37 protein-coding genes (1 of these 37 only partly in view) are annotated in these 48,970 nt (G+C 73.3%); 10 read left to right on the forward strand and 27 right to left on the reverse strand.

What is annotated here, in order from left to right; all coding sequences use genetic code 11:
* The 6 genes from serA to AB0C73_RS24785 form a co-directional block, all read right to left on the reverse strand.
* Positions 1-903, reverse strand: the 5' portion of a protein-coding gene (gene serA, locus AB0C73_RS24760) for a phosphoglycerate dehydrogenase (RefSeq protein ID WP_362533935.1). It extends 687 nt beyond the left edge of the window; 903 of the gene's 1,590 nt are visible here — the first part of the coding sequence; it begins with the start codon at positions 901-903; its stop codon lies off the left edge, out of view.
* A 237-nt stretch (positions 904-1,140) separates the two neighbouring features.
* On the reverse strand, positions 1,141-2,142 hold the full coding sequence (ilvC, locus tag AB0C73_RS24765; protein WP_362533938.1) for a ketol-acid reductoisomerase: 1,002 nt from the start codon (positions 2,140-2,142) through the stop codon (positions 1,141-1,143).
* A 187-nt stretch (positions 2,143-2,329) separates the two neighbouring features.
* On the reverse strand, positions 2,330-2,857 hold the full coding sequence (gene ilvN, locus AB0C73_RS24770; protein ID WP_362533940.1) for an acetolactate synthase small subunit: 528 nt from the start codon (positions 2,855-2,857) through the stop codon (positions 2,330-2,332).
* Positions 2,858-2,893: 36 nt separating this feature from the next.
* Complete coding sequence (locus tag AB0C73_RS24775; RefSeq protein WP_362533943.1) at positions 2,894-4,750, reverse strand: acetolactate synthase large subunit; 1,857 nt, start codon at positions 4,748-4,750, stop codon at positions 2,894-2,896.
* A 215-nt stretch (positions 4,751-4,965) separates the two neighbouring features.
* The gene (locus tag AB0C73_RS24780) at positions 4,966-7,770 is read right to left on the reverse strand and encodes an EAL domain-containing protein (protein ID WP_362534030.1); all 2,805 of its coding nucleotides are present in this window, start codon (positions 7,768-7,770) and stop codon (positions 4,966-4,968) included.
* Positions 7,771-8,485: 715 nt separating this feature from the next.
* A complete protein-coding gene (locus tag AB0C73_RS24785; protein ID WP_362533946.1) occupies positions 8,486-9,448 on the reverse strand; it encodes a 2-hydroxyacid dehydrogenase in 963 nt (320 codons plus the stop codon).
* Positions 9,449-9,522: 74 nt separating this feature from the next.
* Here AB0C73_RS24785 and AB0C73_RS24790 point away from each other — a divergent pair, with 74 nt between their 5' ends.
* From AB0C73_RS24790 to AB0C73_RS24800, 3 genes are all read left to right on the forward strand, one after another.
* On the forward strand, positions 9,523-10,530 hold the full coding sequence (locus tag AB0C73_RS24790) for an aldo/keto reductase (protein WP_362533948.1): 1,008 nt from the start codon (positions 9,523-9,525) through the stop codon (positions 10,528-10,530).
* A 305-nt stretch (positions 10,531-10,835) separates the two neighbouring features.
* Positions 10,836-11,957, forward strand: coding sequence for a PQQ-dependent sugar dehydrogenase (locus AB0C73_RS24795; protein WP_362533951.1), 1,122 nt, complete (start codon positions 10,836-10,838; stop codon positions 11,955-11,957).
* Positions 11,958-11,979: 22 nt separating this feature from the next.
* A complete protein-coding gene (locus tag AB0C73_RS24800) occupies positions 11,980-12,183 on the forward strand; it encodes a DUF6191 domain-containing protein (protein WP_362533953.1) in 204 nt (67 codons plus the stop codon).
* Here the strand turns inward: AB0C73_RS24800 and AB0C73_RS24805 are convergent, their stop codons facing one another.
* The 3 genes from AB0C73_RS24805 to AB0C73_RS24815 all read right to left on the reverse strand — a co-directional run bounded on the left by AB0C73_RS24805 (position 12,184) and on the right by AB0C73_RS24815 (position 16,747).
* Entirely contained in the window at positions 12,184-15,249 is a 3,066-nt protein-coding gene (locus AB0C73_RS24805; protein WP_362534033.1) for an AAA family ATPase, read from the reverse strand.
* A gap of 123 nt (positions 15,250-15,372) precedes the next feature.
* A complete protein-coding gene (locus tag AB0C73_RS24810) occupies positions 15,373-15,546 on the reverse strand; it encodes a hypothetical protein (RefSeq protein WP_362533956.1) in 174 nt (57 codons plus the stop codon).
* Between the two features lie 214 nt (positions 15,547-15,760).
* Complete coding sequence (locus AB0C73_RS24815; protein WP_362533958.1) at positions 15,761-16,747, reverse strand: helix-turn-helix transcriptional regulator; 987 nt, start codon at positions 16,745-16,747, stop codon at positions 15,761-15,763.
* A gap of 151 nt (positions 16,748-16,898) precedes the next feature.
* Here AB0C73_RS24815 and AB0C73_RS24820 point away from each other — a divergent pair, with 151 nt between their 5' ends.
* Positions 16,899-20,663, forward strand: coding sequence for a S8 family serine peptidase (locus tag AB0C73_RS24820; protein ID WP_362533961.1), 3,765 nt, complete (start codon positions 16,899-16,901; stop codon positions 20,661-20,663).
* A gap of 101 nt (positions 20,664-20,764) precedes the next feature.
* Here the strand turns inward: AB0C73_RS24820 and AB0C73_RS24825 are convergent, their stop codons facing one another.
* The 3 genes from AB0C73_RS24825 to AB0C73_RS24835 all read right to left on the reverse strand — a co-directional run bounded on the left by AB0C73_RS24825 (position 20,765) and on the right by AB0C73_RS24835 (position 24,773).
* Entirely contained in the window at positions 20,765-21,322 is a 558-nt protein-coding gene (locus AB0C73_RS24825; RefSeq protein WP_362533963.1) for a GNAT family protein, read from the reverse strand.
* Positions 21,300-23,612 carry an MMPL family transporter gene (locus AB0C73_RS24830; RefSeq protein WP_362533966.1) on the reverse strand — a complete coding sequence of 771 codons (2,313 nt, stop codon included), beginning with the start codon at positions 23,610-23,612 and terminating at the stop codon, positions 21,300-21,302. Before AB0C73_RS24830 ends, AB0C73_RS24825 begins: the two co-directional genes overlap by 23 nt.
* Positions 23,613-23,837: 225 nt before the next feature.
* Positions 23,838-24,773: a hypothetical protein gene (locus AB0C73_RS24835; protein ID WP_362533968.1), complete on the reverse strand. Its 936-nt coding sequence runs from the start codon at positions 24,771-24,773 to the stop codon at positions 23,838-23,840.
* Positions 24,774-25,084: 311 nt separating this feature from the next.
* Between AB0C73_RS24835 and AB0C73_RS24840 the strand changes: the two genes are divergently transcribed.
* Complete coding sequence (locus AB0C73_RS24840; RefSeq protein WP_362533970.1) at positions 25,085-26,935, forward strand: protein kinase; 1,851 nt, start codon at positions 25,085-25,087, stop codon at positions 26,933-26,935.
* Positions 26,936-26,992: 57 nt separating this feature from the next.
* On the opposite strand, the gene AB0C73_RS24845 is transcribed toward AB0C73_RS24840, so the two are convergent.
* Positions 26,993-27,988: a winged helix-turn-helix domain-containing protein gene (locus tag AB0C73_RS24845; RefSeq protein WP_362533972.1), complete on the reverse strand. Its 996-nt coding sequence runs from the start codon at positions 27,986-27,988 to the stop codon at positions 26,993-26,995.
* A gap of 131 nt (positions 27,989-28,119) precedes the next feature.
* Between AB0C73_RS24845 and AB0C73_RS24850 the strand changes: the two genes are divergently transcribed.
* From AB0C73_RS24850 to AB0C73_RS24860, 3 genes are all read left to right on the forward strand, one after another.
* A complete protein-coding gene (locus AB0C73_RS24850; RefSeq protein WP_362533973.1) occupies positions 28,120-29,121 on the forward strand; it encodes a hypothetical protein in 1,002 nt (333 codons plus the stop codon).
* Positions 29,122-29,222: 101 nt separating this feature from the next.
* Positions 29,223-29,693 (forward strand): hypothetical protein, encoded by a 471-nt coding sequence (locus tag AB0C73_RS24855; protein ID WP_362533975.1) that lies wholly within the window; start codon positions 29,223-29,225, stop codon positions 29,691-29,693.
* A gap of 107 nt (positions 29,694-29,800) precedes the next feature.
* Complete coding sequence (locus tag AB0C73_RS24860; protein ID WP_362533977.1) at positions 29,801-30,259, forward strand: hypothetical protein; 459 nt, start codon at positions 29,801-29,803, stop codon at positions 30,257-30,259.
* 61 nt (positions 30,260-30,320) lie between these two features.
* On the opposite strand, the gene gatB is transcribed toward AB0C73_RS24860, so the two are convergent.
* The 9 genes from gatB to AB0C73_RS24905 all read right to left on the reverse strand — a co-directional run bounded on the left by gatB (position 30,321) and on the right by AB0C73_RS24905 (position 41,177).
* On the reverse strand, positions 30,321-31,832 hold the full coding sequence (gene gatB / locus AB0C73_RS24865; protein ID WP_362533979.1) for an Asp-tRNA(Asn)/Glu-tRNA(Gln) amidotransferase subunit GatB: 1,512 nt from the start codon (positions 31,830-31,832) through the stop codon (positions 30,321-30,323).
* Positions 31,833-31,848: 16 nt separating this feature from the next.
* Positions 31,849-32,109, reverse strand: coding sequence for a hypothetical protein (locus AB0C73_RS24870; protein WP_265864717.1), 261 nt, complete (start codon positions 32,107-32,109; stop codon positions 31,849-31,851).
* On the reverse strand, positions 32,106-33,608 hold the full coding sequence (gatA, locus tag AB0C73_RS24875) for an Asp-tRNA(Asn)/Glu-tRNA(Gln) amidotransferase subunit GatA (protein ID WP_362533981.1): 1,503 nt from the start codon (positions 33,606-33,608) through the stop codon (positions 32,106-32,108). Before gatA ends, AB0C73_RS24870 begins: the two co-directional genes overlap by 4 nt.
* Before the next feature lie 7 nt (positions 33,609-33,615).
* On the reverse strand, positions 33,616-33,912 hold the full coding sequence (gene gatC / locus AB0C73_RS24880; RefSeq protein ID WP_362470412.1) for an Asp-tRNA(Asn)/Glu-tRNA(Gln) amidotransferase subunit GatC: 297 nt from the start codon (positions 33,910-33,912) through the stop codon (positions 33,616-33,618).
* Between the two features lie 213 nt (positions 33,913-34,125).
* Positions 34,126-36,255: a bifunctional diguanylate cyclase/phosphodiesterase gene (locus tag AB0C73_RS24885; protein WP_362533984.1), complete on the reverse strand. Its 2,130-nt coding sequence runs from the start codon at positions 36,253-36,255 to the stop codon at positions 34,126-34,128.
* A gap of 336 nt (positions 36,256-36,591) precedes the next feature.
* Entirely contained in the window at positions 36,592-38,772 is a 2,181-nt protein-coding gene (gene ligA, locus AB0C73_RS24890; RefSeq protein WP_362533987.1) for an NAD-dependent DNA ligase LigA, read from the reverse strand.
* A gap of 14 nt (positions 38,773-38,786) precedes the next feature.
* On the reverse strand, positions 38,787-39,821 hold the full coding sequence (locus AB0C73_RS24895; RefSeq protein ID WP_362533990.1) for a methionine synthase: 1,035 nt from the start codon (positions 39,819-39,821) through the stop codon (positions 38,787-38,789).
* A gap of 107 nt (positions 39,822-39,928) precedes the next feature.
* On the reverse strand, positions 39,929-40,627 hold the full coding sequence (locus AB0C73_RS24900; protein ID WP_362533993.1) for an SDR family oxidoreductase: 699 nt from the start codon (positions 40,625-40,627) through the stop codon (positions 39,929-39,931).
* A gap of 4 nt (positions 40,628-40,631) precedes the next feature.
* Positions 40,632-41,177: a TIGR00730 family Rossman fold protein gene (locus tag AB0C73_RS24905; RefSeq protein ID WP_362533995.1), complete on the reverse strand. Its 546-nt coding sequence runs from the start codon at positions 41,175-41,177 to the stop codon at positions 40,632-40,634.
* Between the two features lie 130 nt (positions 41,178-41,307).
* Here AB0C73_RS24905 and AB0C73_RS24910 point away from each other — a divergent pair, with 130 nt between their 5' ends.
* Positions 41,308-42,108 carry an alpha/beta fold hydrolase gene (locus AB0C73_RS24910; RefSeq protein ID WP_362533997.1) on the forward strand — a complete coding sequence of 267 codons (801 nt, stop codon included), beginning with the start codon at positions 41,308-41,310 and terminating at the stop codon, positions 42,106-42,108.
* A gap of 197 nt (positions 42,109-42,305) precedes the next feature.
* Here AB0C73_RS24910 and mnmA read toward each other — a convergent pair whose 3' ends face one another.
* On the reverse strand, positions 42,306-43,421 hold the full coding sequence (gene mnmA / locus AB0C73_RS24915) for a tRNA 2-thiouridine(34) synthase MnmA (protein ID WP_362533999.1): 1,116 nt from the start codon (positions 43,419-43,421) through the stop codon (positions 42,306-42,308).
* A gap of 61 nt (positions 43,422-43,482) precedes the next feature.
* Here mnmA and AB0C73_RS24920 point away from each other — a divergent pair, with 61 nt between their 5' ends.
* Positions 43,483-44,223, forward strand: coding sequence for an N-acetylmuramoyl-L-alanine amidase (locus AB0C73_RS24920; RefSeq protein WP_362534001.1), 741 nt, complete (start codon positions 43,483-43,485; stop codon positions 44,221-44,223).
* On the opposite strand, the gene AB0C73_RS24925 is transcribed toward AB0C73_RS24920, so the two are convergent.
* The 4 genes from AB0C73_RS24925 to AB0C73_RS24940 form a co-directional block, all read right to left on the reverse strand.
* The gene (locus tag AB0C73_RS24925) at positions 44,216-45,379 is read right to left on the reverse strand and encodes a cysteine desulfurase family protein (protein WP_362534003.1); all 1,164 of its coding nucleotides are present in this window, start codon (positions 45,377-45,379) and stop codon (positions 44,216-44,218) included. The genes AB0C73_RS24920 and AB0C73_RS24925 overlap by 8 nt on opposite strands.
* Before the next feature lie 206 nt (positions 45,380-45,585).
* A complete protein-coding gene (locus tag AB0C73_RS24930; RefSeq protein ID WP_362534006.1) occupies positions 45,586-46,593 on the reverse strand; it encodes a WYL domain-containing protein in 1,008 nt (335 codons plus the stop codon).
* Positions 46,594-47,168: 575 nt separating this feature from the next.
* On the reverse strand, positions 47,169-48,044 hold the full coding sequence (locus AB0C73_RS24935) for a thioesterase family protein (RefSeq protein ID WP_362534009.1): 876 nt from the start codon (positions 48,042-48,044) through the stop codon (positions 47,169-47,171).
* A 26-nt stretch (positions 48,045-48,070) separates the two neighbouring features.
* Positions 48,071-48,757, reverse strand: coding sequence for a trimeric intracellular cation channel family protein (locus tag AB0C73_RS24940; protein WP_362534011.1), 687 nt, complete (start codon positions 48,755-48,757; stop codon positions 48,071-48,073).
* Positions 48,758-48,970 lie beyond the last annotated feature (213 nt).

Here is a 48,970-nt window from a genome sequence, read left to right on the forward strand (position 1 = left end):
ACGCACCGACCTGGCGACGGCGATGCCCGCCTTCTCCTGGGCCTCGTCCGTGGAGGCGCCGAGGTGCGGGGTGCAGACGACCTGGTCGAGCTCGAAGAGCGGGGAGTCCGTGCAGGGCTCCTTCGCGTACACGTCGAGGCCCGCGCCGGCGACCCGGCCCTCCTTGAGGGCCGAGTACAGCGCGGCCTCGTCCACGATCCCGCCGCGCGCGGCGTTGACGATCCGGACCGACGGCTTGACCTTGTGCAGCGCCTCGTCGCCGATGAGACCGAGGGTCTCCGGGGTCTTGGGCAGGTGGACGGTGATGAAGTCGGCGACCTCGAGCAGCTCGTCCAGGGACAGCAGCTTCACGCCCATCTGGGCGGCGCGGGCCGGCTGCACGTACGGGTCGTAGGCGACGACCTTCATGCCGAAGGCGGACATGCGCTGGGCGACCAGGACGCCGATGCGGCCGAGGCCGACGACACCGAGGGTCTTCTCGCTGAGCTCGACGCCCGTGTACTTGGAGCGCTTCCACTCGCCGTTCTTCAGCGCGGTGTTGGCCTGCGGGATGTTGCGCGCGGTGGCGACGAGCAGACCGCAGGCGAGCTCGGCGGCGGTGACGATGTTGGAGGTCGGGGCGTTCACGACCATCACGCCGGCCTTGGTGGCGGCGGAGACGTCCACGTTGTCCAGGCCGACACCGGCGCGGGCGACGACCCGGAGCTTCTTCGCGGCGGCGACGGCCTCGGCGTCGACCTTGGTCGCGGAGCGGATCAGGATGGCGTCGACATCGGCGATCGCGGGGAGCAGCTCGGCGCGGTCCGCGCCGTTGCAGTGCCGGATCTCGAAGTCCGGGCCCAGTGCGTCGACGGTGGCGGGCGACAGCTCTTCAGCGATGAGTACGACGGGTTTCGAGCTCACGTTGAGTCCTCACAAAGACGGTGCGGACGGCCGTCCCGACGGCCGCAGCGGTGGAGGGGGGCTAGCCGCGTGAAAGCGCACGACGCTGTGGGCCCAGACGCGATGTTGTTGAGCAGTGTAGTGGTGCGGAGGCGCGGTACCTGCGCCTCGTTGGAAGGATCACTCTTCCGTGGTTGGACGAGGTGTCCAGGATGTGGCCCGGGGCCGGACACAGTGTCCGGCCCCGGCCCGGGAGGCTTACGCCTCGTCGTCGTTCACCCAGCTCATGAGCTTGCGCAGCTCCTTGCCGGTGGTCTCCAGGAGGTGCTTCTCGTCCTGGGTCTTGTACTCGTTGTACTTCTTCAGACCGCCGTGGTACTCGTCCATCCAGTTCTTGGCGAAGGTGCCGTCCTGGATCTCGGCGAGGACCTTCTTCATCTCGGCCTTGGTGGCGTCGGTGATGATCCGCGGGCCGGTGACGTAGTCGCCCCACTCGGCGGTCTCGGAGACGGACCAGCGCATCTTCTCCAGGCCGCCCTCGTACATGAGGTCGACGATGAGCTTCAGCTCGTGCAGGCACTCGAAGTACGCGATCTCCGGCTGGTAGCCGGCCTCGGTCAGGGTCTCGAAGCCCGCCTTGACCAGCGCGGCGGTGCCACCGCACAGGACGGCCTGCTCGCCGAAGAGGTCGGTCTCGGTCTCCTCGGTGAAGGTCGTCTTGATGACGCCGGCGCGGGTGCCGCCGATGCCCTTGGCGTACGAGAGGGCCAGCGCGAACGCGTTGCCGGTGGCGTCCTTCTCGACGGCCGCGATGCACGGGACGCCGCGGCCCTCCTCGTACTGGCGGCGGACCAGGTGGCCCGGGCCCTTCGGGGCGACCAGGGCGACGTCGACGCCCTCGGGGGCCTTGATGAAGCCGTAGCGGACGTTGAAGCCGTGACCGAAGAACAGGGCGTCGCCGGCCTTCAGGTTGTCCTTGATGGACTCCTCGTAGACCTGGGCCTGGATCGGGTCCGGCACCAGGATCATGATGACGTCGGCCTCGGCGGCCGCCTCGGCGGGCGTGACGACGCGCAGGCCCTGCTCCTCGGCCTTGGCCTTGGACTTGGAGCCCTCGTGCAGACCGACGCGGACGTCGACACCCGAGTCACGGAGCGACAGCGCGTGGGCGTGGCCCTGGCTGCCGTAACCGATCACCGCGACCTTGCGGCCCTGGATGATCGAGAGGTCGGCATCGGCGTCGTAGAACAGCTCGGCCACTGGATATCTCCTTGAGGTGCTGGTGTTGCGACCCACCGTACGGCGGGGTGCGGAAGGAAGGTTTTCGGGTCTCGCCAGGCGGACCGCCGGGTGGACCGGCGGTCGGCCTCTGGTGACGTGCGGTGTATCGGAGGCGCTGTGTATCAGGGGCGCCGACGTGCGGTGTATCAGAGGCCGCGGCCGGCCGTCAGGCGCTGCGGTCGAGTGCGCGCAGCGAACGGTCCGTGATGGACCGGGCGCCGCGCCCTATGGCGATCGTGCCGGACTGGACGAGCTCCTTGATGCCGAACTGCTCCAGCATCTTGAGCATCGCCTCCAGCTTGTCACTCGAACCGGTGGCCTCGATGGTGACCGCCTCGGGCGAGACGTCCACGGTCTTGGCGCGGAACAGCTGGACGATCTCGACGATCTGGGAGCGGGTCTCGTTGTCGGCGCGGACCTTCACCAGGACGAGCTCGCGCTGGATCGCGGCGCCGGGCTCGAGTTCGACGATCTTCAGGACGTTGACCAGCTTGTTGAGCTGCTTGGTCACCTGCTCCAGGGGCAGGTCCTCGACATTGACCACGATGGTGATGCGGGAGATGTCGGGGTGCTCGGTGACACCGACCGCGAGCGAGTCGATGTTGAAGCCGCGGCGGGAGAACAGGGCGGCGATCCGGGCGAGGATGCCGGGCGTGTTCTCGACCAGGACGGAGAGCGTGTGCTTGGTGGACATGGTGTGGGTCTCCTCTTCGCGCTTTCGCTCTTCGCCTCAGTCGTCTTCGCCGTCGCCGAAGTCGGGGCGGACGCCCCGGGCGGCCATGACCTCGTCGTTGGAGGTGCCGGCGGCGACCATCGGCCAGACCTGGGCGTCCTCGTGGACGATGAAGTCGACCACGACCGGACGGTCGTTGATGGCGTTGGCCTCGGCGATGACCTTGTCGAGGTCGGCCGGGTCCTCGCAGCGCAGGGCGACACAGCCCATGGCCTCGGCCAGCTTGACGAAGTCCGGGACGCGGGTGCCCTTGGCGTCCGGGTTGACGTCGTCCGGGCCGGAGTGCAGGACGGTGTTGGAGTAGCGCTGGTTGTAGAACAGCGTCTGCCACTGGCGGACCATGCCGAGGGCGCCGTTGTTGATGATGGCGACCTTGATCGGGATGTTGTTCAGGGCGCAGGTGGTGAGCTCCTGATTGGTCATCTGGAAGCAGCCGTCGCCGTCGATCGCCCAGACCGTGCGGTCCGGCATGCCGGCCTTGGCGCCCATGGCGGCCGGGACGGCGTAGCCCATGGTCCCGGCGCCGCCGGAGTTGAGCCAGGTCGCGGGCTGCTCGTAGTCGATGAAGTGGGCGGCCCACATCTGGTGCTGGCCGACGCCGGCGGCGAAGATCGTGCCCTCGGGGGCCAGCTTGCCGACCCGCTCGATGACCTGCTGCGGCGAGAGGCTGCCGTCCTCGGGCAGGTCGTAGCCGAGCGGGTAGGTCTCGCGCCAGCGGTTGAGGTCGCTCCACCAGGCGGTGTAGTCGCCCTTGTGGCCGTCGCTGTACTCGGCCTGGACGGCCTGGACCAGGTCGGCGATGACCTCGCGGGCGTCGCCGACGATCGGGACGTCGGCGGTGCGGTTCTTGCCGATCTCGGCCGGGTCGATGTCGGCGTGGACGATCTTGGCGTACGGGGCGAAGCTGTCCAGCTTTCCGGTGACGCGGTCGTCGAAGCGGGCGCCGAGGGCGACGATCAGGTCGGCCTTCTGCAGCGCGGTGACGGCGGTGACCGAACCGTGCATGCCCGGCATTCCCACGTGCAGCGGGTGGCTGTCGGGGAACGCGCCCAGGGCCATCAGGGTGGTGGTGACCGGGGCGCCGGTGAGCTCCGCGAGGACCTTCAGCTCGGCGGTGGCGCCGGCCTTGAGGACGCCGCCGCCGACGTACAGGACGGGCCGCCTGGCGGCGGTGATCAGCTTGGCGGCCTCGCGGATCTGCTTGGCGTGCGGCTTGGTGACCGGGCGGTAGCCGGGCAGCTCGGTCTGCGGCGGCCAGCTGAAGGTGGTCTTGGCCTGGAGGGCGTCCTTGGCGATGTCGACCAGGACCGGGCCGGGGCGGCCGGTGGAGGCGATGTGGAAGGCCTCGGCGATCGTCTTCGGGATGTCCTCGGCCCGGGTGACCAGGAAGTTGTGCTTGGTGATCGGCATCGTGATGCCGCAGATGTCCGCCTCCTGGAAGGCGTCCGTGCCGATCGCCTTGGAGGAGACCTGGCCGGTGATCGCGACCAGCGGGACGGAGTCCATGTGGGCGTCGGCGATCGGGGTGACCAGGTTGGTCGCGCCGGGGCCCGAGGTCGCCATGCAGACGCCGACCTTGCCGGTGGCCTGCGCGTAGCCGGTGGCGGCGTGGCCCGCGCCCTGCTCGTGGCGGACCAGGACGTGGCGCACCCGCTTCGAGTCCATCATCGGGTCGTACGCGGGGAGGATCGCGCCGCCCGGAATGCCGAAGACGGTGTCGGCCCCCACTTCCTCGAGAGAACGGATGAGGGACTGCGCACCCGTGACGTGCTCGACGATGGTGGCGGGCTGGTGCGCGCCGCTACGGGTCCGCGGCTGCGGATGGTGCCCGGTGGCCTGCTCGGTCATCAGCATTCTCTTCTCGAAGCAGAGGGTTTTTGCGAGGGTTTGGTACGACTTCGGGGTGATCCGGTGCAACAAAAAACCCCTCGTGCCGTCAGGCAAGCGAGGGGAGCGCGTCGGGTGCGTTTCAGGCGGGCCTTTCGTGGCCTGCCTCAGCCGACGCGCTGTCCAAGTACGAGAATTCGGGTGCGCATGGCACTGACCCTCTCGCCGACGCCCGGTGACTGTCAAGTAGGTGGGACAGGAGTCTCATCATGTGAACGGCCCGAGGGTCGGTTTCCGGCACTCACGGCCACCACTCCGGCCGCCGCTCCGGGCGCCGCTCCGGGCGCCGCGCCGGGCACCGCTCCGGGCAGCGGGTACTCGTCCCTGACCAGGGCCCGGCGCAGCCGGTACTCGTCCAGCGGGCCGGAGAACGCCATGCCCTGGCCGTGGGTGCAGCCCATGGAGCGCAGCGCGAGGACCTGCTCGGGCATGTCCACGCCGTCGGCCACGGACTGCATCCCGAGGTCGCCGGCGATGCGGAGCAGCCCACTGGTGATCTTGCGCAGCCGGGCCGATTCCACGATGCCCTCGACCAGGCCGCGGTCCAGCTTCAGTATGTCGACGGGCAGCCGCCGCAGGGCGTTGATCGCGGCATGTCCGCTGCCGAATCCGTCCAGGGCGATCTTGACGCCGAGCCGGCGCAGGGCGGCCAGACGCTGCTCCAGCTCGTCGAAGGAGACCCGGGGGTCCCGGGGGTCGCTGTCGGCGAGTTCGACGATCAGGGAGCCGGACGGCAGCCCGTGCCGGGTGAGCAGGGACTCGACGGACCCGAGCGGCATCGAGCGGTCGAGCAGCCGGCGGGCGGAGAGCCGTACGGTCACCGGGGCACGATGGCCGATTCCGGCCCGTTCGGCGGCCTGCGCGACGGCCTCCTCCAGGAGCCAGCGGCTGAGCTCGGCGGTGCGCTCGCCGTCCTCGGGGACCCGGAGGAACTCGGCGGGCGTGAAGAGGATGCCCTGGGCGGAGCGCCAGCGGGCCTGGGCGGCGACGGCGGCGATCCGGCCGGTGCTCAGGTCGACCACGGGCTGGTGCAGCAGGGCGAACTCGCCGTCGTGCAGCGCGGTGCGCAGCCGGGCGGCGAGCTCGGTACGGCGCACCACCTCGGCCTGCATCTGCGGGGCGTAGAGCTCGACCCGGTCCTTTCCGGCGGCCTTGGCCCGGTACATCGCGAGGTCGGCGTTGCGCAGCAGGTCGCCCGCGCTGATGCCGGGCTCGGCGAAGGCGACGCCGATGGAGGCGGCGACCCGCACCTCGTCGGCGGCCCCGTCCACGCGGTACGGCTGGGAGAGCGTGGTCCGCAGCCGGTCGGCGATCTCGTGCACCCGGCACTCGCGGTCGGCCCGGTCGCGGGTGCCGTCGCCGAGGATGAGCGCGGCGAACTCGTCGCCGCCGAGCCGGGCGGCGGTGTCCCCGGCGCGCACCGAGTCGTGGAGCCGGCGGGCGGCCTGGACGAGGAGCTCGTCACCCGCCTGGTGGCCGAGCCGGTCGTTGACCGCCTTGAAGCCGTCGAGGTCGATGAAGAGCACGGCGGTGCCGGCGTCGCTCGCGCGGCGGTTGTTCAGCGCGCCGCGGACCCGCTCGGTGAACAGGGCCCGGTTGGGCAGGTCGGTGAGCGGGTCGTGCTCGGCGTTGTGGCGCAACTGGGCCTGGAGCCGGACCCGTTCGGTCACGTCGCGGCTGTTGAAGATCAGCCCGCCCTGGTGCCGGTTGACGGTGGACTCGACGTTGAGCCAGTCGCCGCGGCCGGAACGGAAGCGGCACTCGATCCGGGTGGTGGGCTCCACGGAGGGCGGCGCGGCGAGGAAGCGGCGCACCTCGTGGACGACGCCGCCCAGGTCCTCGGGGTGGATGAGGGAGGCGAGCTCGGAGCCGATCAGCTCCTCGGCCTCGCGCCCGTACACCCCGGCGGCGGCGGGGCTGACGTAGCGCAGTATGCCGGTGGGCGCGGCGATCATGATGACGTCGCTGGAGCCCTGCACGAGGGACCTGAAGTGGTTCTCCTGCTGGGCCAGTTCGTGGGTGAGGGCGATGTTGTCGAGCAGCATGATGCCCTGCCGTACGACGAGGGCGAGCACGACCGCGCACCCGGTGAGGACGACGACGCGGTCCACGCTGCGTCCCTCGACGACGTTGTACAGGATGCTCAGGGTGCAGACGGCGGCGGCGAGGTACGGCGTGAGGGCGGCGAGCGAACCGGCGAGGGGGCGGCTGTGCGGGTGCCGGGCGCGGGCCGCGGCGGGCACGGTGTCGGGCCTGCGGGCGCCCCAGGGGGCGTACGCGAGGAGCAGGGAGCCCGCGAACCAGCCGGCGTCGAGGAGCTGCCCCGAGCTGTAGTGCTCGCGCAGCAGCGGCGAGGTGAACAGCGCGTCGCACAGCACGGTGAGGGCGAGCGCGGCGATGGCGGTGTGGACCGCCGAGCGGTTGAGGTAGGAGCGGCGGAAGTGCAGCGCGAGCACCATGCTGACGAGCACGATGTCGAGCAGCGGGTACGCGAGGGAGAGCGCCGCGCGGGCGACGCTCTCGCCCGGCACGTACGCGGTGTGCGCGAGGGCGAGGCTCCACGAGAGGGTGAGCAGGGAGCCGCCGATCAGCCAGGAGTCCAGGGCGAGGCAGACCCACCCGGCGCGGGTGACGGGCTTCTTGGCGAGCACGAGCAGGCCGACGATGGCGGGTGGCGCGAAGAGCAGGAAACAGAGGTCCGCGGCGGAGGGGCTGGGCACCTCGCGCCGGAGCACGACCTCGTACCACCCCCAGACGGCGTTCCCGGCGGCGGCCATGAACGACGAGAAGGCGAAGAGGTACCAGGCGGGGCGGAAGATGCGGCGGCGGCCGCGGGCGTAGCGGAAGCAGGAGACGGCGGCGGTGAGCGCGGCGGCGCTCAGCCCGAAGTCCCCCATGACGAGGGAGAGTCCCTCGGAACCCCAGCCGAGGGCGGCGCCGGTGGCGTAGCCCCCGCAGAGCAGACCGAGCACGACCTGGGCGAGCATGCCGCCGAGTGCGCTCCCGGGGCGGCGGGGGCCGCGCTCGGGGGCGGGAGCGGGCGCCCTGACGCCGGGCCCGGGGGCGACGGGCGGGGCGCCGACGAGCGCCCCGGCGCTCACCGGGCCCTCCGGGCCTTCGCCGGGATGCGGCTGGGCCGGCTGCCCCGCGAGTACGTCACCGGGCCCCTCGGAGCGCGGCACGTCATGACTCCCGCAGCCGCCGGACGGCTCACCGTGCCCCGTGCAACGGGGACCGGCCGCGCCACGGGGCGCGGGAACGGCCACGGCGCCGGAACCGGCCGGCGGCTGGATGCCACGCCCGTCCGGGACGGCCCCGGCGGCCCCGGCGGCGCGGACGGGCTGGCCGGGTACAGCATGTCCTGGCAGAGTGCCGGCCCGTCCTGGAACCGCCGCCCGGCCCGGCACGGCGGCAGGCCTGCCCGGAATCGTCCCGCCCGGCAGGGCGGGTGTGAGGGAGGGGGCGGCCGGTGGCGGCGCCGTGGCGTCGGGTCGTCGATCGCTCGGCCGTGCTCCACCCGTCGCCCCCCTCGGCTTCTGATGTCCCGTCACTTCGCTCCCCAGCGTCTGCCCGTTCTCGACGCAGTCCCCCGCTCCGGGACCATACACCAGGATCGTCACTCAGGGACAGGGGTGGAGTACTCTCCGTGACGATCAAGTGGCTTGTGAGGAGCGCGTTCAGGGGGCGCACTCCCCCGGCGGCTCAGGTGGTGAGGACCACGTTGGCCAGGTCCTCACCCGCCGCGAAACGGTTCAGCTGCGCCGCGATCAGCCGCTTCGCGCGCGGCATGAACGCCGAGGTGGAGCCGCCCACATGGGGGCTCACGAGCACACCGGGAGCGTGCCACAGCGGGTGCCCGGCGGGCAGCGGTTCCGGATCGGTGACATCGAGTGCCGCGCGGATCCGGCCGCTCTCCGCCTCCTTCAGGAGCGCGGCGGTGTCCACCACGGGTCCGCGCGCCATGTTGACGAGCAGGGCGCCGTCCTTCATCCGGGCCAGGAAGTCCGGGCCGGCCAGGTGCCGGGTCTCGGGGGTGAGCGGCGTCGAAAGCACGACCACGTCGGCCTCGGGGAGCAGCGCGGGCAGTTCGGCGAGCGCGTGCACCGGGCCGCGCGCCGTGGTGCGCGCCGAGCGCGCGACGCGTGTGATCCGCGCGCACTCGAAGGGGGCGAGCCGGTCCTCGATGGCGGCGCCGATCGACCCGTACCCCACGATCAGCACGGACTTGTCCGCGAGCGCCGGGTAGAAGCCGGCCCGCCACTCCTCCGCGTCCTGGCCGCGCACGAAGCCGGGGATGCCGCGCAGCGAGGCGAGGATCAGGGCCAGGGCGAGCTCGGCGGTGCTGGCCTCGTGCACGCCCCGCGCGTTGCACAGGCGCACGCCGGGGCGCAGGTCGCCGATGCCGGGGGTGACATGGTCGACGCCCGCGGACAGCGTCTGCACGGCGCGCACCGAGGTCATCGCGGCGAGCGGCCGGACCGCGACGGCCTCGCCCTTCATGTAGGGCACGACATAGAAGGCGCAGCGGGCGGGATCGGCCGGAAAGTCCGGTCCGCCGTCCCAGAAACGGTAGTTGAGGCCCGACTCGCCCGGCGCGGGAAGCCCTTCGATCTCGTCCGCGGGAATCGGAAGCCACACGTCAGCGGCGGTGTCATCGAGTGTCATGAACGGGAGGCTATGCGAAGAATCCCGTGCGCCATTGGTTACTTTGGGGGCTGCACAGGGAGGGGTTGCGGCAGGTGGAGCGCAGGACGATCGGGGCGGCGGCGCTCGGAGTGGGTGCGGTGGGTCTCGGATGCATGCCGATGAACTGGGCGTACGACTCCTCCCAGCAGCGGGGCGACCGCTCGCTGCGCACGGTGCACGCGGCCCTGGACGCCGGGGTGACCCTGCTCGACACCGCCGACATGTACGGGCCGTTCACCAACGAGCTGCTGCTCGGGCGGGTGTTGAAGGAGCGCCGGGCGGACGCGTTCGTGTCGACCAAGTGCGGGCTTCTGGTGGGCGACGGGCATGTGGTGGCCAACGGGCGCCCCGGTTATGTGCGCCGGGCCTGCGACGCCTCGCTGCGGCGGCTGCAGACCGATGTGATCGACCTCTACCAGCTGCACCGGGCCGATCCCGAGGTGCCGGTGGAGGAGACCTGGGGCGCGATGGCCGATCTGGTACGGGCCGGGAAGGTGCGGGCGCTCGGGCTGTGCGCGGTGGGCGCGCGGACCCGGTCGTTCCGGCGGCCGGTGACGGGCGGCGGCTATGACGGAACGATCCGGCAGCTCGAACGCGTCCAGCAGGTGTTCCCGGTGAGCGCGGTCGAGGCGGAGCTGTCGGTGTGGTCGCCGGAGGCCCTGGAGCGGCTGCTGCCGTGGTGCGCGGCGCGCGGGGTGGGCTTCCTGGCGGCGATGCCGCTGGGCAGCGGTTTCCTCACCGGCACGCTGACGCCCGGCGGCGGTTTCGAGGCGGACGACCCGCGGGCCCGCCACCCGCGCTTCACGGCCGAGATGATGGCCTCGAACCAGCCGCTGGTGGCCGGTCTGCGCCGGGTCGCCGCCCGGCACGGCGCGGATGTCACCCCGGCGCAGGTCGCGCTCGCCTGGGTGCTCGCCCAGGGCCCGCACGTCGTCCCGATCCCGGGCGCGAAGCGGGAGCGCTGGGCGGTGGAGAACGCCCGGGCGGCCGGTCTGGTGCTCGGCGCCGCCGACCTGACGGAGATCGCGGCGCTTCCGGCGCCACGGGGGTCCTGGGACTAGGCCGCGGCCCAGGGCGCGCCGGGGCGCCGGCGCGTGGTGCGGGCCGCTGTCCCGGCGCCCTCGGGCCCGCACCGCGGCGCCCGGTCGAAAGTCCCGCGTCGCCCGTGCGGCCTGGTCCCGTGCGCGGGGCACGCGGGGTATCAAGGGGGGAGACCGTCGGGCGAAGGGACCGGAGCATGCCTCCAGGGCGTGTGTCGAAAGCGGCGTCGTCCGCCCGCGGGGCGGGCTGGGAGGCGTCCGGTGCGTGCGTGCGGGGCGCCTCCCGGCAGACGGGACTTTCGACACACGCCCTGGGGCGGGGCCTCGTGGGAGGTGCCGCGGGCGTCGTCGCCGCGCTGCTGCTGGTCGCCGGGTGCTCCTCGCCGGAAGACGGGGAGGGCGGGGACCGTACGGCGAGTGCGCCGCCCCCGTCGTCCGCCGCGCCGACCGGCTCCGCCGACCCCGGCACCGTACGGGTCGCGGGCACGCTCACCGAGAACCTGAAGTCGCCGTGGGGCCTCGCCGAGCTGCCCGGCGGGGACCTGCTCGTGTCGTCACGGGACGAGCGGACGGTCACCCGGGTCGACGGGCGGACCGGCCGGCAGACCCCGCTGGGCGAGGTGCCGGGGGTGGTGCCGGAGGGCGAGGGCGGGCTGCTCGGCCTGGCCTTCCGGGACGGCTGGGTGTACGCGTATCTGACCGCCGCCTCCGACAACCGGATCGTGCGGATGCGGTACGGGGGCGGGGCGGGCGACCGGCTCGGGGCGCCGGAGCCGGTGCTCACCGGCATTCCCAAGGGTTTCGTCCACAACGGCGGGCGGATCGCCTTCGGCCCGGACGGGATGCTGTACGCGGGGACCGGCGAGACCGGCCGGACCGGGCTCGCCCAGGACCGGGGCTCGCTCGGCGGCAAGATCCTCCGGATGACCCCGGAGGGCCGCCCGGCGCCCGGCAACCCCTTCCCGGGCTCCCCGGTGTACTCGTACGGGCACCGCAATGTGCAGGGCCTCGCCTGGGACGCCGACGGACGCCTCTGGGCGTCGGAATTCGGCCAGAACACCTGGGACGAGCTGAACCTGGTCGAACCCGGCCGCAACTACGGCTGGCCGGTCGTCGAGGGCGCGGCCGGGCGGGCCGGCTACACCGATCCGGTGGCCCAGTGGCCGACCTCGGAGGCGTCACCGAGCGGCATCGCGTACGCACGCGGCGCGATCTGGATGGCCGCGCTGCGCGGCGAGCGCCTGTGGCGCATTCCGCTCTCCGGGGCGGAACGATCCGGGGACCCGACGGCGTTCCTGAAGGGAGAGTACGGGCGGCTGCGCACGGTCCTGGCGACCGCGGGCGGCACCCGGCTCTGGCTGGTGACCAGCGAGACCGACACCCGGGGCACCCCGGGACCCGGCGACGACCGGATCCTGCGCCTTGAGGTCGGTCCCGAGGGGTCCTAGACACCTCAGGGAGGCGGAGCACGTGTTCAACATGATGGAAGAGCTGTTCGCGCCCGGCCGCAAGCACACCGAGGACGAGCGGCAGCGGCTCGCCCTGACCCGGGAGGACCTGGGCGAGGGAGACCCGTACCGGGGTCCGATAGACCTGACCTCCGGGAAGGTGACCATACGCATACCCGCCGCCGCCGAGGCCCCCGAAGACGCCGAAGACACCGACGGCGACTGATCACACGGGCGCGTCGAGCAGCCGCAGGCGGTGGGCCAGGGCCGCCGCCTCGCCGCGTCCCGCGACGCCCAGCTTGGCCAGGATGTTGGAGACATGGACGCTCGCCGTCTTCGGCGAGATGAACAGCTCCTCGGCGATCTGGCGGTTGGTGCGCCCGGCGGCGACCAGGCGCAGGACGTCCTGTTCGCGCGGGGTGAGGCCGAAGGCGTCCGACTCGGGCTCGGGCCTGGCCGGGGCGGTGGACGGGCCGGCGTCGAGCGGGGCGAGGCGGGCGCGGGCGGCGAGGAGTTCGATGTCCTCGCGCAGCGGGTGGGCCCCGAGGCGTACGGCGGTGGCGTGGGCGGCGCGGAGCAGGGCGGCGGCCTCCTCGCGGTGCCCGCCCTCGGCGAGCAGCGCGTCGGCGTGCCGGTGGCGGGCCATCGCCAGTTCGTAGGGCCGGTCGAGCGGCTCGACGGCGGCGAGGATCTCGGCCCGGCGTTCCGCGCTGTCCCGGCCCTCGGCGCGGGCCAGCTCGGCGGAGACGTACAGGGAGTACGCCTGCCAGACGGGCGCCGGAGCCGCCATGCCGCGCACGAAACGGCGGATCTGGCCGAGGGCCTCGGCGCGGCCCTCGGCGGCGGCTGGCAGGCCCCGGGCGTCGGCCTCCGCGGTGGCGGCGGCGGCCGCGAGCGGCCAGCCGTAGCGGTGGGTGCCGGGCGGGCACCCGTCCGCGACCGCCGCGGCGAACCCCGCCCGTACGTCGCCGAGCCGGCCCTCGGCGGCGGCGATGTGAGCCGTCACCTCGGCCATCGGGAGCGTGTACTGCGGGATCGGGTCGCGGCTGCCGTAGCGGGCGGCCGCCTCGGCGAGCCGGGCGGTGGCCTGGGCGGGTTCGCCGCGGACGACGGCGAGGTGGGCGAGCAGCAGCTGCGCGGTGACGCCCGGCTTGGAGGCGCCGGCCCCGGTGCGGAGCAGTGCCTCGGTCTCCTCCTGCACCCGGTCCCACTCGCCGAGGGAGAGCAGGGACTCGGCGAGGTTGGCGCGGACCCAGCCGGCGCTGTCGACGAGGCCGTGGGCGCGGGCGGATTCGATGCCGGCGGTGGCGATCTCGACGGCCTCCCGGGAGCGGCCGAGGCCTTCGAGGACGGAGGAGATGTTGACGTAGGTGCGCGAGGCCTCGTGGAACTGGCCGAGGGCCAGGGTCCGTTCGCGTACCTCGTGGAGCTGGGCGAGTCCGGCCTCGGGATCGCCCGCGGCGGCCATGATGGTGCCGAGGGTGCCGCGGGCGGAGAGTTCGATGGCCTCGGCCTTGACCAACCGGGCGTATTCGACGGCGCGTTCGGCGTCGGCGACGGCCTCGGGGCCGGGGTTGCGGAGCATGCCCCAGCCGGCGGCGAGGGCGAGGACCACGGCGTGCACGGCGGACGGCGGCAGACCGCGGACGAGTTCCTGGGCGCGGGTGATCTCGGCCCAGCCGTCGCCGCGGGCCAGGGCGGACTGGAGGCGGGCGCGTTCGACGTAGAACCAGGCGGCGCGCAGGGGGTCCTGCTCCTCGTCGCTGTCGAGGATCCGGAGCGCGGTGCGGCCGATCTTGAGGGCGCGTTCGCGTTCGCCGGAGAGCCGGGCGGCGACGGCGGCCTCGGCGAGCAGGTCGAGGTGGCGCAGCGGGGTCTCGGGGTCGCAGCCGCACGCGGGGTAGGACTCGGCGTGGTCGATGGGGCGCAGGGCGGCACGGACCTCGTCGGGGACCTCGTCCCAGAGTTCCATGGCCCGTTCGAGGAGCCGGAGCTGCTCGGCGTACGCGTAGCGCTTGCGGGTCTCGACGGAGGCGCGGAGGACGGCGGGCAGGGCGCGGGCGGCGTCGCGGGCGTGGTACCAGTACGTGGCGAGCCGGGTGGCGCGTTCGTCGGCGCGGACCAGGCCGGGGTCGGCCTCCAGGGCCTCGGCGTAGCGCCGGTGCAGCCGGGAGCGTTCGCCGGGCAGCAGGTCGTCGCTGACGGCCTCGCGGACCAGGGAGTGCCGGAAACGGTAGCCGTCGCCGTCGGGGGCGGCGAGCAGGATGTTGGCGCCGACGGCGGCGCGCAGGGCCTCGATGAGGGTGTCCTCGGGGAGTCCGGCGACGGCGGCGAGCAGGTCGAACTCGACGGTGGAGCCGCCCTCCGCCGCGATCCGGACGATCCGCTGGGCGGCCTCGGGCAGCGCTTCGACGCGGACCAGGAGCAGGTCGCGCAGGGAGTCGCTGAGGGAGTCGTTCAGGGGGCCGGTGGCGCAGCCGGAGGTGTGGGAGGCGACGAGTTCCTCGACGAAGAAGGCGTTGCCGTCGGAGCGTGCGAAGACCTGGTCGAGGAGGGCGGGGTCGGGTTCGGCGGCGAGGATGCCGGTGAGCTGGCGGTGCACCTCGGCGCGGGTGAAGCGGGCGAGTTCGACGCGGCGGACCGAGCGCAGCCGGTCGAGTTCGGCGAGCAGCGGACGCAGCGGGTGGCGGCGGTGGATGTCGTCGGCGCGGTAGGTGGCGACGACGGCGATCCGGCCGTGCGCGAGGGTGCGGAAGAGGTAGGCGAGCAGATGGCGGGTGGAGGTGTCGGCCCAGTGCAGGTCCTCCAGGACGAGCGCGAGGGTGCGGTCGGCGGCGAGGCCTTCCAGGAGCCGTACGGTGAGCTCGAAGAGGCGGGCGGTGGCCTCCTCGGCGGCGGGTTCGTGGCCGGTGGGGCCCGTGGGGCCGGTGGGGTCGCCGAGTTCGGGGAGCAGCCGGGCGAGTTCGCCCTCCTGCCCGGCGGCGGCCGCGGCGAACTCGGCGGGGAGTTCGCGGCGCAGGGCGCGCAGGGCGGTGGAGAAGGGTGCGAAGGGCAGTCCGTCGGCGCCGATCTCGACGCAGCCGCCGAGGGCGACGACGGCGCCCGCGGCACGCGCGCGCGTGGTGAACTCCTCGACGAGACGGGTCTTTCCGACGCCGGCCTCACCGCCGAGGAGGAGGGCCTGGGGCTCTCCCGCGGTCGCGCGGGAGAGCGCCTCGGTGAGGGCGGTGAGTTCGCCGGCCCGGCCGACGAAGACGGGGCTGACTGACCTGGTCTCCACGGCGCCGAGCATCGCACAGGCGTCCGCGTTTTCGCTCGTACGGGCGTCACGCGGCCCGCCGAGGTCACGCGGCCCACCGGGATCGTGCGGGCCGCCGAGTTCGTACGGCATGCCGAAGTCGTACGGCATGACCGGTCACGCGGCCCGGGCGAAGCGGCGCCGGTCGGGACTCACCCGCCCCTCGGGGTCGTGGCTCCGGCTGCGAGCGGCCTCGCGGGCGGCCTTGCGGGCCTCGCGGGCGAGGCGCTGGGCGGCGGCCTCGGCGACCAGCTCGGTGTGGCGGACCTGGTGGAGTTCGTACGCGAACATCGTGTTCTCCCTGGGGTTTCGGGACCGCCGGTCCCGGTGTCGGCATCGCTCCTTGCGATGCCTCCACTCTCGTCTCCCAGGGGGTACGGCCACATCGGGCGGGTGCCGCATGTTCGGCGCACGGGGGGCCTTAGACATCCCTCAGGGGGCCTTAGAGCAGGTCCAAGCGGATCCGGCCCTGGGGCCTGTCCGACCCTGATCCGCCGGACAGGCCCTAGGCACCCCGCGTGACCCAGCCCTTCTCGTACGCGTGCCAGCCCAGTTGCAGGCGGGTCGTGACTCTCGCGCGTCGCATCAGCCCCTTGACCCGCCGCTGCACGGTGCTCAGGCCCAGGTCCAGCTGTCTGGCGACGCCGGCGTCGGTCGATCCGGCAAGCAGCAGGGAGAGGATCCGCAGGTCGGTGAGGTCGGGTCCGGACCGTTCCGCCTCGACGACCTCCTCGCCCTCGCCGAGCCGCAACGGCAGCGCGTCCCGCCACACCGCCTCGAACAGGCCCACCAGGGATTCAAGGAGATCGCTCGCGTGGACCACCAGGGCCGCGGGCTCGGCGCCCGACGCGCTCAGCGGCATCATCGCCACGGCCCGGTCCGCCACGACCAGCTTGGTCGGCACCCGGTCGACCACCTTGACCTGTTGGTCGCGTCCCAGTGCCGCGGTGAGCTCGGTGGCCCCGCCGGGCAACGACAGCGCCTCGCGCTCAAGCACCGCGCGGTAGGCGACCCCGCGGTTCGCCACCCGCTCCTCGGCCGAGTTGTCCACGGGGGTGACGGCCACGGGTGTCCCGGTGACCAGGGCACAGACCTCGCGGGTCGCCCCCAGCTGGAGCTGGAGGAAACGGTGCGAGACGGCGCTCGCGCCGGTCACCACCTCCACCAGCTCGTGCACCGCGGGTTCCGCGGCCTGCGTCCGGTACTCCTCCGCCAGCCGCGCCGCGGCCCGTTCGGCCTGCTCCAGCTCATGCCGCTGCCGGGTGAGCAGCGCGCCGAGCGCGAGCCCGGGCGGGGCCGCCGTCCAGCGTCCCGCGCGGTCCGTGGACCGAGCGGCGAGGCCCTGCCGTTCGAGCCGGCGCAGCGCACCCTCCGCGGCGGTCTCGGTGAGCGACAGCCGGTGCGCGAGGGCGGGGACGTCGGCGGCCCCGAGCGTGACCAGCACGCGGTAGGCCAACTCCTGTGTCCGGTCGAGACCTATCGCTCCCAGCACCACCCCTCACCCCTTCCGGAGGCAATGCTTCCATCAGCACCCATGGCGGGAAACATTCATGGCGCGTTCCCGCCTCCGCGCATCGTTCCCGCGCCGCCCGCCGCTTTGCGATGGTGTCGCCACCGCAGCACCGACAAGCAGAGGGAGAGCGATGCGCCCGATATCGCGTACGGCCCTGGGAGCGGCGACCGCCGCCGTCCTGGCCGTCACCGCGCTCGCGCCGTCCGTGGCCGCCCGGCCGCAGGACGACGCGTCCGGCACCAGACCACTCGTCGGCAGTGAGGCCGCCGTCCGGCAGGCGGGCAAGCCCGTCACGGTCACCCTGGTCACCGGCGACAGGGTGCTGGTGACCACCGACGGCTCCGGCCGGAGCGCGGCCACCGCGCTGCCGCGCGAGGACGGCAGCGTGCCGCTCCTGGAGACCCGTCGGACGGGCAAGGACCTGTACGTCTATCCGGAGGGCGCCGCCGCGGCGCTCGCCGCCGGCAAGGCCGACGAGGAACTCTTCAACGTCACCGGGCTGATCCGGCAGGGATACGACGACGCGCACGCCGCCGACCTCCCGCTGATCGCCGTCTACGGCTCCTCCGTCGACGTCGCCCGCGCCGTGCCCGCCACCCCGCGCGGCGCCGCACGCGGCCTGGTGCTGAAGGCGGCCCGCGGTGTGGCCATGAAGGCCGACAAGAAGCGCGCGGCGGACTTCTGGGCCGACGTCACCTCCCCCCGCTCGCGCGCGGGCTCCGGCCTGAAGAAGCTCTGGCTGGACCGCAAGGTCGAGGCCACCCTGGAAAGGTCCACCGCGCAGACCGGCGCGGACCTCGCCTGGGCCGCCGGATACGACGGCAAGGGCACCAGGGTCGCGGTCCTGGACACCGGCGCGGACACCGGACACCCCGACCTCCAGGGCCGGATCGTCGCCTCTGCGAACTTCACCGACTCCACCACCGCCGAGGACCGGCAGGGCCACGGCACCCACACCATCTCCACCGTGGGCGGCTCCGGCGCGGCGAGCGGCGGCAAGAAGAAGGGGGTCGCCCCCGGTGCCGGGCTGCTGAACGGCAAGGTCCTCAACGACTGGGGTTCCGGGGCCACTTCGTGGATCATCGCCGGTATGCAGTGGGCCGTCGACAACAAGGCCGACGTCGTCTCGATGAGCCTCGGCAACCCGACCCCGACCGACTGCACCGACCCCATGAGCACGGCCGCCGAACAACTCGCCCAGTCCAAGGGCACCTTGTTCGTCATCGCCGCCGGAAACTCCGGCCCGTCCCTCAACACCGTCTCCTCCCCCGGCTGCGCCCCCAGCGTGCTCACCGTCGGCGCCGTCGACCGGGACGACTCCACCGCGTACTTCTCCAGTCGCGGACCGGCACTGATCTCGCACACGCTCAAGCCCGAGATCGCCGCCCCCGGTGTCACCATCTCCGCCGCAGCGATGGGCGGGCGCGGCGTCTACGCGTACCGCTCGATGTCCGGTACGTCCATGGCCACCCCGCATGTCGCGGGCGCCGCGGCCGTGGTCAAGCAGCGTCACCCCGACTGGACCGCGCAGCAGATCAAGGCCGCGCTCGTCTCCTCCGCGAAGGCCTCCGTGCCCGGCGACGTCCGTGAGACCGGCGGCGGCCGCCTCGACGTCAAGGCGGCGATCGACGCCACGGTCCTCGGCGCCCCGGCCGTCCAGGGCGGCGGCTTCGACTGGCCCCAGAGCAGCGCGGACCGCTCCACCGTCGCCGTCCCCTACACCAACACCACCGACCGGCCCGTGCGGCTCGGCCTCTCCGTCCAGCGCGTCACCGGCAACGACGGCACGGACGTGCGCTCGCCCCTCGCCAGGCTCGGCGCGGACAGCGTCACCGTCCCGGCCGGAGCCACCGTCGAGGTCCCGCTGGTCCTCGACCCGGCCGCCCACCTGGAGCCCGGCCAGTACGGCGACATCACCGGCCGGGTGCTTGCCACCGCCGACGGCGTCGGCGTCTCCACCCCGTTCTCCCTGTACGTCCAGCCCGAGACCGTCACCCTGAAGGTCGAGCTCGTCGACCGGCTCGGCAAGCCGGCCGCGGGAACGTCCTCGCTCGACGTCATCGGCACCGACACGGCCACCGGCGAGCGCCGCTACAACGGGGGCGCCGCGGTCCAGGAGTACCGGCTGCGCCCCGGCGCCTACTTCCTGTCGAGCTACGTCGTCACCCCCGACGCGGGCGAGGGCGCGAAGCTCGCCGACTCCCTCACCTACCTGAGCCGTCCGCAGCTGAAGCTGCAGAAGGACACGACCGTCGTCCTGGACGCCCGCGACGCCCACCGGCTGCGGGTCAGGACCGAACGCCCCACCGAGGTGCGCTCCGCCACCCTGGCCTTCAACCGCTCCTGGGACGACACCTGGCAGCACTCCGGCACCCTCTCGGGCGGGCGCACCCTCCGCGGCTACTACGCCTCCGTCGAGGGCACGGCGACCGACGGCGACTTCGAGTTCGGCAGCTACTGGCGCGCCACCACCCCGCTGATCTCCGAGCTCGCCGTCGTCGGCGGCGAGACGCTCCACCCGATCACCGCCACCACCGGTTCGGTCAACCTCGACGGCACGGGCGAGGCGCAGCTGGTCGACGCGAAGACCGGCACGGCGGGCGAGCTCGCGGCCGCCGGCGTCCAGGGGAAGATCGCCCTGGTCCGTGTCGCCGACGGCCAGACCTCCGTCTACCAGCAGGCCCGCGACGCCAGGGCGGCGGGCGCCAAGGCCGTCCTCGCGTACCACTCCGCCGCCGGCCGCTGGGTGCCGGCGACCGGCACCGTCACCGAGCTGCCGGTGCTCGCCGTCGAGTCCGCCGAGGCGAGCGCGCTGCTCGGCCGGCTGTCCGGCGGCCAGGTCACCCTCCGCTGGAAGGCCTGCGCGAAGGCCCCGTACGCCTACAGCCTCGCCTTCCCCCAGCGCGGCGGGATCGACGAGGACCTGACGTACCAGGTCGACGACGAGCGGCTCGGCCGCACGGAGGCGACCTATCACGCCATGGGCGTCGCCACCGACTTCATCGACTTCGTCGGCGCCGCCCGGCCGGACGGGACGCAGGTGTTCCTCGGCCTGGACGTCGTCCCGGCGCCCGGCACGCGCACCGAGTTCGTCACCCCCGGCGACACCTCCTGGATCCACTACATCTCCAGCAGCTTCCCCTGGGGCGAGTTCATGATCGGCCGGTGGCGGGCGTACCAGGCGGGTGAGCGGGACACGGAGCGCTGGTACGACGGAGCGGTCGCCCCGGTCGCCCCGCTCGACGCGGCCGGAAAGCCCGTTCTCACCGCCGAGCGCCAGGGCGGCCTGATCGGCTTCGCCGCCGCGATGTGGGGCGACGGCACCCACTACGCCCAGGACGGGTCGTTCGGCGACATCGGCAACCTGCAGCTGCGTCGTAACGGCGAGCAGATCGGCACGAGCTACTACCCCTTCGGGGTCTTCGAGGTCCCGGCCGAGGAGGCGTCGTACGAACTGGAGCAGAACACCGAGAAGTTCGGTGCCCCGGCCAAGGTCTGGCAGCGGTCCGTCAGGGTCAACACCGTCTGGCGGTTCCGTTCGGCGCTCGACGAGAACGTCTACTCCCAGCCCATCCCGATCCTCTTCCCCCGCTACAGGCTCCCCGAGGACGGCTTCAAGACCCTTCCCGCGGCCGACGGTCTGAAGATCAGCCTCTCCGCCACCGGCCACGCCGGCTACACCCCGGCCGCCCTGACCGATGCGAAGCTGTCGTACTCGTACGACGGAGGCGCGACCTGGACCGAGGCCCCGGTCGCCCTGCGTGACGGCACCTGGAGCGCCACCGTGGACCACGCGGGCGACTCCGGCAAGCAGGTCACGCTGAGGGCCGAGCTGACGGACGCGAACGGCAACTCCGTCCGCCAGACCGTGGTCCGCGCCTACGACGTGCGCTGACGGCGGCGGGTGCGGGAGCGGGAGCGGGCGGTCGCGCTGCGGCCGCCCGCTCCCGTACGTCCGCTCCCGTACGTCCGTTCCCTGACGGCCCCGTCAGGGCCTCAGGCGGTCTTCGCCGCGCGCCACTCCGGGGCGAGCACCGACCAGATCTCCGTGTCGTTGCGCTTGCCGCGGTAGGGGTAGTTCTCGCGCAGCACGCCCTCCTTGGTCATGCCGAGGCGGCGGGCGACGGCGATGCTGGGCGTGTTCTCGGGCGAGACCTGCCACTCGACGCGGTGGATGCCGCGCTCCTCGATCGCCCAGTCGATGATGGCCCGGCAGGCGCGGGTGACCAGGCCCCGCCCGGCGTACCCGGGCTCGATCCAGCAGCCGGCCTCGGCGGTGCCGCTCTCGGTGTCGAAGTGGACGAAGAGCACGCCGCCGACGAGGAGGCCGTCGACCCGGATGCCGTAGATGTGGCCGGCGTCGCGGGCGGCCCGGTCGGCGTAGCGGGTGAGGTGGGCGCGGGCGGTGTCGAGGTCGGTGACGATGTCCGGGAGGCCGACGTGGGCCCCGATGAACGCGCGGCCCCGGTCGATGTGGGCGAGGAACTCCTCGGCCTGCCAGGGGTCGAGCGTGCTGAGCTCGGCGCCGTCGTCACCCAGTGGTATCGCGAACATCCTCGGTCTCCTCCGCCGGTCCCGTCGTCACCCGCTGTCCGGGTATCCGCGCGGCCTCGGCGGACTCCCCGTGCGCCGTGGCCTCCACGGCGTCCGCGGCGATCTTCGCACGGGCCGCGTCGGCCGCGCGGGCGTCGGCGGCCACGCGGCACTCCGGCGGTTCGATGCTGATCCGCGGCAGCCGGCGGTCGAGCCAGCGGGGCAGCCACCAGTTGGCGCCGCCGAGCATGTGCATGAGGGCGGGGACGAGGAGCGTGCGCAGGACGAAGGCGTCGAGGGCGACGGCGGCGGCGAGCGCGATGCCGAACATCGCGATGACCCGGTCGCCGGAGAGGACGAAGGCGAGGAAGACGGAGATCATGATGACCGCCGCGGAGTTGATCACGCGGCTGGTCTCGGCGAGGCCGACCCGGACCGCGCGGCGGTTGTCGCCGGTCTCCAGCCACTCCTCGTACATCCGGCTGACCAGGAACACCTGGTAGTCCATGGAGAGACCGAAGAGCACCGAGACCATGATCACGGGCAGGAAGGGTTCGATGGGCCCGGCGCTGCCGAGGCCGAGCGCCTCGCTGCCCCAGCCCCACTGGAAGATCGCGACGACCACGCCGAAGGCCGCGGCGACGGCCATGACGTTCATCAGGGCGGCCTTGAGCGGGATGCCGATCGAGCGGAAGGCGAGCAGCAGCAGTACGCAGCCGAGGGCGATCACGGCGCCCACGAAGAGGGGCAGCTTGCCGACGATGATGTCGGCGAAGTCGTCGTACGAGGCGGTGACGCCGCCGACCTCGACCTGGAGCGAGGTGCCGTCCTCGGCGGTCGGCAGCACGTCGTGGCGCAGCCGGTCGACGAGCTCGCTGGTGGCCGTGGACTGGGGCGAGGAGTCGGGGACGACGGTGAGGACGGCGGTGTCACCGGTGCTGTTGTACGTGACCGGCGAGACCGACTCGACGCCCTTGGTGTGCGCGAGGCGGGCCGGGAGCGCGTCGAGGGCGACCCGGTCGTCGGCGCCGTCGAGCTGGGCGACGAGGGCGAGCGGGCCGTTCGCGCCGGGCCCGAAGCCGTCGGCCATCAGGTCGTAGGCCTTGCGGGTGGTGGCCGTGGCGGGGTTGTTGCCCTGGTCGGAGCTGCCCAGGTGGAGCCCGAAGGTGGGCAGGGCGAGCACCACCATGACGACGGCGGCGACCGCGCCGAGCAGCTTGGGGTGGCGCTCGACGAAGGCGGACCAGCGGGCGGCGAAGCCGGTGGGCAGCTCGGGCTGCGGGCCGTGCTCGGCGAGCTGCCGGCGTTCCTTGCGGCTCAGCGCGCGCATGCCGATGAGGGAGAGCAGCGCGGGCAGCAGGGTGACGGAGGCGGCGACGGTGAGGACGACGGTGAGCGAGGCGGCGATGGCCACGCCGTTGAGGAAGCCGAGCCGGAGGATGAGCATGCCGAGCAGGGCGATACAGACGGTGGCGCCCGCGAAGACCACGGCCCGGCCGGTGGTGGCGACGGCGATCCGGGCGGCCTCGTTCACGGGCAGACCGCGTTTGAGGCCCTTGCGGTGCCGGGTCACGATGAACAGCGCGTAGTCGATGCCGACGCCGAGGCCGATGAGCATGCCGAGCATCGGCGCGAAGTCGGCGACCGTCATCAGATGCCCGAGGAGCACGATGCCGGAGTACGCGAGGCCGACGCTGACCAGGGCGGTCGCGATGGGGAGGACGGCGGCGGCGAGGGAGCCGAAGGCGAGGAAGAGGACGACGGCGGCGACGGCCACGCCGACCGCCTCGGCCATGTGCCCGCCGGGCGCCACGGTGGCGCCGACGGCGCTGCCGCCGAGCTCGACCTGGACGCCGTCCGTGGCGGCGGCCTTCGCGGTGTCCACGAGGGCCTGCGCCTGGGCCTTCGGGATGTCGGCGGCCTGCGCGTCGAAGGTGACGGCGGCGTAGGCGGTGCGCCCGTCCTCGCTGATCTGGCCCGGCGTGGAGCCGTACGGGGAGGTGACGGAGGCGATGCCGGGCAGGTCCTCGACCTGGTGGAGCATGGCGGTCATCCGCTGCTCGACGCCGGCGGCGCGGACGCTGCCGTGGTCGGTGTGCCAGACGATGGTGTCGCTGTCGCCGCCGGCGCCGTGGAAGCCGCGGTCGAGGAGGGCGGTGGCCCGCCCGGACTCGGTGCCGGGCACCTCGTAGTCGTTCGAGTACGCGCTTCCGGCGAGCGCCGCTCCGGTCACGGCGCCGCCGAGGGCGACGAGCCAGAGCAGAACGGCGACGAGGCGGTGCTGCACGCACCACCGGGCGATAGCTGCCAACGGACGTTCTCCCCTGGGTGGACCTGTACTCCGCCCACTGTTACAGCCAAACGTGATCGTTTGTCCGTTTCGTGGCGATCCTCACAGGGATGTCGGAAGCGCATAAAGAAGGAGGTGAGGACCGCGGTGAGGACCGCGGTGAGGACTGCGGCGCGGACCGCGGAAGCAGCGGTCCTCACCCCCGGCGTCGCGCCCCTGGCGTCGCGGGGCCGAAGCCCCGGCGTGTCAGGTCCCGCTCGGGGTGACGCAGTGGCCGGGACCGCTCGGGAGGACCCGCTTCTCGTCGTACAGGTCGGCCAGGGCGACCTTGGTCTCCTTGGCCGCCTGGCCCGCCTTCCACCGCCCCTCGGCGAAGAGCGGGTGGAGGTATCCGTCCTTCGGAGCCGAGCAGTCGTGGTTGGCGACCTCGCTCGCGTAGGCGCCGAGCACGAGCTTCCCGTCCTTCGACGTGACCGTGAACTGTCGCCGTACGGCGATCCGCGCCACCTCGGGGGCGCCCGGGACGACCTCGTGGCCGCCCTCGGCCCGCACCAGGGGGTAGACGAAGGAGAAGTCGACGTGCACGGCCAGCTCCCCCGCCGCCGAGACCTTGTACGTCATCGTCCCCTTCGTCCGGACACCGCTCTCGTCCAGGTACGCCTCCGCGGGGTCGAAGCGGGTGACCATGTCCTTCCGTACGGCCTCGTCGGCTCCGCTCGGGTCCAGCAGGGCGAGCGCTGCCGCCGGCTCGGCGCCGGCGAGGGTGTCCTCCGCGACGTTGGTCTCGACGAGCAGGGTCTTCACGTCGTCGAGGACGGCGGTGATGTCCTTCGCCGTGAGCCCTCCGGAAGCCATCGGCACGGGGACGTAGATCCCGTCGGCCCCCTCGGTCCAGCCGGCGGCGGGCGAGTTCCGGAACGGCATGTCGGGCGTGTACGGCCATTCCAGAGGCCAGGCCTCCTCGTCGAGCACCCCGGCGCCGTACGGCTCGTAGGGCGGCCGCTCCCCCGTCACGTCGGTCAGCCAGAACCCGAACCCGCCGAGCAGCAGTACACCGGCACCTGCCGCGGCCCCGATCTTGAGGCGCCGCGCCCTCCTGTCGCGCCGCAGCGCCTCCTCGCGGCCCGGATCGTTCGCCTGCGCGCGCAGACGGGCGACGTAATCCGTCGGTTCCACCGACATGTTCTGCTCCCTCCCCTGCTCCGCCAGGGTCGGCAGAGCGGAGCGGAGCCTCTCACAGGGCGGCGCGGGCCGTCATCACGGTTTCCCCTTGTCCGAACGGTGGGGTTCGCGAGCACTCTCGGTCACGTCGGCGCGGGGCGGTGCCGGGCTGAGTACCGTGGGGGTACCGCGCTTCCTCATGGAGGCACGATGTCCACCCGAGGGCTGACGTACGCACAGGGGCGGGCCCGCACCGGTTGGTGCCGAGTTGACCCCGGCTCCGCGCGGGCGGCAAGCTGATCGCCTGTCAACTCATGGGTCTTGGGGGAACATTGAGCGGTACAGCGCATCACATCGGACCCGACTCCGCGCCCGACCGGTACCGGCTGCTCCGGTCCATCGGGCGCGGCGGCGAGGCCGTGCTCTATCTCGCGGAGATCGAGCTTGCGGGCGGCACCGAGCCCGTCGTCGTCAAGGTCCTGGACTCCAAGACGACGATCACGCCCGAGATCTTCGAGCGGGTCAGCAACAAGTGGAACGAGCAGGCCGAACTGCTGCGTTTCGTCAGCCGCCCCGGCGTCGTCGGGGTGCGCGAGCACTTCCAGGGCGCGCCCATCCACCGGCCCGGCGAGTCCGAGACCCTGACCGGCCGGGCGCTCGTCCTCGTCATGAACCATGTCGACGGCCTCGACCTGCGCGACTGGCGCGCCGAGCGGTCCCTGGCCACGCCCGCCGAGCGGCGCGAGGTCATGCGGACCCTCGAACAGCTCGCGGACGTCCTCGACTGGCTGCACTCCGGCAAGGCCACGCCGTCCGGGCGGACCGTGGTGCACGGCGACCTCTCGCCGGGCAACGTCATGGTCGACGAGCACGGCCAGGCCACCCTCGTCGACTTCGGCCTCAGCAAGCTGACCGCCGACCACCAGACCGCCGAGGTGTGGTTCACCCCGGGCTACGCGGCGCCGGAGATCTTCGACGGCAAGCGGACCCCGGCCACCGACCGGTACGCCTTCGGGGCCATCGCCTACTTCCTGCTGAGCGGCCAGTCGCCGCCCTCCGCGCCCGAGCAGCTCACCGCGGCGCTCGGCGCCGTACCGCAGCTCGCCGGGCTCACGGCGGAGCAGCGCGAACGGGTGCTCGCCATCGCGGCGGCCGACGCCGACCGGCGTCCGCTGTCGCTCTCGGCGTGGGTCAAGGAGGTCCGGCACGGGGTGGTGTCCACGACCACGACCTCCCGGCCGGCCGAGCCCGAGGACGCGGTCCCGCCCCGCCCGGCGGACGCCCCGTCCGACGCCCCGGCCGCCGCCGCGCCGGCCGTCCCGCCGCTCCCGGCGACCCCTCCGCCCACCCCGCCCGCGCCGGTGGCCGACACGCCCACGGTGGGCTTCGGGGCGCCGGCCCCTGCCCAGGCCCCGGCCCCGTACGGGCAGCCGACCGCCGGCATCCCGGCGTACGGAGGCCCTGGTGCTCCTACGGCCGGGATGCCCACCGGACCCGGGCGGCCGGAGCCGCGCAAGAGCCGCAAGGGGCTGGTGTTCGGCGCCGTCGCCGGGGTGCTGCTGATCGCCGTCCTCGCGGTGGTCGGGGTCCGGATGCTCGCCGACCGCGACGACAAGGCCGGCGGGGACGGCAAGAACGACCAGGCCGCGCCGCCCTCCACCTCGGCCCCGGTGACGCCCGAGCCGACCACCGAGCAGCCGACGGACGAACCGACGACCGAGGACCCCGCGACGGAGGAGCCCGTCGACCCGAGCGGGAGCGGCAGCCCGTCGGTCGACCCCGGCTCCGTCCCGGACGCGCCCGTGGCCGATCTGACCGCCCTCGCCTCGGTCAGCGACCCCGATGACTTCACCGTCGGCAGCGCCAAGATCAACACCAAGGAGTACGGCGCGGCGCTGATCGGCGACTGCTACGGCGGGGCCTACGTCGAGTACGACCTCAACCGGGAGTGGAAGTCCTTCGAGTTCACCGCCGGCATCGATGACGGCTCCGAGATCGAGAGCGCGCGGATCGTGATCTCGGTCGACGACAAGCCCGCCGACTTCAACGAGACCGTGCACCTGGGCAAGCCGATCTCCCGGACCCTGGACATCAGCGGGGCGCTGCGGCTCCGGCTCAAGGTCGAGTCGACCTGCACCGACTCGGGAAGCGGGATCATCGCGGCCCCGCTCCTCAGGCGGTAGGACGGCTCGGCCGGCCCACAAGACACGCCCCAGGGACGGCCCCCCGCATTCGCCGTGTCACACGCGGATACGGGGGCTGCCTCCGTCCAGGAGCGCGAGGCCGAGCTCGGTGACGGTGTGCAGGGTCGCGTTGCGGTGACGCAGGCTGGTGACGAGCGCCGCCTCCCGCAGGGCCGTGATGTGGCGGCTGGCGTTGGGCGCCGTGGTGCCCGCGGCGCGGGCGAGCTCGCCCGTCGTCGCGATGCCGTCCGCGAGCGCCGACAGCAGGATCGCCCGGGTCGGGCCGATCAGGGCCGCGAGCGCGCGTCCGTCGGCCGGCCGGGCCTCCGGGGTCGCCCAGGCGGCGTCGTGCTCGATCGGGTGGACCAGGACCGGCGGCAGCGTCGGGTCGGCCAGCGTCGTCGGCGCGTAACGGCTGAAGAACGACGGCTGGAGCAGCAGGCCGCGGCCGCCGAGATGCAGGTCCTGGTCGACCGGGAAGTCGAGCCGGAGCACCGGATAGTCCCACTGCGCGGACGGATGGATCGTGTTGAGGACCGCGTCCCAGCCGCCCTCCGCGAGCACGGTCGAGCGCCGGGACCTGTCCCGGCTGACCTGCACCCGAATGCGCTCCCAGAACGGCGCGAGCACGGTGTCGAAGTACGCGCCGGCCGCGTCGGCGAGCCGGCCGATGCCCTCGGTGTCCCCCTCCGCCAGCTCCCGGCTCCAGGACGGCATCCGCCTGGCCCCGTTCTGGCGTGTGAACTCCCGTAAGTCCCGGTGCACTTGACGCAGCGGTGTGGAGCGCAGGGCCTCAAGGCGTTCGGCCAGACCGCCGTCGACCGCGGGCGTCAGGAAGTCCACCGCGTAGCCGACAGGCGGCGCGAGCGCCGTCAACAGGCGTGTGGCGGACGGGACTCGGGGCAGCGACTCGCGCAGCCAGGGCCCGAACAGCACCCCCGCGTCCCGTCTTCGCAGCCGGTGCAGGCTGATCAGCAGCTCCCACATCGGGTCGGGTTCGGATGCGATCCGCACCCGCGCGAGGTCCTCTCCCGTGAAGTGGATGCGCAGCATCCTCTCAACCCCTCCCACCACGGCAATTGCGTTCCAGCGCAACGAAGTTCACGGAACTCCCCCCGTCCTCACAGACTCTGACCGAACAGTGTTCGATCAACGCACTCACCAACAGGACGGTGGATCGTAAAATGCCCGAGACCCTGGCGAAGAACGTTTGCGGTGCGCGTGTCGCCGCGCGGGGGCTCGTACGCGCACTGGCCGCGGGAGCGGTCGCGGGAGCGGTCCTCGCCTCCGTGGCAGGCTGCTCCGGAGCGGCCGGCGGGCCGTCCACGGCACCGGCCCCGGCGCCCGCGCCGAAGCAGGTGATGGCACCGGCCGAGCTGACCGCGCTGCACGAACTCCCGCCGATCACCGCCCTGTTGTTCACCCCTCAGCTGCACGGCGCCCAGGCCCAGCAGAAGGTGGCCATCGCCTGCATGGCCGAGCGCGGCTACCGCTACGCCCCCGCTCCCCCGGCTGCGGACACGGGCAAGGACGGGGGCACGGATGGCGGGGGCGGCGCGGAGGAGCGTCCGCGGCCGTTCGGCCTCGAGTCCTCGGTCCCGCCGCGCGCCGCCACGGCGTCGCCCGCGACACCGCCCGAGGCGCCGCCCCGGCCCGGCAGCCCGGAGAGCACCCCCGCCTACGCCCAGGCCCTGTTCGGCCGGGAGAGCGCGCGGGTCTCGACGAAGGGCATCCGGATGAGCGTCTCGCGGCCGGGCGAGGGCTGCCTCGCCGAGGCGGAGAAGCGGTTGCTCGGCGACGGGCGGATGCGCTGGCTCCAGGTGCGGATCATGCTGTTCGAGGCGCAGGAGCTGGCGCGCGGCGACGTGGAGAAGGACCCCGGGTTCCGGGCGGCGACCACGCGCTGGCGGGCGTGCATGGACCGGGCCAAGGTCAAGGCCCAGGACCCCGTGCAGGTCCTGAACTCGCTGCCCTCGGCCGACGCCCGGCGGACCAGCCCGGTCGCTGCGGCGGATCTGCGCTGCAAGGCGGAGACGGGGTACCTGACCACCGCGTACCAGCGGCTCGCCGCCGCGCAGCAGCGCTGGCTCGACAAGAACCCGACCGTCGGAGCCGACTGGAAGAAGCTGTCGGACCGTCAGAACAAGGCGGCCGGCGAGGTCCTGAGCGGCTCGACGACCGGCTGAGCCCTCCTCTCCCGCCCCCGCCCCTCCCGCACAGTCTTCCGCTCGCCGGTCCCGGCGAGCGGATGTTCCCCGCATTTCCCCACACGAAAGAGAGACCGATCATGTCCTCGACCCCGTCCCGCCCGAAGTCCGGCCTCCGCAGGAAGGCCGCCGCCGTCGCCGGCGCCACGGCGCTCCTCGTGGGCGGCGGCATCGCCACCGCGACGACCGCCTCGGCCGGCCCCAACTGCGCCTCGGGCTACCACTGCGTCTTCTACGGCGGCATCGGCACCTCCGCCGGGCACGCGTTCTACAACAGCGACCCCAACTTCACCGACAACTACTTCGACGGCACCTCGAACAACATCAACGACAACGTGTGGTCGGCCAGCAACTCCAGCAGCGGCGGCTACGAGAGCCACTACTACTACGACACCGGCTACAGCGGCGGCCTGGTCTTCTGCGTCAACCCGGGCAGCGCGGTCAACTACGACCGCCTCTCGGACGACGGCGTCGACGGCAACCACATCGGCCAGCGCGACGAGGCCAGCTCGCTGCTGATGCGCCCCTCGACGACCATCTCCTGCTTCTGAGCGTCCGCAGACGGAAGGTGGCGCACGGAGGAGCTTCCTCTCCCCCGTGCGCCCATGCGGACGGTGCCTCTCACAGCACTACCGACAACCGAAAGGTAGAACAGAACATGCGCAGGATCGGCATGAACGCCGGATTCCGCCGGAAGGCCGCCGCCGTCGCCGGCGCGACCGCGCTCCTCGTGGGCGGCGGCGTCGCCACCGCGACGACCGCCTCGGCGGGCCCGTACTGCCCCTCGGGCTACCACTGCCTCTTCGAGGGCAACCTCAACACCCCGGTGCACCAGTACTTCAACAGCGACTACGACTTCAGGAACGACGTGTTCACCAGCGGGCACGGCGTGAACGACAACTCGTGGTCGGCCAGCAACTCCAGCAGCGGCGGCTACGAGAGCCACTACTACTACGACATCGGCTACCAGGGCGGACTCGTCTTCTGCGTCAACCCGGGCAGCTCGGTCGAGTACAACCAGCTCACGGACGACGGCATCGACGGCAACCACAACGGTCAGCGCGACGAGGCCAGCTCGCTGCTGCTGCGTCCCACGACCACCGTCTCCTGCTTCTGACATGAGGGCGGCCCCGCACCGGAGTTCCGGTGCGGGGCCGTTCGATGCCCGGGGGCGGGGATCAGCCCTCGGTGACGCCCAGCTTCTCCAGGATCAGGTCCTTGACCTTCGCCGCGTCGGCCTGGCCGCGCGTGGCCTTCATGACCGCGCCGACCAGGGCGCCGACCGCGGCGACCTTGCCGCCGCGGATCTTGTCGGCGATGCCCGCGTTGCCCGCGATGGCCTCGTCGACCGCCGCGCCGAGCGCGCTGTCGTCGGAGACGACCTTCAGACCGCGCTTCTCGACGACCTCGTCCGGGGTGCCCTCGCCGGCGAGGACGCCCTCGATGACCTGACGGGCCAGCTTGTCGGTCAGGTCACCGGCGGCGACCAGGGCCGACACGCGCGCCACGTCCGCCGGGGTGATGGGCAGCTCCTCCAGGGAGACGCCCTTCTCGTTGGCGTTACGGGCCAGCTCGCCCATCCACCACTTGCGGGCCGACGCCGCGTCGGCGCCCGCCTCGGTCGTGGCGACGATCGCGTCGACCGCGCCCGCGTTGAGGATGGCCTGCATGTCGTGCTCCGACACGCCCCACTCCTCGCGGAGCCGGTTGCGGCGCACGCGCGGCAGCTCGGGCAGGCCCTTCCGCAGCTCCTCGACCCACTCGCGGGCGGGGGCCACCGGCACCAGGTCCGGCTCGGGGAAGTAGCGGTAGTCCTCGGCGTTGTCCTTGATGCGGCCCGAGGTGGTGGAGCCGTCGTCCTCGTGGAAGTGCCGGGTCTCCTGGACGACCGTGCCGCCGGACTCCAGGATCGCCGCGTGGCGCTGGACCTCGTAGCGCACCGCCCGCTCCACGGAGCGCAGCGAGTTGACGTTCTTCGTCTCCGAGCGCGTGCCGAACTCCGACGCGCCCTTCCGCATCAGGGAGAGGTTGACGTCGCAGCGCATCTGGCCCTGGTCCATACGGGCCTCGGAGACGCCCAGGGCGAGGATGAGCGCGCGCAGCTCCGCCACGTACGCCTTGGCGACCTCGGGGGCCCGCTCGCCCGCGCCGACGATCGGCTTGGTGACGATCTCGATGAGCGGGATGCCGGCCCGGTTGTAGTCGAGCAGCGAGTGCGAGGCGCCGTGGATGCGGCCGGTCGCGCCACCAATGTGGGTGGACTTGCCGGTGTCCTCCTCCATGTGGGCGCGCTCGATCTCCACGCGGAAGACCTCGCCGTCCTCCAGCTGGACGTCCAGATAGCCGTTGAAGGCGATCGGCTCGTCGTACTGCGAGGTCTGGAAGTTCTTCGGCATGTCCGGATAGAAGTAGTTCTTCCGGGCGAAGCGGCACCACTCGGCGATCTCGCAGTTCAGCGCGAGGCCGATCTTGATCGCGGACTCGACGCCGACGGCGTTGACGACCGGCAGGGCGCCGGGCAGGCCGAGGCAGGTGGGGCAGGTCTGCGCGTTGGCGTCCTGGCCGAGCTCGGTCGAGCAGCCGCAGAACATCTTCGTCTTCGTGCCGAGCTCGACATGGACCTCAAGGCCCATGACGGGGTCGAACTCGGCGAGCGCCGCCTCGTACGACAGCAGTTCAGTGACAGTCACGGTGGAACTTTCCCTCTCAGCCCAGCAGGACGTCGTCGTCGCCGAGGCGCTTCAGCTCGCGATACAGGATCGCGAGGCCGGTGACGATGGCGGCGGCGGACACCACGGCGTCGACGAGCTTGAGCGTGTCATGCTCGGCGCGGGCCTTCTTGATCTGCTTCGTCACGGCGATGGCGCCGAACGCGGTGGTGCCCATGGACAGGTACGTACCGGTCTTGGACTTCTTGAAGCCCTTGGCCTTCTGCAGTGCACTGGTGGAACTCGTGGTCGTACTCACAGCGACGGAGCCTCCTCGAGCAGCGGGTGGCCCCACTTTTCCACGAAGGCGGCCTCGACGGCGGCACCGACCTTGTAGAGGCGGTCGTCCTTCAGGGCGGGGGCGATGATCTGCAGACCGACCGGCAGGCCGTCCTCCGGCGCGAGGCCGCAGGGCAGCGACATGGCGGCGTTGCCCGCCAGGTTGGTCGGGATCGTGCAGAGGTCCGCGAGGTACATCGCCATCGGGTCGTCGGCGCGCTCGCCGATCGCGAAGGCGGTGGTCGGCGTGGTCGGCGACACGATGACGTCGACCTGCTCGAAGGCCTTCTCGAACTCGCGGGTGATGAGGGTGCGGACCTTCTGGGCCGAGCCGAACCAGGCGTCGTAGTAGCCGGAGCTCAGCGCGTACGTACCGAGGATGATGCGGCGCTTGACCTCGGGGCCGAAGCCGGCCTCGCGGGTGAGCGCGGTGACGTCCTCGGCGGACCGGGAGCCGTCGTCGCCGGCCCGCAGGCCGTAGCGCAGACCGTCGAAGCGGGCCAGGTTGGACGAGCACTCGGACGGCGCGATCAGGTAGTACGCGGAGAGCGCGAGGTCGAAGGTCGGGCAGTCCACCTCGACGATCTCGGCGCCGAGCGACTTCAGCAGCTCGACGGACTCGTCGAAGCGCTGCACGACGCCGGCCTGGTAGCCCTCGCCGCGGAACTGCTTGACGACACCGACGCGCATGCCGGCGACCGAGCCGTTGCGGGCGGCCTCGACGACCGGCGGGACCGGCGCGTCGATGGAGGTCGAGTCGAGCGGGTCGTGCCCGGCGATGGCCTCGTGCAGCAGGGCCGCGTCGAGGACCGTACGGGCGCAGGGGCCGCCCTGGTCGAGCGAGGAGGAGAAGGCCACCATGCCGTAGCGGGAGACCGCGCCGTAGGTCGGCTTGACGCCGACGGTGCCGGTGACGGCGGCGGGCTGGCGGATGGAGCCGCCGGTGTCCGTGCCGATGGCGAGCGGGGCCTGGTACGAGGCGAGCGCGGCCGAGGAGCCGCCGCCGGAGCCGCCGGGGATCCGGGTGAGGTCCCAGGGGTTGCCGGTCGGGCCGTAGGCGCTGTTCTCGGTGGAGGAGCCCATGGCGAACTCGTCCATGTTGGTCTTGCCCAGGATGACCACGTCCGCGGCCTTCAGGTTCTTGACCAGCGTGGCGTCGTACGGAGGGATCCAGCCCTCCAGCATCTTGGAGCCGACCGTGGTGGGCACGCCCTCGGTCGTGAAGATGTCCTTGAGCGCGAGCGGGACACCGGCCAGCGGGCCGAGCTTCTCGCCGCGGGCACGCTTCTCGTCCACGGCGCGGGCCTGGGCGAGGGCGCCCTCGCGGTCGACGTGCAGGAAGGCGTGGACCTTCTCGTCGACGGCGTCGATCCGGGCGAGGTGGGCCTCGGTGACCTCGACGGCGGTGAGCTCGCCGGAGACGATCTTCGCCGCGATCTCGGCGGCGGTGAGCTTGATGATGGTGCTGTTGTCCGTCATGACGTTCTTAGTCCTCCCCCAGGATCTGCGGCACCTTGAAACGCTGCTGCTCCTGGGCCGGGGCGCCGGAGAGCGCCTGCGCGGGGGTGAGCGACGGACGGACCTCGTCCGCGCGCATGACATTGGTCAGCGGCAGCGGGTGGGAGGTCGGCGGTACGTCTTGGTCGGCGACCTCGGAGACGCGGGCGACCGCGCCGATGATGTCGTCGAGCTGTCCGGCGAAGTGGTCGAGTTCCTCGTCGGCGAGTTCCAGACGCGCCAGCCGAGCGAGGTGTGCGACCTCCTCGCGCGTGATGCCAGGCATGCAGCGATCCTCTGGGTGAGTCTTGTGGATGTACCGCAATCCTAGGGGGCGCGCGCCACGGCCACGAACACCGATCGCCATCCCCGCTGACGCGGGGAGCAGAGCTGTCCGGCGAAATGCTCGAGTTCGTCGGCCGGATCATCCCCTGGCGCGGGGACACCCCGGTCGCGGACCGGGGACACAACGGTACGCCATCACCCGGGCCGACCGGAGTCACTGCCCGACACGGTCAGCGGCGGGATCGCGTTGGGCCGCCGCGGCGATCTCCGCGGCGGCGATCTCGGAGGGGCGGCGCCAGCCGTGTTCGCCGCGGGCGCGCAGCCAGGCGGTGGTCTCGGCGGGCGGCATGGCGGCGGCGACCAGCCAGCCCTGGACGGCATCGCAGCCGAGGTCGCGCAGCCGCTCCCAGGTCTCGTCGTCCTCGACGCCCTCGGCGACGACGAGCAGGCCGAGCGAGTGGGCGAGGTCGAGGGTGCAGCGGACGATCTCGGCGTCCTCGGCATCGACGGCGAGCCGGGCGACGAAGGAGCGGTCGATCTTCAGTTCGCTCACCGGCAGGCGGCGCAGATGGACGAGGGAGGAGTAGCCGGTGCCGAAGTCGTCGAGGGACATCTTGACGCCGTGGCCGGTGAGGCCGGCCATGGTGTCGGCGGCGCGCTGCGGGTCCTCCAGGAGGACGTGCTCGGTTATCTCCAGCTGGAGCGCGCCGGCCGGGACGCCGTGCCGGGCGAGCCGGGCGGCGACGGCGCCGGCGAAGCCGGGGGTGTGGACGTCGCGGGGCGAGACGTTGACGGCGACCGGCACGTCGAGGCCCTGGGCGCGCCAGCGGGCGACCTGGGCGAGGGCGGTCTCCAGGACGTACTCGGTGAGGTGGGGCATCAGGCCGGAGGACTCGGCGATGGCGATGAACTCGTCCGGAGGAACCTTCCCTCGCTCGGGATGGACCCAGCGGACCAGCGCCTCCAGGCCGGCCACCTGGCCGTCGAAGCGGACCTTGGGCTGGTAGTGCAGTTCGACCTCGCCGGCGTCGAGGGCGCGGCGCAGGTCGCCGAGGAGGCCGAGACGGTCGGGCGTGTTGGAGTCGCGCTTGGACTCGTACACCTCGACGCCGGTGCGGTCCCGCTTGGCCTGGTACATGGCGACGTCGGCGCGGCGCAGCAGGCCCTCGGCGTCGAGCGCGTGTTCGGGGAAGACGGCGACGCCCGCGCTGGCCTCCAGGACCAGGGTGAGGCCGTCGAGGTCGAGCGGGGAGGACAGTTCGGCGACGAGGTGGCGGGCGACCCGCTGGGCGCTGGTGGTGGAGTCGGCGGTGGGCAGCAGGACGGCGAACTCGTCGCCGCCGAGCCGGGCGGCCTCGGCGCCGCGGGGCAGGGCGAGCCGGAGCCGTTCGGCGATCTGGAGCAGCAGCCGGTCGCCGGCGAGGTGTCCGAGGGTGTCGTTGACCGATCGGAAACGGTCGAGGTCGATCAGGACGAGTGCGGAGCGGACGCCCTCGGCCTCGGCCTCCTCCAGGGCGGTCCAGGTGCGTTCCAGGAGCCACTGGCGGTTGGGCAGTCCGGTGAGCGGGTCGCGCAGCTGTTCCTCGGCGCGGGCGCGGGCGATCCACAGGGTGGAGTCGAGGGCGATCAGCGGGACGACGAAGAGCGGCAGGAGCGGGGGCCGGGAGGCGGCGACGACGCAGACGAGGGGCGCGATGGCGAGCAGGGCGGCGGCGACCAGGCCCTGGCGGACCAGGGCGGTGCGCGCGGCGGTGGGCAGTCCGCCGGTCTGCGGGGCGAGCGCGTACCACAGCAGCAGCCGGGTCGCCACGAGGTAGGCGACGGCGGCGAGCATCACTTCCGGTACGTCCGCGATCCCCCAGTCGAGCGGCTGCCAGGGCTGCGCGACGGTGGGCACGTCGCTGAAGGTGGCCAGGACGAGGGCGGCGGCGCCGGTGCCGATGACGTCGACGGCGCCGTGCAGCAGGCCCTGGCGCCAGCGGTGGCGGCGGGCGGCGGCGACCAGGAGGACCACGGTGAGGGAGACCAGGGAGGCGGGCACCCAGCCGTAGAGGAGCAGTACGGCGAGGGTGAGGGCGGCGCCGGAGCCGGTGCCGCCCCACCAGCGGTCGCGGCCGAGGGCGACCAGGTGTCCGACGATGAGGCCGGTGAGGACGGCGAGCGACCAGCCGGCGGCGCCGCCGGGGAAGAGCCCCTGGCCGGTGCTCAGCGTCCGGTACAGACCGGCGGCGAGCACGACGGCGGCGATGCCCACCAGCGCTCCGGGGAGCCCGGAGGTGATGCCCACGAACGCCGCGCGGCCCTGGGGCCGTGCGACCGGGGCGGCGCTCTCGGTCGGTTTCATTCCCGTCCCTCTCACAGCCGGCGGTGCCGTCGCAACGCGGGGCCGTCGTGATGCCACTGGGCCGTCGTCCCGCCGCGCCGGACACGCGTGTCCTGCTCCTGCGCGCCGGCAGGGCTCTGGCGCGGCCGTGCGCGACGGACGCACGGTCACCACACTAGGCCGCGGAGGGCCGCTACGGGCAGCGCTCTCCATCTCTTGCCCGAATGCGACCAGGCCACCCCTAACGATCTGGTATGCGCCGAACGGGTGAGCTTCCGGGGGCCGTCGGGGCCCGGCGCGCCGGCCGCGGGCGCCCGCGACCGACCGCGACCGACCGCGGCCGAGGGCGGCCGACGACTACTCGGCGACGGGCAGCGCGGCCTCCTGAGCGGCTTCGGGACCTTGTTCGAGCAGGATCCGGAAGCCGTTCTCGTCGAGAACCGGAACCTTCAGCTGCATCGCCTTGTCGTACTTGGAGCCGGGATTGTCACCGACGACCACGAAGGCGGTCTTCTTCGAAACGGAACCCGTCACCTTGGCCCCCTGGGCTTGCAGCGACTCTTTTGCGCCATCCCTGGTGAAGTCCTGCAGGGTGCCGGTGACCACGACCGTCAGCCCGTCGAGCGGACGCGGGCCCTCGTCCTCGCCGGCGCCCTCGTCCTCCAGGGCCACCCCGGCCGCCCGCCACTTGCGCACGATCTCCTGGTGCCACTCCTCGGCGAACCACTGCTTCACGGCGGCGGCGATGATCCCGCCGACCCCGTCGACCGCCGCCAGCTCCTCCTCCGTCGCCTGCTCGATCCGCTCCAGGGAGCGGAACTGGCGGGCCAGCGCCTCGGCCGCGACCGGGCCGACATGCCGGATCGACAGCCCGTTGAGGAAGCGGGCCAGCGGGCGGGTCTTCGCCGCCTCGATGTTCGCCAGCATCGCCAGGGCGTTCTTCTTCGGCTCGCCCTTCTGGTTGGCGAAGACGGAGACGATCTTCGGCTCGCCGGTCTTCGGGTCCCGCTTGGGCAGCCCGCTGTCCGCGTCGAGAACGTACGCCCGGACCGGCAGCAGCTGCTCGATCGTCAGGTCGAAGAGGCCGCCCTCGTCGGCGAGCGGCGGCTCGGCCGGCTCCAGCGGGCGGGTGAGCGCCGCCGCCGCGACCATGCCGAAGTTCTCGATGTCCAGGGACGAGCGTCCGGCCAGGAAGGCGAGCCGCTCGCGCAGCTGGGCGGGGCACGACCGCGCGTTGGGGCAGCGCAGGTCGATGTCCCCCTCCTTCATCGGCTTCAGCGGCGTGCCGCACTCCGGGCACTCGGCCGGCATGACGAAGGCGTACTCCGTGCCGTCCCGCAGGTCCGTGACCGGGCCGAGGATCTCCGGGATCACGTCACCGGCCTTGCGCAGCACGACCGTGTCGCCGATCAGCACGCCCTTGGCCTTCACCACCTCCTGGTTGTGCAGGGTGGCGAACTCGACCTCGGACCCGGCCACCGTGACCGGCTCCACCTGCGCGTACGGCGTGACCCGGCCCGTACGCCCGACGCCGACCTTGATGTCGACCAGCTTGGTGTTGACCTCCTCCGGCGCGTACTTCCAGGCGATCGCCCAGCGCGGGGCGCGCGCGGTGGAGCCGAGCCGGCCCTGGAGCGGGATCTCGTCGAGCTTGACGACGACTCCGTCGATCTCGTGCTCGACGGAGTGACGGTTCTCCCCGAAGTACGCGATGAACTCCTTCACCGCGGCGAGGCCGGAGACCACCTTGTTGTGCCGGGCGGTGGGCAGCCCCCACTCGTGCAGCAGTTCGTAGGCGTGGGACAGGCAGTCGATGTCGAAGCCCTCACGGGCGCCGATCCCGTGCACCACCATGTGCAGCGGGCGGGTCGCCGTCACCTTCGGGTCCTTCTGGCGCAGCGAACCGGCCGCCGCGTTGCGCGGATTGGCGAAGGGCTTGTCCCCGGCCTCCACCAGGCGCGCGTTCAGTCCCTCGAAGGCCTCCATCGGGAAGTAGACCTCGCCGCGGATCTCCACGAGCTCCGGGATGCGGTCGCCGCGCAGCCGGTCCGGGATGTCGGCGATCGTCCGCACGTTGGGCGTGATGTCCTCGCCGGTGCGCCCGTCGCCGCGGGTCGCCGCGCGGGTCAGCCGCCCGTGCTCGTACGTCAGGTTCACGGCGAGTCCGTCGACCTTGAGCTCGCACAGGAAGTGGTAGTCGCTCGTGCCGACGTCCTTGGCGATCCGCTCGGCCCAGGCGGACAGCTCCTCGTCGTCGAACGCGTTGTCGAGCGACAGCATGCGCTGCCGGTGCTCCACGGACGTGAAGTCCGTCTCGTACGCCCCGGCGACCTTCTGGGTCGGCGAGTCGGGCGTCCGCAGCTCCGGATACCGCTCCTCCAGGGCCTCCAGGGCGCGCAGGAGCTTGTCGAACTCCGCGTCGCTGACGATCGGCTGGTCCTTCACGTAGTACCGGAAGCGGTGCTCCTCGACCTGCTCGGCCAGCTGTCCGTGCTGCTCCCGTACCTCCGCGGGCAGGGCCCCCTGTTCAACAGCCACCGTTTCGTCCTCCGTTACTCCGGGTTGTCCGCGAGCGATCTCGCCGCCCGGGCGCAGTGTGCGAGCGCCTTGCGGGCGTACGCCGGCGAGGCACCCGCGAGACCGCAGGCGGGGGTGACCACCACGGACTCGGCGAGAGTCCCCGGATTCAGCCCCAGCCTGCGCCACAGCGTCCTGACACCCATGACGCTACCGCCCGGGTCCGACAATGCCCCCGAGGCCGCCCCCGAGCCCGTCTCCGTGGACGGCACCACACCGGCGAACAGCTTGGTCCCCGCCTCCACCGCCTCCCCGATCGGCTCCTCGTCACGCTCGGTGAGGAGGGAGAAGTCGAACGACACCCCGGCCGCCCCGGCCCGCCGCAGCAGCCCGAACGGCACGCCCGGCGCGCACGAGTGCACCACGACCGGCCCGTCGTGCACCGCGATCACGTCCCGCAGCGCGCTCTCCACCACCTGCCGGTCCACGGCCCGGTGGGTGCGGTAGCCGCTCGCGCTACGGATCCGCCCGAGGAGTACGGCGGTCAGCGAGGGCTCGTCGAGCTGGAGCACGACCCGCGCGCCGGGCACCCGCTTGCGGACGTCGGCCAGATGCAGCCGCAGCCCCTCGGCGAGCGAGCCCGCCAGGTCCCGGCAGGCCCCGGCGTCCGAGAGCGCCGCCTCTCCCCCGCGCAGCTCCAGCGCGGCGGCGAGCGTCCACGGCCCCACCGCCTGCACCTTCAGCGCGCCCTGGTACCCCTGCGTGAACTCCTCCAGGGCGTCCAGGTCCTCCCCGAGCCAGGAGTGCGCCCGCCGGGTGTCCCGCCCCGGCCGGTCGCTGATCCGCCACCCGCTCGGCTCCACGTGCGCGTACAGCTCGACGAGCATCCCGGCGGTCCGCCCGATCATGTCCGCGCCGGGCCCGCGGGCCGGCAGCTCGGCCAGGAACGGAAAGTCCTCGAAGGACCCGGTCGCGGTCCTGGCGGCCTCGCGGGCGTCACCGCCGGGGAGGGAACCGACGCCGGTGGCGGGGGCCCAGGGGAAGGTGCGTTCGTCGCTGTTCTCGCTCACTCGGGAAGCGTACGTGCCGGGCGTGCCGGGCGTGCCGGGCGTGCCGGGCGTGCCGGGCGTGCCAGGGTCTCGCGGGTGGCGACGGTGACGGGGCGGCCGTCGCGGCGTCAGCGCCCCGGCCGTACCGTCAGGTCGTTGACCTCGGCGTCGCGCGGCAGGTCGATCGCCATGACGATGGTCGTGGCCACCGACTCGGGGTCGATCCAGCGCGCCGGGTCGTACTCCTTGCCCTCCTGCTGGTGCACCTTCGCCTGCATGGGGCTCGCGGTCCGCCCCGGGTACACGGACGTGACCCGCACCCCGTGGGCGTGCTCCTCCTGCCGCAGCGAGTCGGCGAGCGCCTTGAGCCCGTGCTTGGACGCCGCGTACGCGCCCCACTCGGCGTGCGCGGCGAGCCCGGCGCCCGAGTTCACGAACACGACGTGGCCCTTGGCGACCCGCAGCTGGGGCAGGAAGTGCCGGGTGAGCTCGGCGGGGGCGACGAGGTTGACGTTCAGCTGGTGGTGCCAGGTCTTCGGGGTGAGCTCCCCGACCGGCCCGAGGTCGACGACCCCGGCGATGTGCAGCAGGCTGTCGACCCGCTCGGGCAGCGTCTGGTGCGAGAACGCCCACGACAGACGGTCCGGATCCGCCAGGTCCCCGACGAGCGTCCGCGCCCCGGGAAACTCCGCCGCCAGTTCCTTCGCCCGCCCGGCGTCCCGCGCGTGCAGCACGAGTTCGTCCCCGCGCGCGTGCAGCCGCCGCGCGACGGCGTTGCCGATGCCGGAGCCGGCTCCGGTGATCACATGAGTAGCCATGGGCCTCATGTTCTCAGGGAACGCGGCGCGCCATGGTCTCCTCCAGGTGTGCGAGGGCCGCCGCGCCGTCCTCGGCGAAGAAGACCAGGTCCGCCAGGGGGATCGGGAGGAAGCCCTCGGCCTCCATGCGGTGGAACTGGGACTTCAGGCCGTCGTAGAAGCCGGCCGTGTTGAGGAGGACGACGGGCTTGGTGTGCTTGGCGTGCTTCTTCAGCTCCAGGATCTCGGTGGCCTCGTCGAGGGTGCCGGTGCCGCCGACCATGACGACGATCGCGTCGGACTTGGCGAGGAGGAGGGCCTTGCGCTCGGCCAGGTCCGTGGCGATGACCATCTCGTCGGCGCCCGTGTGCGCCTTGTGGGCGAGGAACTCGACCGAGACACCGACCAGGCGGCCGCCGGCCTCCGCGACGCCGTCCGCGACGACCTTCATCAGGCCGGTGTCGGAGCCGCCCCAGACGAGGGTGTGGCCCGCCTCGCCGAGGCGGGCGGCGAAGTCGCGGGCGGGGGTGGTGTAGCGCTCGTCGAGGTCGGCGGCGGAGAGGAAGACGCAGATGTTCATGGGCCCCACGGTAGGTCCTTGCGCAGCTGGCGGGCCGTCCGCCGTGGGCGCACGGGCCGACGGCGAGAATTTTTCGGGAAGTCGGGGGCCGGAGCGATGAGTTCCGGGGGCGGGCGCGGTCTGCCCCTCCATGGACGAGGTGAAGACGACGCTGTGCGGGGCCCGGGGCCTGGTCAGGTCGCAGGACGGGACGCGGATCGCCTACGAGCGGTACGGGGAGGGGCCGCCGGTGATCCTGGTGAGCGGGGCGCTCGGGACGGCCCGCGGCGAGCGGCCGCTGGCCGGGCTGCTCGCCCGGCGCTACTCGGTGGTGGCGTACGACCGGCGGGGGCGCGGCGCGAGCGGGGACACCGGGCCGTACGCGGTGGAGCGGGAGATCGCCGATCTGGCGGCGCTCGTCGACGCGGTGGGCGGCGCGGCGGGCTCGGCCGCCGTGCACGGCACCGCCTCGGGCGGTGCCCTCGCGCTCGCGGCCGCCGCCGCGGGGGTGCCGGTCGGGCCGGTGTCGGTGTACGAGCCGCCGTACGGCGCGGAGGCGGCGGCCTGGCGGAGCCGGGTGCGGGCACTGCTCGACCGGGGCCGGCGGGGTGCCGCCCTCGACGTGATCCTCGGCGAGGGCGCGGCGGCGGCCATGGGGGCACCCGCGCTCGAAGCGCTGGCGCACACCCTCGCGTACGACGAGGCGGTGGTGGGCGACGGCGCGGTGCCGGCGGCCCGCCTCGGCCGCGTCCACGCGCGCGTGCTGGTGATGGACGGCGGCGCGAGCCCGTCGTGGACCCGGCGGGTGGCCCGCTCGGTGGCCGCCGCCGTCCCCCGCGGCCGCCACCGCACCCTCACCGGCCAGACCCACCAGGTGGCGCCCCACGTCCTGGCGCCGGTCCTGGAGGGGTTCCTGGACGAGTGCGGGGCGGAGGAGCCGGTGGAGGGGTGAGGTGGGGGAGGTTGGGGCGGGGCGCGCAGGGCCGGGGCGCGGCCTGAGCCGCGGCCGCATCGGGCGTCGGCCCGTGGGCCCTGGCCCACGACCGAGTCGGACTCCGACGGCGCCGAGCGTCAGCCCCGTCCGGCCGCGGGGGCATCAGGCCCCGGCCGGATCAGGGGCAGGCCCGACCGGGTCAGGCGCCGGGCGCCTCAGACCGTCGCCGGGGCCGTCCTCCGTACCGTCGTCGCGATCGTCGCCGAGCCGACGACCCGCGTGCCGTCGTAGAGCACGATCGCCTGGCCCGGGGCCACGCCCCGGACCGGGGCGTCGAAGGTGACCGTCAGCTCACCGTCCGCCATCGCCGCGCTCACCGGCGTCTCCTCGCCGTGGGCGCGCAGCTGGGCGGTGTAGCGGCCGGGGCCCTCGGGGGCGGTGCCGCACCAGCGGGGCTTGACGGCGGTGAGGGCGGTGACGTCGAGGGCCTCGGCGGGGCCGACGGTCACCGTGTTGTTCACGGGCGAGATGTCGAGGACGTAGCGCGGCTTGCCGTCCGGCGCCGGGTGCCCGATGCGCAGGCCCTTGCGCTGGCCGATGGTGAAGCCGTAGGCCCCCTCGTGGGTGCCCACCTTCGTACCCGACTCGTCGACGATGTCGCCCTCCGCCGTGCCGAGGCGGGAGGCGAGGAAGCCCTGGGTGTCGCCGTCGGCGATGAAGCAGATGTCGTGGCTGTCGGGCTTCTTCGCGACCGCGAGGCCGCGCCGCTCCGCCTCCGCCCGGATCTCGTCCTTGGTGGTGAGCGTGTCGCCGAGCGGGAACATCGCGTGCGCCAGCTGCCTCTCGTCGAGCACGCCGAGCACGTACGACTGGTCCTTGGCCATGTCGGAGGCCCGGTGCAGCTCGCGGGTGCCGTCCTCGCGGAGCACGACGGTCGCGTAGTGGCCGGTGCAGACCGCGTCGAAGCCGAGGGCGAGCGCCTTGTCGAGCAGCGCCGCGAACTTGATCTTCTCGTTGCAGCGCAGGCACGGGTTGGGCGTGCGGCCCGCCTCGTACTCGGCGACGAAGTCGTCCACCACGTCCTCGCGGAAGCGCTCGGCGAGGTCCCACACGTAGAAGGGGATGCCGATGACGTCGGCGGCGCGCCGGGCGTCGCGCGAGTCCTCGATGGTGCAGCAGCCGCGCGCGCCGGTACGGAACGACTGCGGGTTCGCGGAGAGGGCCAGGTGGACGCCGGTGACGTCGTGGCCCGCCTCGGCGGCGCGGGCGGCGGCGACGGCGGAGTCGACGCCGCCGGACATGGCGGCGAGGACGCGGAGGGTCTTAGTCATAGCCCTACCAGGGTACGGGGCGCGGGGAACCACGGTCGCGGGAGTAAGCGTTGTCGATCACATGGGGAAAAAGGGGAGCAGCCGGAGCAGCGGGGCGGCGAAGAAGAGGACGACGGCCCGGAGGAAGGGCGCCGCGAAGAAGGGCGCAGCAAAAAAGGGCGGGCCCGCGCGGCGGGCCGTCCTGCTCGGCGGCGCCGTCGCCCTCGCCGGCACGGCCGTCCTCGCCCGTGACGAGCTGGCCCGCTTCTGGTGGCGGCTGCCCGGCATGGAGAGGAAGCGGGTCGAGGGCGAGCTCGACCACAAGGGCGCCGAGTGGACGGCGGCGTCCGGCTACAACTGGCGCCGCGCCGACCGTCCCGACGACTACGTCATCGACCGGGTCGTCATCCATGTCGTCCAGGGCAGTTACGCCTCCGCCCTCAAGGTGTTCAAGGACCCCTCCCACGGCGCCGCCGCGCACTACGTGGTGCGCAAGGACGGGCACATCGCCCAGATGATCCGCGAACTCGACGTCGCCTTCCACGCCGGCAACCGCGACATGAACGAGCGCAGCATCGGCATCGAGCACGAGGGCTTCGTCGACCGCCCGCAGGACTTCACGCCGCGGATGTACGAGGCGTCCGCCCGCCTCACGGCCGACATATGCGCGCGGTACGGCATCCCTGTCGACCGGGAGCACATCATCGGCCATGTCGAGGTCCCGGGCACGGACCACACGGACCCGGGGCCGCACTGGGACTGGAAGCGGTACATCGCGCTGGTGCGCCGGGAGCGTACGAAGCTCCCGGCGACCGTCAGCTGAGGCCCGCGGTCCTCGCCCGCTCCACCGCCGGGCCGATCGCCTCGGCGACCGCCGCCACGTCGGCCTTCGTGGAGGTGTGGCCGAGGCTGAAGCGGAGGGTGCCTCGGGCGAGGTCTGGGGAGGCGCCGGTGGCGAGCAGGACGTGGCTGGGCTGGGCGATGCCGGCCGTACAGGCGGAGCCGGTGGAGCACTCGATGCCGGCGGCGTCGAGGAGGAGGAGCAGGGAGTCGCCCTCGCAGCCGGGGAAGCTGAAGTGGGCGTTGGCGGGGAGGCGGTCGACCGGGTCGCCGCCGAGCAGTGCGTCCGGGACGGCCGTACGGACGGCGGTGACGAGCTCGTCGCGCAGCGCGCCGACCGTACGGGCGAAGTCCTCCTGGCCGTCGGCGGCGAGGCGGGCCGCGACGGCGAAGGCGGCGACGGCGGGGACGTCGAGGGTGCCGGAGCGGACGTGGCGCTCCTGGCCGCCGCCGTGCAGGACGGGGACCGGGGTGTACTCGCGGCCGAGGAGCAGCGCGCCGATGCCGTACGGGCCGCCGATCTTGTGGCCGGAGACGGTCATCGCGGCGAGCCCGGAGGCGGCGAAGTCGACCGGGACCTGGCCGACGGCCTGGACCGCGTCGGCGTGCAGGGGGACGGCGAACTCTGCGGCGACGTCGGCGAGTTCGCGGACCGGCATGATCGTGCCGATCTCGTTGTTGGCCCACATGACGGTGGCGAGGGCGACGTCGTCGGGCTCGCGCGCGATGGCCTCGCGCAGCGCGTCGGGGTGGACCCGGCCGTACGGGTCGACCGGCAGGTACTCGACGGTGGCGCCCTCGTGGGTCGCCAGCCAGTCGACGGCGTCGAGCACGGCGTGGTGCTCGACGGGACTCGCGAGGATCCGGGTCCGGCGCGGGTCGGCGTCCCGCCGGGCCCAGAACAGACCCTTCACGGCGAGGTTGTCGGCCTCGGTGCCGCCGGAGGTGAGAACGACCTCACTGGGCCGCGCGCCGAGCGCACCCGCGAGGGTCTCCCGGGCCTCCTCGACGGTACGTCGGGCGCGTCGCCCGGCGGCGTGCAGCGAGGAGGCGTTGCCCGTGACGGCGAGCTGGGCGGTCATCGCCTCGATCGCCTCGGGGAGCATGGGCGTGGTCGCGGCGTGGTCGAGGTAAACCATGGTGGACCGATTCTACGAGGCGGGGGCGGGGGTGTGGTCGGGCGGTCGGCGGGGTGGTTCGCGGGGGCGATTCACGGGGGCGATTCGCGGGGCGGCCGGTGGGGCGCCTCGCCGAGCCGCCGGGGGGGCGGGCGGGCCGGGGGTCGGGCCGGGTCGGCCGTCCGGCCAAGGCGCCTCACCAGGCCGCGGTCCGCGCGGCGGCCGCTCTACGAGGCAGGATCCGGCGTCCCGCCGGGTGACTCGGCGGGGTGGCCGGGGGCTCCGTGGCGGGCCGCGCTCTCGGTGGCCACCTGCGCCAGCAGGGCCCGGGCGGCCGGTGGGGCGGTGACCTCGATGCTCGCGCCGAAGGCGAGCAGGGGGCGGAGGTCGCCGAGTTCGGCGACGGAGAGTTCGACGTGTGTCCACTCGGTGGTGGGGCGGGCGGGCGGCGGGGTGGTGAGGCGGTCGCCGTGGAGGCGCAGGAAGCGGTCGTAGCGGTCCCGGTGGATCCGGGCGGTGACGGTCACCCCGGCCGGGCGCCGCTCGACCCGGGCCCGGAGCAGCTCCCACACCTCGGCGAGCTCGACGCCGGGGCGGCGCCGTACCGGCTCGTCCAGCAGCTCGGCCCCGTGCACCCGGTCGGCCCGGAACAGGCGCGGCTCGCCCTCGCGGTCCGCGACCAGGTACCAGACGCCGGCCTTCACGACGAGGCCGTACGGATCGACGGTGTACGCCTCCGGGGCGGGCGCCCCGCTGCTCCGGTAGCGCAGTGCGAGCCGCCGGTCGGCGAACACGGCCCGGTGCAGCACGTCCAGGTCCGCCTCCGGGCGCGGCCCGCTCATCCAGCGGTCCGGGTCGACGAGGATGCGACGGCTGGTCGCCTCGGCCGCCGGCCGGTGCGGGGCGGGCAGCGCGGCCATCACCTTGCGCAGTGCCGACCCCAGCGCCCGGTCGAGCCCGAGCGCCTGGTGCGCCCCCTGCGCGGCGAGCACGAACAGTGCCCGCGACTCGTCGGCGGTGAGCCCGGTGACGTCGGTGCGGTACCCGTCGAGCAGCGCGATCCCGCCGTAACGGCCGCGCTCCGCGTAGACGGGGACGCCGGCCGCCGAGAGCGCCTCGACGTCCCGGTAGACCGTCCGCACGGACACCTCGAGCCGCTCGGCGAGCTCGCCGGCGGGGACGGTCCCGCGGGTCTGGAGCAGGAGGAGGAGGGCGAGGAGGCGGTCGGACTTCACGGGGCGAGGCTAGCGGGGGTGGGGAGCGCCGGGGCGGCGTGTGAGGGTGCGGGCCCGCCCCGGCCTGGCGGCCCGTGGGCGACGGCGGTCGCCGGGCCCGTTCCCCGGGCGCCCCCCCCGGGCGCGGCCGGGGCCTTGGGCGCCGGCCGGGTGCGTCGCCTGGCTCCGGCCGCACGGCGCCGACCCAGCGGCGGCCCTTCGGCCTAGCCCGCCGCGCGCCCTGCCGATCGGGCGCCCACCCCGGCCACGGCCTGAACGACGATCGGTCCGCCACGCGGCGACGCCCTCCGGACCTCTGCCGAACGAGTTCGTCCCGCGAGCGAAAGTCGCGCACGGCGGATGCCGGGGCGCCCCACAGGGGGCGTCCGCGCGGTGGGAGCGGCTGGCCGCCTCGCCGCCGAGGCGGTCCGTCGGCCGCGCAGGGGCACGCAGCGCTGATACGGCGCACCCATCAGGTCGGCAGCCGGCCGAAACGGCAGCCGTCGCCGGGCTCCGCCCGTCGGGTGCGCTGGACGGCGCACCGGTTCGCCGCCCGGCGGCCCGCAGGGCCGAGGCCGATGAGGTGGCGGGCCGCGTCAGCTTCTCGGCGCCCGCGCCAGCTGCCGGGACTGGGCCACCAGGCGGTCCGCGCTGTCCCAGACCTCCGCGTCCTCCTCCAGGAAGCCGCCCGCGAGGTTGCGGGTGGTGATGGCGACGCGGAGGGGGCCGGGGGCCGGGCGGCAGCGGACATGGGTGGTGAGTTCGACCGTGGGGGTCCAGCCCTTGAGGCCCAGTTCGAACGAGGTCGGCGGGAGCGCGTCGACCGTGAGGAGCAGGGACAGCGGGTCGGGGTCACGGCCGTCCGCGAGGCCGAACCAGCCGCGCATCTCGCCCTTGCCGGACGGCGCGCCGATCGCCCAGCCGACCGTCGCCGGGTCGAGCCGGATGTCGAGGCGCTCGGTGATCGCCGAGGAGCCGGGGATCGCCGGGGTCGGGCCGTCGGTGGCGCCGAAGCACTGGTCGATCGGGGCGATGGCGGGCGGGGCCGCGGTCGTGCGCACGTCGTCGGGGAGCGCGTCGAGGTCGCCGTACGACGCGAGCACGCGGATCCGCTCGACCTCGGTGCCGTCCTCCGCGTACTGGAGCAGGGAGGCCTGGCCGGTCGACAGCGTGCGGCCGGTGCGGACCGTCTCCACCCGGATCACCGCCGGGCCCGGCTCGGACGGGGTGAGGTAGTGCGCCGAGATCGTGAACGGGTCCGGGTGCGGCAGGTGCTCGCCGAGCGCGCGGCCCAGGAGGGCGAGGAGGTAGCCGCCGTTGACGGCGTGGATGATCGTCCAGCCCGCGGAGAGCTCGGCGTCGTACACCCCGGGCTCGCGCAGGGTGACGGCCGTGTCCCGGTCGAACTCGCTCGTCGTACCGCTTGTCCCGCTCGTCGTGACGTTCACCGTCTCCATGCTGCTCGTACTCATGGCCGGAACGCTACAGGAACTGATTACTAAGCGGTAGCTTTTTCGTTTCCGCGCTCGGGCTCCTCGCGGGCGTTCGACCTGCGGTTCCAGGCGCGCGGCGCGCGCCAGTGGAAGCGCATCGCGAAGAGGCGGAGGACGAAGGCGGTGAGGACGGCGGCGCCGCTGGTGTACCCGTTGAGCACGTCGAAACGGATGGACAGCACGACGATCGTCGCGCCCACGATCGCCGGTACGGCGTAGAGGTCGCGGTCCCAGCGCAGCAGCGACGGCACCTCGTTGGCCAGCACGTCGCGCAGCACGCCGCCGCCGACGGCCGTGGCGAGGCCGAGCGCGGCGGAGGAGGTGAGGCCGAGGCCGTAGTCGTACGCCTTGGTCGTACCGGTCACACAGAACAGGCCGAGGCCGGCCGCGTCGAAGACGTTGACCGCGGTCTGGGTCCGTTCCACCTCCGGGTGGAGGAAGAAGACGAGGACCGCGGCGACCAGGGGCATGAGGAAGTAGCCGAGGTCGGTGAAGGCGGCGGGGGGTACGGCGCCGATGATCAGGTCGCGGAAGAGGCCGCCGCCGAGGGCGGTGACCTCGGCGAGGACGGCGATGCCGAAGACGTCGAAGTTCTTGCGGACGGCGAGGAGGGCGCCGGAGATGGCGAAGACGAAGATGCCGACGAGGTCCAGGGCGTGTTGGACCGACGGGTTGAACAGATCGTGGAGCACCGGGCAATTGTGCCGGGTGTGGTGACGTGGGGCTGCCGGGGCGGTACGGGGCGGGCCCCGCGCCCTTCTCGTAGGGTGCCGCCCTCGGGCCGGGGCGGGCGGGGCCGGAGCCCGGGGGCACCCGGGCACCACGGGAACGACCCCGGCGGGCGCGGCCCGCAACGGCACCCCGAGCCGTACGCAGGCGTCGGCGACGAGGGGCGTGGACAGCTC

Source organism: Streptomyces sp. NPDC048623, from assembly GCF_040650755.1.
Classification (GTDB): domain Bacteria; phylum Actinomycetota; class Actinomycetes; order Streptomycetales; family Streptomycetaceae; genus Streptomyces.

Excerpts from the sequence above, each read along its gene's own strand:
- AB0C73_RS24785 (WP_362533946.1), bottom strand. The coding sequence starts at position 9,448 with ATGACACTCGATGACACCGCCGCTGACGTGTGGCTTCCGATTCCCGCG.
- AB0C73_RS24905 (WP_362533995.1), bottom strand. The coding sequence starts at position 41,177 with ATGAACATCTGCGTCTTCCTCTCCGCCGCCGACCTCGACGAGCGCTAC.
- AB0C73_RS24820 (WP_362533961.1), top strand. The coding sequence starts at position 16,899 with ATGCGCCCGATATCGCGTACGGCCCTGGGAGCGGCGACCGCCGCCGTC.
- ilvN (WP_362533940.1), bottom strand. The coding sequence starts at position 2,857 with ATGTCCACCAAGCACACGCTCTCCGTCCTGGTCGAGAACACGCCCGGC.
- AB0C73_RS24860 (WP_362533977.1), top strand. The coding sequence starts at position 29,801 with ATGCGCAGGATCGGCATGAACGCCGGATTCCGCCGGAAGGCCGCCGCC.
- AB0C73_RS24885 (WP_362533984.1), bottom strand. The coding sequence starts at position 36,255 with ATGAAACCGACCGAGAGCGCCGCCCCGGTCGCACGGCCCCAGGGCCGC.
- AB0C73_RS24835 (WP_362533968.1), bottom strand. The coding sequence starts at position 24,773 with ATGTCGGTGGAACCGACGGATTACGTCGCCCGTCTGCGCGCGCAGGCG.
- AB0C73_RS24855 (WP_362533975.1), top strand. The coding sequence starts at position 29,223 with ATGTCCTCGACCCCGTCCCGCCCGAAGTCCGGCCTCCGCAGGAAGGCC.
- AB0C73_RS24910 (WP_362533997.1), top strand. The coding sequence starts at position 41,308 with ATGGACGAGGTGAAGACGACGCTGTGCGGGGCCCGGGGCCTGGTCAGG.
- mnmA (WP_362533999.1), bottom strand. The coding sequence starts at position 43,421 with ATGACTAAGACCCTCCGCGTCCTCGCCGCCATGTCCGGCGGCGTCGAC.
- AB0C73_RS24825 (WP_362533963.1), bottom strand. The coding sequence starts at position 21,322 with ATGTTCGCGATACCACTGGGTGACGACGGCGCCGAGCTCAGCACGCTC.
- AB0C73_RS24920 (WP_362534001.1), top strand. The coding sequence starts at position 43,483 with ATGGGGAAAAAGGGGAGCAGCCGGAGCAGCGGGGCGGCGAAGAAGAGG.
- AB0C73_RS24845 (WP_362533972.1), bottom strand. The coding sequence starts at position 27,988 with ATGCTGCGCATCCACTTCACGGGAGAGGACCTCGCGCGGGTGCGGATC.
- AB0C73_RS24805 (WP_362534033.1), bottom strand. The coding sequence starts at position 15,249 with ATGCTCGGCGCCGTGGAGACCAGGTCAGTCAGCCCCGTCTTCGTCGGC.
- AB0C73_RS24925 (WP_362534003.1), bottom strand. The coding sequence starts at position 45,379 with ATGGTTTACCTCGACCACGCCGCGACCACGCCCATGCTCCCCGAGGCG.
- AB0C73_RS24780 (WP_362534030.1), bottom strand. The coding sequence starts at position 7,770 with ATGCTCGCCCAGGTCGTGCTCGGTCTGCTCTGCGGGGGCTACGCCACC.
- AB0C73_RS24900 (WP_362533993.1), bottom strand. The coding sequence starts at position 40,627 with ATGAGGCCCATGGCTACTCATGTGATCACCGGAGCCGGCTCCGGCATC.
- AB0C73_RS24935 (WP_362534009.1), bottom strand. The coding sequence starts at position 48,044 with ATGAGTACGAGCAGCATGGAGACGGTGAACGTCACGACGAGCGGGACA.
- AB0C73_RS24850 (WP_362533973.1), top strand. The coding sequence starts at position 28,120 with ATGCCCGAGACCCTGGCGAAGAACGTTTGCGGTGCGCGTGTCGCCGCG.
- gatC (WP_362470412.1), bottom strand. The coding sequence starts at position 33,912 with ATGCCTGGCATCACGCGCGAGGAGGTCGCACACCTCGCTCGGCTGGCG.
- AB0C73_RS24775 (WP_362533943.1), bottom strand. The coding sequence starts at position 4,750 with ATGCTGATGACCGAGCAGGCCACCGGGCACCATCCGCAGCCGCGGACC.
- AB0C73_RS24810 (WP_362533956.1), bottom strand. The coding sequence starts at position 15,546 with ATGTTCGCGTACGAACTCCACCAGGTCCGCCACACCGAGCTGGTCGCC.
- gatA (WP_362533981.1), bottom strand. The coding sequence starts at position 33,608 with ATGACGGACAACAGCACCATCATCAAGCTCACCGCCGCCGAGATCGCG.